This is a genomic window from Actinomycetota bacterium (genome assembly GCA_019347675.1).
Classification (GTDB): Bacteria; Actinomycetota; Nitriliruptoria; order Nitriliruptorales; family JAHWKO01; genus JAHWKW01.
Genome location: JAHWKW010000024.1, coordinates 1 through 41,970 on the forward strand (window position 1 = coordinate 1; position 41,970 = coordinate 41,970).

Annotated in this window: 35 protein-coding genes; 20 read left to right on the top strand and 15 right to left on the bottom strand. The window is 68.0% G+C overall.

Annotated features, from left to right (window positions below):
* Positions 1–127 precede the first annotated feature (127 nt).
* The 6 genes from KY462_14190 to KY462_14215 all read left to right on the top strand — a co-directional run bounded on the left by KY462_14190 (position 128) and on the right by KY462_14215 (position 6,903).
* On the top strand, positions 128–397 hold the full coding sequence (locus KY462_14190) for a ribbon-helix-helix domain-containing protein (GenBank protein ID MBW3578859.1): 270 nt from the start codon (positions 128–130) through the stop codon (positions 395–397).
* Positions 394–828 (top strand): putative toxin-antitoxin system toxin component, PIN family, encoded by a 435-nt coding sequence (locus KY462_14195; protein MBW3578860.1) that lies wholly within the window; start codon positions 394–396, stop codon positions 826–828. Before KY462_14190 ends, KY462_14195 begins: the two co-directional genes overlap by 4 nt.
* 113 nt (positions 829–941) lie before the next feature.
* Positions 942–1,412 (top strand): hypothetical protein, encoded by a 471-nt coding sequence (locus KY462_14200; protein MBW3578861.1) that lies wholly within the window; start codon positions 942–944, stop codon positions 1,410–1,412.
* Between the two features lie 670 nt (positions 1,413–2,082).
* Positions 2,083–2,478 (top strand): helix-turn-helix domain-containing protein, encoded by a 396-nt coding sequence (locus KY462_14205; GenBank protein MBW3578862.1) that lies wholly within the window; start codon positions 2,083–2,085, stop codon positions 2,476–2,478.
* Entirely contained in the window at positions 2,475–3,050 is a 576-nt protein-coding gene (locus KY462_14210) for a PIN domain-containing protein (GenBank protein ID MBW3578863.1), read from the top strand. The genes KY462_14205 and KY462_14210 overlap by 4 nt, the downstream gene beginning before the upstream one ends.
* Before the next feature lie 970 nt (positions 3,051–4,020).
* On the top strand, positions 4,021–6,903 hold the full coding sequence (locus tag KY462_14215; GenBank protein ID MBW3578864.1) for an AAA family ATPase: 2,883 nt from the start codon (positions 4,021–4,023) through the stop codon (positions 6,901–6,903).
* A 545-nt stretch (positions 6,904–7,448) separates the two neighbouring features.
* On the opposite strand, the gene KY462_14220 is transcribed toward KY462_14215, so the two are convergent.
* Positions 7,449–8,243, bottom strand: a complete 795-nt coding sequence (locus tag KY462_14220; protein ID MBW3578865.1) for an alpha/beta hydrolase — start codon at positions 8,241–8,243, stop codon at positions 7,449–7,451.
* Positions 8,244–8,952: 709 nt separating this feature from the next.
* Here KY462_14220 and KY462_14225 point away from each other — a divergent pair.
* The 5 genes from KY462_14225 to KY462_14245 all read left to right on the top strand — a co-directional run bounded on the left by KY462_14225 (position 8,953) and on the right by KY462_14245 (position 15,631).
* On the top strand, positions 8,953–10,260 hold the full coding sequence (locus tag KY462_14225) for a helix-turn-helix domain-containing protein (GenBank protein ID MBW3578866.1): 1,308 nt from the start codon (positions 8,953–8,955) through the stop codon (positions 10,258–10,260).
* Entirely contained in the window at positions 10,257–10,691 is a 435-nt protein-coding gene (locus tag KY462_14230) for a hypothetical protein (GenBank protein ID MBW3578867.1), read from the top strand. The genes KY462_14225 and KY462_14230 overlap by 4 nt, the downstream gene beginning before the upstream one ends.
* The gene (locus KY462_14235; protein MBW3578868.1) at positions 10,688–11,341 is read left to right on the top strand and encodes a hypothetical protein; all 654 of its coding nucleotides are present in this window, start codon (positions 10,688–10,690) and stop codon (positions 11,339–11,341) included. Before KY462_14230 ends, KY462_14235 begins: the two co-directional genes overlap by 4 nt.
* Before the next feature lie 139 nt (positions 11,342–11,480).
* A complete protein-coding gene (locus tag KY462_14240) occupies positions 11,481–14,705 on the top strand; it encodes a relaxase domain-containing protein (GenBank protein ID MBW3578869.1) in 3,225 nt (1,074 codons plus the stop codon).
* 14 nt (positions 14,706–14,719) lie between these two features.
* On the top strand, positions 14,720–15,631 hold the full coding sequence (locus tag KY462_14245) for a hypothetical protein (protein MBW3578870.1): 912 nt from the start codon (positions 14,720–14,722) through the stop codon (positions 15,629–15,631).
* Between the two features lie 633 nt (positions 15,632–16,264).
* On the opposite strand, the gene KY462_14250 is transcribed toward KY462_14245, so the two are convergent.
* From KY462_14250 to KY462_14280, 7 genes are all read right to left on the bottom strand, one after another.
* Positions 16,265–16,465 carry a hypothetical protein gene (locus KY462_14250; GenBank protein MBW3578871.1) on the bottom strand — a complete coding sequence of 67 codons (201 nt, stop codon included), beginning with the start codon at positions 16,463–16,465 and terminating at the stop codon, positions 16,265–16,267.
* A gap of 11 nt (positions 16,466–16,476) precedes the next feature.
* Entirely contained in the window at positions 16,477–17,271 is a 795-nt protein-coding gene (locus tag KY462_14255; GenBank protein ID MBW3578872.1) for a M48 family metallopeptidase, read from the bottom strand.
* Positions 17,261–20,332 (bottom strand): type I restriction endonuclease subunit R, encoded by a 3,072-nt coding sequence (locus KY462_14260; protein ID MBW3578873.1) that lies wholly within the window; start codon positions 20,330–20,332, stop codon positions 17,261–17,263. Before KY462_14260 ends, KY462_14255 begins: the two co-directional genes overlap by 11 nt.
* On the bottom strand, positions 20,329–21,588 hold the full coding sequence (locus KY462_14265) for a restriction endonuclease subunit S (GenBank protein MBW3578874.1): 1,260 nt from the start codon (positions 21,586–21,588) through the stop codon (positions 20,329–20,331). The genes KY462_14260 and KY462_14265 overlap by 4 nt, the downstream gene beginning before the upstream one ends.
* Positions 21,585–24,128 carry a type I restriction-modification system subunit M gene (locus KY462_14270; protein MBW3578875.1) on the bottom strand — a complete coding sequence of 848 codons (2,544 nt, stop codon included), beginning with the start codon at positions 24,126–24,128 and terminating at the stop codon, positions 21,585–21,587. Before KY462_14270 ends, KY462_14265 begins: the two co-directional genes overlap by 4 nt.
* Positions 24,129–24,349: 221 nt before the next feature.
* A complete protein-coding gene (locus KY462_14275) occupies positions 24,350–24,982 on the bottom strand; it encodes a hypothetical protein (protein ID MBW3578876.1) in 633 nt (210 codons plus the stop codon).
* Complete coding sequence (locus tag KY462_14280) at positions 24,979–26,550, bottom strand: SAM-dependent methyltransferase (protein MBW3578877.1); 1,572 nt, start codon at positions 26,548–26,550, stop codon at positions 24,979–24,981. The genes KY462_14275 and KY462_14280 overlap by 4 nt, the downstream gene beginning before the upstream one ends.
* A gap of 631 nt (positions 26,551–27,181) precedes the next feature.
* Between KY462_14280 and KY462_14285 the strand changes: the two genes are divergently transcribed.
* The 6 genes from KY462_14285 (at position 27,182) to KY462_14310 (ending at position 31,477) form a co-directional block, all read left to right on the top strand.
* On the top strand, positions 27,182–28,000 hold the full coding sequence (locus KY462_14285; GenBank protein MBW3578878.1) for a hypothetical protein: 819 nt from the start codon (positions 27,182–27,184) through the stop codon (positions 27,998–28,000).
* Complete coding sequence (locus tag KY462_14290; protein MBW3578879.1) at positions 27,987–28,625, top strand: STAS-like domain-containing protein; 639 nt, start codon at positions 27,987–27,989, stop codon at positions 28,623–28,625. The genes KY462_14285 and KY462_14290 overlap by 14 nt, the downstream gene beginning before the upstream one ends.
* 50 nt (positions 28,626–28,675) lie before the next feature.
* Complete coding sequence (locus KY462_14295; protein MBW3578880.1) at positions 28,676–29,536, top strand: hypothetical protein; 861 nt, start codon at positions 28,676–28,678, stop codon at positions 29,534–29,536.
* Between the two features lie 13 nt (positions 29,537–29,549).
* Positions 29,550–29,780: a multiubiquitin domain-containing protein gene (locus tag KY462_14300; protein ID MBW3578881.1), complete on the top strand. Its 231-nt coding sequence runs from the start codon at positions 29,550–29,552 to the stop codon at positions 29,778–29,780.
* 3 nt (positions 29,781–29,783) lie between these two features.
* On the top strand, positions 29,784–30,155 hold the full coding sequence (locus KY462_14305; protein ID MBW3578882.1) for a hypothetical protein: 372 nt from the start codon (positions 29,784–29,786) through the stop codon (positions 30,153–30,155).
* Between the two features lie 362 nt (positions 30,156–30,517).
* Positions 30,518–31,477 (top strand): ThiF family adenylyltransferase, encoded by a 960-nt coding sequence (locus KY462_14310; protein MBW3578883.1) that lies wholly within the window; start codon positions 30,518–30,520, stop codon positions 31,475–31,477.
* 10 nt (positions 31,478–31,487) lie between these two features.
* Here KY462_14310 and KY462_14315 read toward each other — a convergent pair whose 3' ends face one another.
* Genes KY462_14315 through KY462_14345 form a run of 7 tightly spaced genes read right to left on the bottom strand, consistent with a single transcriptional unit; the run spans position 31,488 to position 39,715 of the window.
* The gene (locus KY462_14315; GenBank protein MBW3578884.1) at positions 31,488–33,167 is read right to left on the bottom strand and encodes a type IV secretory system conjugative DNA transfer family protein; all 1,680 of its coding nucleotides are present in this window, start codon (positions 33,165–33,167) and stop codon (positions 31,488–31,490) included.
* Between the two features lie 2 nt (positions 33,168–33,169).
* Positions 33,170–34,420 (bottom strand): ATP-binding protein, encoded by a 1,251-nt coding sequence (locus KY462_14320; GenBank protein ID MBW3578885.1) that lies wholly within the window; start codon positions 34,418–34,420, stop codon positions 33,170–33,172.
* Positions 34,417–35,913: a hypothetical protein gene (locus KY462_14325; protein ID MBW3578886.1), complete on the bottom strand. Its 1,497-nt coding sequence runs from the start codon at positions 35,911–35,913 to the stop codon at positions 34,417–34,419. The genes KY462_14320 and KY462_14325 overlap by 4 nt, the downstream gene beginning before the upstream one ends.
* Positions 35,913–37,418, bottom strand: coding sequence for a hypothetical protein (locus KY462_14330; GenBank protein ID MBW3578887.1), 1,506 nt, complete (start codon positions 37,416–37,418; stop codon positions 35,913–35,915). Before KY462_14330 ends, KY462_14325 begins: the two co-directional genes overlap by 1 nt.
* 2 nt (positions 37,419–37,420) lie before the next feature.
* Positions 37,421–38,134 carry a hypothetical protein gene (locus tag KY462_14335; protein MBW3578888.1) on the bottom strand — a complete coding sequence of 238 codons (714 nt, stop codon included), beginning with the start codon at positions 38,132–38,134 and terminating at the stop codon, positions 37,421–37,423.
* 40 nt (positions 38,135–38,174) lie between these two features.
* Positions 38,175–38,471, bottom strand: a complete 297-nt coding sequence (locus KY462_14340; protein MBW3578889.1) for a hypothetical protein — start codon at positions 38,469–38,471, stop codon at positions 38,175–38,177.
* Positions 38,468–39,715 (bottom strand): AAA family ATPase, encoded by a 1,248-nt coding sequence (locus KY462_14345; protein MBW3578890.1) that lies wholly within the window; start codon positions 39,713–39,715, stop codon positions 38,468–38,470. The genes KY462_14340 and KY462_14345 overlap by 4 nt, the downstream gene beginning before the upstream one ends.
* A 165-nt stretch (positions 39,716–39,880) precedes the next feature.
* On the opposite strand from KY462_14345, the gene KY462_14350 reads away from it, so the two are divergent.
* Genes KY462_14350 through KY462_14360 form a run of 3 tightly spaced genes read left to right on the top strand, consistent with a single transcriptional unit; the run spans position 39,881 to position 41,685 of the window.
* Positions 39,881–40,135 carry a helix-turn-helix domain-containing protein gene (locus KY462_14350; GenBank protein ID MBW3578891.1) on the top strand — a complete coding sequence of 85 codons (255 nt, stop codon included), beginning with the start codon at positions 39,881–39,883 and terminating at the stop codon, positions 40,133–40,135.
* Entirely contained in the window at positions 40,132–40,611 is a 480-nt protein-coding gene (locus tag KY462_14355) for a hypothetical protein (protein MBW3578892.1), read from the top strand. Before KY462_14350 ends, KY462_14355 begins: the two co-directional genes overlap by 4 nt.
* 12 nt (positions 40,612–40,623) lie before the next feature.
* Positions 40,624–41,685 carry a lytic transglycosylase domain-containing protein gene (locus KY462_14360; GenBank protein MBW3578893.1) on the top strand — a complete coding sequence of 354 codons (1,062 nt, stop codon included), beginning with the start codon at positions 40,624–40,626 and terminating at the stop codon, positions 41,683–41,685.
* The last annotated feature ends 285 nt before the right edge of the window (positions 41,686–41,970 follow it).

Sequence of the window (41,970 nt, forward strand, 5' to 3'; positions counted from 1 at the left end):
CTTCTTATCGGCATGTGGCGGGGCAGCCCTGTCGCAATGGCCGCACTGTGACCTAGGGTGACGGATGCGACACCTAGCTAGTCCATCTTCGCGCCTCGGCTTGGTTGCGCTGACGTACGCTGTTGGCATGAGCGGCACGAAGAACCCCGTCTACCTGGACGCTGATCTGTTGGCGCGTCTCGAGGGGTTGGCTGACGAGGCCGGGGTCGATCGGGACGCCTACGTCGAGGACGCGTTGCGCCGCTACCTGGCGGGCCGGGATCTGGTTGCGCTGCAGCGCGAGGTTAGCTCCCGAGCCGACCTCGCGTTCGACGATGCGCTCGAGCTGGTCTACGCCGAGCGAGATGCCGCACGAGCCGAGCGCGCATCCGGTGAGGCGGGTTCGCAGCCTCGGTGACGCGCGCGGTCGTCGACGCCAACGTGTTCATCAGCGCGTTAATCTCCCCCGGCGGAATCGCGGCACGGCTCGTGCAGCACACCGCCAACCGTGACTTCGAACTGGTGATGTCGCCCCGGCTGCTCCGGGAACTTGCGACGGTGACGGGACGGTCGAGGTTCCGCCAGTACTTCTCGGTCGAGGAAGCCGAACGGCTGATCACCGACCTATGGGATCTCGCCCTGCGGGTCGACGACGCTGACGACACCCCGACGGTGACGAGGGATCGCGACGACGACTACCTGATCGCACTTGCCCGTACGTCAGCGGCCGACGTGCTGGTCACCGGCGACCGCGACCTCCTGGACCTGCAGCTAGCCGATGTCGAAATGCTCGCTCCCCGCGAGTTCGTCGAACGGCTGGACACGGGTGAGGTCGCGACCGAGGAGTGACCGCCGCCGGGGCTGCTGGACCAAGGCTGTTGGAACGAAGGAGCTGAGCGAGTGGGATCAAGGGCTCGACGGGCGCCGATCTTGGGCCCGAGTGGTGGACGGAGCACGCGGGTGTGGAATGGTCGCACTGGGATCGCTGGTACTGCGTGGCCTGCGTCGAGGAGTTCGCGGGCGACTGGGATGCGCTGGCCGAGCGGCTGGCCGACCGGTCGGGACTGCTGCACTCGGGCCCGGACGCGGAAGCCAACTTCAGCCACCTCGACGACGTCGTGTCGCGGCTCGACGCCGCGGGGCTTGACGCGAGCGAAGTCATGGAGCCTGAGCCGTTCGGACACGAAGGTCCGGTCCCGGGCGCGACGCAACGTCCTCGACCAGGGCTGGGTGGTCGCGACTACACCGAGGCGGTGATCAACACCCCACGCAGGCGGTTGCGCCGTCGGGCCCTGCGGGGCGCCTGGCAGGCGTTCCCCCTCGACCCGGCGGGGCCGTTCGAGCTGCTTGCCGCGGCGTGGGAGGACCGCGATCACGTCTCCGATCAGGCCACACCGTCCGCGGCTAGTGATGCTGGACCAATGCTGAGCTGATGCTGCCGCCTATGCCGCGTGGTACATCTCGTGGGACATCTCGTAACACGCCTATGCTGACGCCGTTTCCACGGCTTGACGCCCGGGCAAGGAGGTTCCGACCGTGGCGAGAAGCCACCGATCGGTCCCGGTCGACACGCAAGCTGCTGGCGCAGCTCGAGGAGCTCGCCAGGCAGCGCGCAGTTCCCGTGACGTTCGCCGAGGAGGTCGACGCCCGGCTACGGCTGCTGATCCAGCACGCCAGCGAGGACCGGGTGCGGCGCTCGGCCACGCCGCCGCCGACCAGCAACGCGCCCAGCAGACCTACCGCCGGCTGCTCGGCGATCAGAGCCGGTGAGCGCTGGCCAGATCTGGCGACGCCCGGATGGGCTCCGGTGGGTCGAGATCTAGGCCCTCCCCGTGGAGGCGTCCGGATGGCGGCTGATGGTTCCACTATCGGGCGCGACGACGCCCCCGACGCACCGCCGCTCGTGGTCACCCTCGACCAGCGCTGGCGTGCTCGCGTGCACCTGCTGACCAGCGCCCCGGGCGACCAGCTCGGCGAGCCGGAGACGCAGCTGCGCTCCGGAGCAGGTCGAGCCGCTGCAGGCGGCCGCCCGCAGCCTGGTCGCAGGGGCGTAGCAGCTCACCTCGGTTACACCTTTTTCAGATATTGACCGGAGGGTGTGTCATGGGGTCCTCGCGTGCGGAGCGCTTCGCGGCTCTCGACGAGCAGCTCGAAACCGCGGTCAAGGCCGCCGGCGGCGACTCCACGCGGGTGATCGTCGGCGACGCCGACCCGGTCGAGCTCCCCGCCGAGTCACTCAAGGCGCTGCACAAGGTCGTCCACGGGTTGGCTTCAGGAACCGATCCGATGCTGACCACCACCGAGGCGGCCGACTTCCTGGGCGTGTCGCGCCCCTATCTCACCAGGCTGCTGAAGGCCGGCAAGCTGCCCTACCGCAAGAAGGGCAACCGCCATCGGGTGCCGGCCTCGGCGGTCCGTGACTTCAAGACCCGTCGTGACCGCCGGCTCGAGCAGCTCACCGCCCTCGCGGAGGTCGAGGAGGGCCTGGGCGTGCGGTGAGCCATCCCGAGGATCTCGTCGCCGTCCTCGATGCCAACGTCCTGTACCCGCAGTGGCTGCGCGACGTGGTGCTCACCCTCGCCGTGATGGGCTACTTCAACCCGATCTGGTCCGACCGGATCCATGGCCAGATGCGGCGCAAAGTCCTGTCCGACCATCCCGACATCGACCCACAGCGGTTCGACGACACAACGATCGCGGCCCTCCGCGCGACCTTCCCCGACGCCTGGGTCGACGTGCCGGATGATCTGGTCGCCGAGATGGACAACGGGCCCGAGGACCGCCACGTGCTCGCCGCCCCGATCGCGGCCGACGCGCACCTGATCGTGACCGCCAACACCAGCGACTTCCGATCGCCCCGCTTCGTCGAAGCCTGTCACGTCACCGTCGAGGACCCAGCGACGTTCCTGACCACGGTCCTCGACGACCACCCGGATCTCATGAGTTCCATGCTCTGGCACCTGGCGACCAGCCGCCGCAACGTCGCCACCATCAACGACGTCCTCGAGCAGTTCGCCTGCAACGAGGCACTCCGACCGTTCGTCGAGCACGCACCCACCACGCTGCTGTAGCGCACCGGCCTCCACGCGACCCGCGTCGCCGATGTCACATCCGACGTGCCTCGGTGAGGACTTCCTGCACGGAGCCAGCATCGGGACACACCAATGCACTGTCGAAGTGAGACGGGCGGCGGGCACCGCCCGTGTTGAGCGTGAAGAAGGTGCTCGCCGGCCGCGGGGCGGTGGACTACTACCTCAACCAGACCCGCCACGGCCTGGGGGACTACTACCTGCCGAACCCGCCCGACGAGCACACAGGCGACAGTCAGCGGCGGGCGCTGTCGGCGCCCGGGTCGTCGTGGTGGGGCGGCGGTGCCGAAGCGCTGGAGCTGTCCGGCGAGGTGGCGCGTCGCGAGTTCGTGCCGCTGTACGCCAAGGGCGTCATGCCAGGCCGGGGCTATATCGGTCGGAAGTTCCGCCTCCCGGAGGAGGCAGCGGCCGCCAAGGCGGAGGCATTGCGACAGGCTGCCGAGATCGAGGATCCGTACGAGCGGTGGATGGCCCGCCATCGGATCCGCCGGCGGGGTGTGCAGGCGTCGGTCGCCGCGTGGGACTGCACGTTCTCGCCCGTCAAGTCCGTGTCGCTGCTGTGGGCGTCCGGCGACCCGGCGATCCAGGAGCAGGTGTGGGCGGCGCATCTTTCGGCGGTGGATGCGGGTCTGCGCTACCTCGAGGAGCACGCGGCCTACGTGCGGGCCGGCGCCGGCGGTGTCCGTGTGCTGGACACCACCGGGTTGGTCGTCGCGCGGATGAACGAGTGGACCTCCCGCGACGGCGACATGCAGATCCACACCCACTGCCTGGTCCTCAACCGCGCCCAGACCGCGACCGACGGGAAGTGGCGGGCGCTGGATGGCCGGACGGTGCTGGCAGCGCGGACCGGTGCCGGCGCGATCTACAACCGCACGCTCGAGGCGGAGCTGACCCGACGGCTCGGGGTGGCGTGGCGGGATCGCCCCGACGGCCTGCGCGAGCTCGAGGGGTGGACGGTGAACTCATCGAGCTGTTCTCGACCCGACGCCGCGCGATCTCGCAACGGCTGGCAGAGATGGCCGACGCCTACCGCGACCGCTACGGCATCGACCCGCCGGCGGCCGTGCTGTCATCTATGGCGCAGCATGCCACGCTGATCACCCGGCCGGCCAAGCGCGACATCGACGCGGCCGCCGCGCTCGACAGCTGGGAGCAGGCCGCCCGCGAACAGGGTCGAGCACTGGCTGACCTGCCACGACGCGTCCTCGGACGCCGACCAGCATCACCGGACACCGGCACCGCACCGGCCGATGACACCTCGGTGGCGGCCGTGCTGGACCGGCTGGCGGCCAGCGGCCGAGCGACGTTCACCCGCCACGACCTGCTGCGCGCGGCACTGGACGTGCTCCCACCCGAGGAAAGGCGACCGGAAGCGTTGCGCGGCGAGGCGGAACGGCTCGCCGAACGGGCCATCGCGTCAACCGAACTGCTCACGGTCACCGCGCCAGACCCGATCGGCGTGCCTGACGCGCTGCGCCGCCGGGATGGCACCAGCGTCTACGAGCAGCCGCAACGCCAGCGCTGGACGTTGCGAACGACTCTGGATCAGGAACGGTGGCTCCTCGACGTCGCGGCCGAGCCGACCCGTCGGAGCGTGCCGGAGCGTGCGCTGGAGGAGGCGATCATGGCGCATGACCTCAGCGACGACCAGGCCGGGGCGGTCCGCGAGCTCCTAGCCGATGATCGCCGGGTCGGGCTGCTGATCGGGCCCGCCGGGGCGGGCAAGACCCGCACCCTGCGAGCCGTCGTCGATGCGTGGGCCCAGACCCACGGTTCCGTGATCGGGCTGACGGTGTCGCAGGCGGCAGCCAACGTCCTCGCGGCGGAAGCCGAGGTCCGGGCGGAGAACACCACGAAGTGGCTCTACGAGATGCGACGCGGCCGCTGGCACCTGCCGTCCGGTGCGCTGGTGCTGATTGATGAGGCCTCGATGGTGGCCACGTCGGACCTCGTCGACCTCGTCGAGCAGGCCCGACGTGCCGGTGGGAAGGTGCTGCTGGTCGGCGATCCGGCACAGCTGGCGGCCATCCACATCGGTGGGGCGTTCGACCTGCTCGCCGAACGGCACGGCGCCACTCGGCTGCGGGAAGTGCGCCGCTTCGCGCAGCCGTGGGAACGCGACGCCAGCCTCCTGCTGCGCCGCCGTGACCCCGCAGCGCTGGCCGAGTACGCGATGCGGGACCGCATCCACGCCGGCACCGACCGCGACATCGAGATGCAACTGTTCGACGCCTGGCGCGCCGACGCGCTGTCCACCGGCACGGACGGTCGGCGTCGCAGCGTGCTGATGATCGTGGCGACCAACGAGCAAGCCGCCGTGGTCTCGGAGCGGGCCCGGCACGCGCTACTCGCCGCCGGCACGGTCAGCGACGGCCCCACAGCGCAGCTGCGCGACAACGCCGCATCCGTCGCCGACCACATCGTCACCCGCCGAAACGACCGCCGGCTGCGCACCTCCAACGGTGGATGGGTCGTCAACGGCGACGTCTGGACCGTCCTGACCGTCCACCCCGATGGTGCCCTCGACGCCCGCCGGCACAGCGACGGCTCGACCATCACCCTGACCGCCGACTACCTCGCCCACCACGCCCACCTGGCCTACGCGACCACCGCGCACCGGGCACAGGGCATGACCGTGGACGTCTGCCACGCCGCGATCACCGCCGACGCCAGCCACGAGCAGCTCTACGTCGCCGCCACCCGCGGCCGCACCGCCAACCACCTGTGGGTTATCACCGACTCCGACCGGGACGTCGTGCGCGACCCTGACGATCTGCCCGCTGCCGAACACGTCCTGGCGCGCGTGCTTGAACGTCGCGACCCCGACCGGCTGTCGACCCACCAGACGATCGCCGACTCGCTGCGGGAGATGGGATCGCTCGCGCGACTCGGCGCCATCTTCGAGGACGCCGCACGCACCGCCACCGACCAGTTGCTCCGCCAGCAGCTGAGCCGCCACGGACTAGCCGACGCTGCTGGGGGCCCGCAGTGGCGCACGCTGGTCGCCCGTGTGCGCCAGGCCGCGCTGGCCGGCTACGACGTTGCGGCACTGGTCGACGAGGCCATCCACCTACGTGCCATGGACGACGCTGACTCCACCGCCGCGGTCATCCACTGGCGGATCGGCGTGCTGACCGACAACACCACTCCCCTCAGGCACCGGGGACCACTCGCGTCGCTGCCGCCCACGGAGGGACCGGCCATCGAGGTCGCCCGACAGACCGGTGAGCTGATACGCCGGCGCTGGCGTGACCTGCGGACTGCGCTCGCCGTAACCACTCAGGCGCTCCCGTGGGCCGAGGCGCTCGGCCCACGCCCAATCGAACCTGACGAGGCTTCCGCTTGGCTCACCGCAGCCACGGCCATTACCGCTTACCGGGAACGCTACGAGCTGCCCGAGCACACCGACATGCTTGAGGAGCGGCCTCCCGCGAGCCGAGCTGATGCCCGCGCCGCCTGGGATCACGCGCGCCTACAAGCCGACCGCTACCTCTCGCGACGGCTCCGCGACCTCGACGACGACCAGCTCACAAAGCTCGATGCGCGGATGGCGGCCGCCATCGAAGCACGGCCGGTGTTCGACCCGTCGGAGCTTGAGGCGGCCCGAAGAGACCTGAGCGCCATCGAACGACTTTCCGCCATGCCAGCAGGGACGGCCATCTCCGACCAGCGACGGCGCCTTCGTCGCCGGGTCGAAACGCTCGAACATGCACGCCTCTCACATGCCGACTGGCGGCGACGGGCACATGAGGCGGCCGCCACCCGGCGCCGCGTCGAACTAGAACGGCGGCAACGTTCGACCAGCCGCCGGCCTCTCCATCGGACCGCCTGACTCGCCTCCTATTCGGACGCGAGCACTCCCGACGGCACGAACGGCCCTCTCCGAGGTGATGGGGCGCTCGATGCCGCCCGGGTGTTCCTTGACAAGAGTGACCGCACCCATTCGAACGCGGACCCTCGCTGAAGAGGTGACGAGACGACGGAAGCCGCTGGCCGCCGGCTTCCTTCCTCGTATCGACCCGGACCGATACCAACTATCCCGAGTACCGCGCGCACATCGCAGCGGTTTCGACCGCCAGCTCGTCGACGGCCAGACGTACATAACAGTCAAGCCCCGGTGCGGTCCGAGAAGGTCAACGCCGGGGTGAGGTCATGTCGCGACCGCAGTCCTTGGCCAGGGACGCATGGTCGAGACAGCGATTGGTAGATGCCGGTGAGCAAGCATTCTGGGGCAGCGGGCCATCGAACGGCATCTGCTCGTAGCAGTGGGATCCCCCAGCCAGCGAGCGAAGAGAATGCTCTAGGCGCCTAGCTCATCCAAGGCGCGAATGATCGCGTCAGGCAAGTCCCGGAACGGCATGCGGTACCGAGGGTTTCTTAGCTTTCGAGGTGTTGCACGAAGGCGCGGATCTCAGCGTTGCAGCGCTGAGCTGCCTGCATGTCCACCATGTGGCCGACCCCGGGGATGACCACGAGCCTGGAGTGCCCGATTCCGCCGTGTATGGGCTCCCACACCTGCCGGGGAGACCGCACGTCTAGCTCGCCGTACAGAAGCAGGGTCGGGACGTCGACCTCGGCGAGCGTGTCGCTCAGGTCGGCCTCGGCAAAGGCATGAAGCGCGGTCCTCGTCGCAGCCGGATGAAAGTCGGCAAGCATCGTCGCGAGCTCGTCGGCCAGCTCTGCACTCGATCCCTCGGGAAGTAGCGTGTCGATCAAGGCGGGGACCCACTGCGCCGGCGGCAACTCGGTGTTGCGCCGCGTCAGCTCGAGCCGGTTCTGGACCTCCTCGGCGGGAAGGGAGCCGCCCCAGCCCGCGTATGCCGACATGAGAATGAGAGAGCGGACGACCTCGGGATGCTGGCGGAACAACTCGAGCGCGAGACCACCGCCAAACGAGAGCCCAGCCACGTGTGCAGGGGCAAGATCAAGGACCTCGATGAACTCGGCAAGCCAGTCGGCCCAGTCCGGCAGCCGGGCGGTCTCGGGTGGATCGGATGATCGGCCTGCTCCCGGCGCATCCCACGCCACAACCCTGAACTCGTCCGACAGCCCAGCGAGCTGCCGCCACCACTCTCGGCTGTCAAGCGGCCAGCCGTGCAGAAGAACAAGCGGCCACCCCGAGCCCTTCTCCTGGTACGCGATCCGGTGACCACCAACGTCCACCTGATCCATGGCAGACCACCTCAACGTACCGTCGGAGTCACGCGACGCTCCCGACGAGTCCCGCACCATAGAGAACATCACAAGCGGCGTACAGAATCACTGCAGGCCGGCCACCAGACGCGACAGCGCCGACGCGACCGGAACGAGTACGAACAGCCATTTCGCGTCCGGGTTGCTGATCACCCAGCCTTGAATCACGGTTAGCGCATGCGGCTGACTTGAGCACTTGCTCCGAGGCTCTCCATCAGATCCGTTGCACCCCGATGCTCTTGGCTCCGGACCTCGAACGTCGTACCCGCGGCCGAAGACGCCCGTGGGTAGCGTCTTGTGGCGCGCCATGTGGCACCCCGAGGGCACCCCTGTGGAAACGGGCACATCCAGGGCGACGAGGTCTTGCTACGGTGAATCCGTGGCTGACCTGCGGTTTTGTGGCGGAGGGAGAGGGATTCGAACCCTCGAGACCCTCACGGGCCTACCCGCTTTCGAGGGAAGAACCTGGGGTGCCGCCCGATGTCGAAACCGGCTCTGAAGGGCCCCTAGGGGCGCGATTCCGCACCCTTCCGTGCCGCGTCGGGACCGTCTTAGATACGTCATGCCGTGTCGCTGGTGATCAGACGGTGATCAGAGACGGGACCACTCTCGCCGCCCGTCTCGCCCGCCGCAGACACCGACGACGACCCGGAGGAGGTGGTGGCCACCGCGCCCTGGGGGCGCGCTGATGGCGCCGCAGCCGGCCAGCAGGGAGTCGTCCGAGAGCATCCAGGCGCGGGACGTCGTCGCCTTCGGTCAGGAGATTGGCCGCGTCCTGTCCGACGGCCGGATCGTCGGTCGCGCCGAGCCGTTCGCGAAGGTGTTCGCGTCGAGCCGCGCGGTCAAGCGCGCCGTCGGTGTCACGGCCTGGGCGATCCTCGAGGACATCGCACTCGACGCGTCGCTCGACGCCGAGGGGCGCCTGGTCGCCGAGACCAACGTCCGCCGCATCGCGGACAACCTCGGGCTGTCCAAGAACACCGTCACCAAGCACCTCGGGAAGCTCCGCGAGCACGGCTTTGTGCTCCACGAGGAGCAGCGCGACGACGGCTCGGGGCGCTATGAGACGTCCCGGTACGTCCTGGATCCCTCCGCCTGTCTGGAGCGGTTCACCCACGCGCCGAAAGGCGGCGAGGAGGGCTCCGCCGAGCCGCGTCCCAAGAACTGGGACACGGGCCCCGATCGTGAGCCGCGTCCCAAGAAGTGGGACACGGTCGCCGTGTCCCAAGGCACGGGACACCGCGATCTGGGACAGAAGAACAAGAAGGTTGTTGTTCGGGAAGATCAACAACCACAGCCGGCGGCCGACTCGCCGCTGGTCGACCGGCTGATCTCGGTCGGCGTCGCCGCCGACCGCGCCCAGTCGCTTGTCGCCGAGCATCCCGAGCAGCAGGTCGCCGACGCGCTTGACGCGGTCGAGGTCTGCGATGTCCGCAGCCGCGCCGGCTGGGTGGTGACCGCGATCCGCCACGGATGGGATGTCTCCGAGGCCGCCGACAAGCGGCGCAAGCAGCGGGCCGTCCGGCGCCTCCGGGCTCAGGAGGGGGCCCTCCGGCGCCTGGCCCAGGAGCGCGAGGACGAACGGCGGCGACGGGCCGCGGCCTGGGAGGCGGCCGTCTCGGCCGCCCTCGACGACGCGGAACTGACGGGCGCGCTGTGCGACGTCACGACGCCTGTGGGCGCGCTCGGCCGCCGGTCGGCCCCGATGGCGGTGAGCCAGCTCGTCGCGTGGGCGGTGGCCTGCCACGTCGCGGATCCGGCCGCACCGCTGGCCCACCTGCTCCCAGAGGCCCTCGCGGCGTCGGTGGAGGACACCGGACGTCCTGCCGTCTCCGGCGCGTCCCGGGACGTCCCACAACGTCCCAACGACCGCGACCTCCCCGACCCGCCAACTCCCGCACGGCACGCCGCGCCGCTGCACGAGCGAGTCGCCCGACTGCTGCCGGCGATCGACCACGACCTCCCCATCCCGACCACCAAGGAGGAGCACCCATGAACACCGAGCACGAACGCACCCTTGCCGCGATCGAGCAGCGGGCCCTGGCCGAGGGCGTCCCCCCCTCCGACACCGACGCGTACATCGCCGACGAGCTGCGCGTCCCCTACGACCACTACGTCGCGTACCTGCTGGTGTGGGGTGCGATCGAGGCCTACAGCCTCGCCTACCCCGAGCGCAGCGGACGTCTGCGCGTCGTTGACCTCGACGCGGATAGTCCGCAGGCGCAGCTGCCGCCGAGTCTCCGCAGGCTCTTCGAGCTCGCCGGGACGATCCACGAGGCAGCCGTCAACGGCGGCGAGATCCGTGTCGTGGTCCGCGAGCAGGCCCGCGACCTGATCGGCGAGCTGCTCAGGCTCGCCGAGACGGTCCTGCAGCTGTCCGACCTGCAACACGCGCCGGGCGACGAGCGCACCGGGGGTGCGGCATGACCGCGCCCCACGAGACCGACCGGTTCCGAAACGCCGCCACCTACACCGTCGCCGTCACGTTCACCGTGGCGGGCGGCGCCCGGCCACGCACGGCTCACCGCCGCGCCGAGAAGGCCGCTGAGCGGATCACAGCCGCGGCCGCCCGGCTGGCCGATGTCGTCGACGTCCACGCGGCTGTCGGCCTGACCGGCAGCGACGGGGAGCTGCTCGCTCTGAAAGTCGTGCGGTTCACCGGCGCGAACACCGGCCACGGCTCCTACGGCGAGCCCGACAAGCTCTCCCGCTACCTCGACCCCGAGCACGAGCGCGCGCTCGCGTCGCTCGAGGAGGCCAACGCTCGCCACCGCCGACACCGGCAGGCCGACCGTGACCGCCGCCTCGCCGTCGGCTGCCGCAACGCCTGGCGGCAGCCGTGGGATCCCGGACTCTTTTGCGAGTGCGTGTACTGCGAGCCGGACCGGCACCTGGACACGCTGACCGCCCTCGCGTCGGGTCTGCAGTTCCGGAGCCCGCGATGCGTCTGCGGACAGGTCGTTCCCGCGCCCGGAGCCCGTTGCTCAAGACACCGGACCGTCGAGATCGTCGTCCTCGAGGACGACGCTGAGGCGCTTCCACGCATCAGCGATCAACTCCGCGAAGCACAGCCGTGACCTCGCAGACCCGCAACCCCAGCTGCAACACCACGGCCTGTCCGACCGTGCCGCTGCAAGAGGAACACAGACTGGCACCGGGGGATGCGGCCTCCCGCCGGACGTCGCGCCGGCAGCGCTCCTGGGCCGGTGACGGCCGATGCTGAACATCGGCCGGATGGCTCCCGGAGGCGAGGACTACTACCTCGCCACGGTCGCCGACGGCGTCGAGGAGTACTACCTCGGCCGGGGCGAACTCCCCGGCCGATGGCTCGGCGCCGGCGCAAGCGCGCTCGGCCTGGCCGGCGAGGTCGCAGCCGAACAGCTCCACGCGGTCCTCGGCGGCCGCGACCCGGACGGCGACGAACCAGTCCTCGCACAGCGCCAGCGCAAGGTGCCGGGGTTCGACCTGACCTTCCGCGCACCCAAGTCCGTCTCGCTCCTCTACGGCCTCGGAGAGCACGACGTCTCCGAGGAGGTCCGCCGCGCCCACGACGCCGCGGTCGAAGCGGCGCTGGGCTACCTCGAACGCGAGGCGATCTGGACCCGGCGGGGGCGCGGCGGTGCCGTGCGGGTGCCGACGACCGGAGCGGTCGCGGCGGCCTTCATGCACCGCACCTCGAGAGCCGGGGACCCCCTGCTCCACACCCACGTCCTGGTCGCCAACCTCGGCCAGACCGCAGACGACGGCGTGTGGCGGACGCTCGACTCACGGCGCCTGTACGCCCACGCCAAGACGGCCGGCTTCCTCTACCAGGCTCACCTCCGCGACGAGCTGACCCGTCGGCTCGGCGTCGCCTGGGAGCCAGTCACCAACGGAACGGCCGACATCCGCGGTGTCCGGCGCGACGTCATCGAGGCCTTCTCGCAACGGCGCGCCGAGATCCTCGCGCATATGCAGCAGCGGGGCGAGAGCTCCGCCCGTGCGGCGCAGGTGGCGACGCTCGAGACCCGCCCAACGAAGCCGGAGTTCGACGACCCGGTGACGCTGCGGGAGCGCTGGCGGCGACGAGCCATCGACCTCGGCTTCGACCCGCATCGCCTGGCCGACGTGCTGCACCGGCCCGACCTCCGCCCCGTCGGCGACGACCTGCTCGCGGCGGCCGCGGAGGAACTGCTCGGCCCCGACGGGCTCACCGAACGTGCCTCGACGTTCAGCCGGCGCGACGCCGTGCAGGCCTGGTGCGAACGGCTCACCGCCGGCATGCCCGCGGCCCAGGTCGAGCGCCTCGCCGATGCCCTGCTCGACGAAGACGCGGGCGGCGTGGTCGCCCTCGACCGAGCCGGCGGCCGCGTGCAGACGCTCTCCTCGCGAGACGTCATCCGCCGTCCCGACGGCACCGTCGTGGCGGCCGTCCCCGACGACAGGCGCTACTCGACACCCGAGTTGCTCGCTCTCGAAGCGCGCACCGTGCGAGCGGCCATCGAGCGCGCGGACGCGGCCGCCGCGACGGTCGGCCACGACATCGTCGACCGGATGCTCACCGACCGCCCGTCGATCAGCGACGAACAGGCCGAGATGGTCCGTCGGCTGACCGGCTCGGGCGCCGGCGTCGAGGTCGTCGTCGGCAAGGCGGGCGCCGGCAAGACCTACGCGCTGGACGCCGCCCGCGCCGCCTGGCAGGCCGCTGGCTACCGCGTCACCGGCACCGCGCTCGCCGCCCGCGCGGCGCTGGAGCTCGAAGCCGGCGCCGGGATCGACAGCTACACGATCGACCGGCTCCTGGCCGACGTCGCGCACCCGGAGTACGGCGGCCTGGCTCCCGAGTCGGTCGTCGTGGTGGACGAGGCGGGGATGGTCGGCACCCGCAAGCTGGCCCGCCTTCTCGACGCCGCGGCAGCCGCGGAAGCGAAGGTCGTGCTGGTCGGCGACCCACACCAGCTGCCGGAGATCGACGCCGGCGGTCTGCTCCGTGGCCTGGCGAACCGCCTGCCGGTCATCGAGCTGACCGAGAACCGCCGCCAGGTCGAGCCGTGGGAGCGCGACGCCCTCGACGAGCTGCGCCACGGCGACCCCGCCGTCGGGTTCGGGGCGTACCTCGACCGAGGACGGGTCCACGTCGGCGAGACCGCCGACGACGTCCGCGAGCAGCTCGTCGGCGACTGGTGGCATGCCCGGACCGAGGCCGGCATCGACGGCGTGATGGTCGCTGCCCGCCGGAGCGACGTCGACGACCTCAACGCCCGGGCCCGCGAGCGGATGGCCGCTGCCGGCGAGCTGACCCGTCCCGAGCTGGTCGCGGGTGACCGCAGCTTCCAGGGGGGAGACCGCGTCGTCTGCCTTCGCAACGACCGCCGCCTCGGCGTCGTCAACGGCACCCGCGGCGACGTCGTCGCTGTCGACCCGGAGTCGCGGTCGCTGACCATGCGCCGCGACGACACGAGCGGTCTTGTGCGGCTGCCGGCCGACTACCTCGACGCCTGCCACGTCGACCACGCATATGCCATCACCGGTCACAAGGCGCAGGGCCTGACGAGCGAGGCGACGTGGGTCCTCGGCTCCGAGGCGATGTACCGCGAGTGGGGTTACGTGGCCCTGTCCCGCGGCAAGCAGTCGAACCGTCTGTACGTCGTCGCGGGCGACGAGCTCCATGCATCCGCCCATGAGGCCACACTCGACAAGTCCAGGGATCCGGTCCGGCAGCTCGTCGCTGACCTGCGCCGGTCGCGCGCCCAGCACCTCGCCATCGATCAGACATCGGATGATCTCGCCGAACTGAGCGACGAGCAGCTCCGCGTCGATTGCCAGCGACTGCGGACCAGTGTCCTCGAAGCCGTCCGCTACCGCACTGACAAAGAGCGCGCACGGCTCGAGACCCGACGCGGCCAGCTCGAGCGGCAGACGCGAGCGCTCACCGAGCAGCTCCAGACGCTGATCCCCAAGCGACCCCGGTCAGGTCGAAGCCGAGCCGCGCACGACCAGGAGGTCGAGCGGACCCAGGCGGCTCTCGACCTGGCTCAGCGTCAGATGGATGACGTCACGAGCCAACTGGACGGGCTGCCAGAGCAGACGGCCTCGGCCCTTCACGACGTTGCAGGTGCGTTCGACCGCGTCGACCGCGAGTTGGACCGGCGTGTCGGCGAGCGCGTCCAAGCGGTCGCGTTCGACCCACCGACCCACGTCCTCGCGGCGGTCGGACCACGTCCGGGCTCGCCACGCGAGCGGTACCGCTGGACCGAGGCCGTCTCCGCCATCGAGAGCTACCGCGCGACGTGGGGCGTCGACGACGACCGCACCGCCCTCGGCGAGCGCCCTCGCGACCTCTCCCGGCGCCGTGAGCACGACGCCGTCGCGGCCCTCCTCACCGAGACGCGCCAAGAGCCGCTGCGCGACCTCGACGACCCCGCATCCGTCCGTGACCTGCCCGCGATCGAGCGGGCCTGACCGTGGAGGAACCCGTGGCCCAGCAGCCGACCGATGAGCAGGTGGCGACGATCGTTCGACACCTCGCGCGGAAGCAGCTCGAGATCGAGCGCGGCCTCCGTCCGCCGGAGCACCTTGCTCCGCACCTCACACCTGCCGCTTACCGTCACATGCGCCGCCGCCCATGCGAGCGCTTCCCCCGTGGAGGTCCCGTCCTGCCCAAGGATCTTGGCAGCGTCCGACTCACTCGGTATTCCGATGGCCACGTCTACGCCTCGCTCAGTACACGGCAGCAGGACGACCGCTGGGGCGCGCTCACCATGCAGCTGAAGCCGGGACCGGACGGCCGGTTCGTCGTCTCCGAGTTGGAGCGTGTCCGTCCACGTCCGCTGCAGCGCGAGACAGCACCTGAGCATCAACAGGACATCGAGGAGCAGATCCGCCGAGCCGATGATGAGCGCCGTCTGACGGAGGCCGCGTTGCGCGCCGAGGAGAAGCGGCTCTCGTCCATCAACAACGGCGAGGCCAGGACTGAGGTGAAAGACCTCGTGTCCGCCTACCGATCACGTCTGTCCGACCTCGACGCTGAGCTGCAGGACTTGGGAGGGAGGCAACAAGCACGAAAGGCCGTCAGTGAGCACGAGGCCCGCGACAGTGCAGCCAAGCCGGCCGCCTACATCACCAAGCTCCTCGGCGAACAGCCGACCGACGAAGGCCGCCTCGGGCTCTGGCGAGCAGCCCGCGACGCCATAGAGGAGTACCGCGCCCACTGGAGGGTCGATGGTGAAGCCGCCCTCGGTCAACCACCCCAGGACGAGAACCAGAGCCGCCAACGCGAGGAGGTCGTCCAGTTCGTGCGGACGATCACCCCGCAGCTTCGCCGCGGGACGGATCGTGTCGTGGGGCACGACCGCTGGATGGAGCGCGCAGACGGACTTGGTCGTTGACTGGCTACCCCCTGGCCCCTAGATGTGATCGAGTGAGCAGAGACCGTCTGAGCGTTGGCCACAGTGAGGGCATCGATGTCCGACTGGATCTGGGAAGAGCGCGTTGTCGACGCGATCGACGAACGGTTGGAGGCGCTCTCGGACGGATCGGAGGTTGACGCTCTTACCGCCGACTTGCTCACGGACACTCGAGAGGTCGCAATTGCGCACTGGGGTCCTCAGGGGGCCGCCGATGCGTCGACACCGGCGAGATGCAAGTGCGGTCAACCGCGTCCCTGCGGCACCACGAAAAGCCTCCACCAGGTCTATGTCGAAGGGAAGATCCCGGCGCATCAGTATCGACCTCTGCCGTGCCCGGCGCCCGGCTGTCCCGGCAGGTGAACTTCGCATGTCGGGACGGCAGGTTGGGGCGACACCCATCTGCGTGTCTCTCGTGGTGGGTTCGACCACGACGAGGTATGCACTCACGCGCTGTGGCTGATGGACCCTGCCACACACATGCTCGGCTTCGACGATGTTTCGTCCGACACGTCGCGCCTTCGAGCCCAGATGTGTGCGGCCCTTGGCGCCGGGCGTGGACGGCGGCCAAGACGGAAGTCGCGAAACCATTCCGAAGTTGAGCGTCAGCTCAGTTCAACCACAGGCCGCCACATCGAGACCAAACGCAGGGACCAGAGCCTTCCAAAGCTCCTCCACGAACTGGTCCCACTCGGTCGCGGGATCGTGCTCCGCCCGCGTTAGCTCGACCGCATGCAGGTACTCCTCGCGATAGATCTCGGGAAGATCCTCGACGCCAACGCCTTGTGCTGACAAGGTGCACTCCTTCACCGCCACCAGTCTCTCGGCTACTCGCCGGGCGGAGCCAGTTCACCATCTGGAGAGCTGTGGACAACTCGATCAGGCACGTCGTGCGGAGGCCACTCACCATCATCGGAGAGAGGTAAGCGGCTGAGTTCAGATCGGCGTCGTCGCCAGTCAGGCATGGCTTCGCTCAAGAGCCGTTCGAAGCGATCGGTGTGACCTGGCTCCACCAAGTGCAGCATCTCGTGAAGGATCACGTACTCGAGGCACGGACGGGGCTTCTGCGCAAGCTGCAGGTTTAGCCAGATTCTCCTGGCCTCCGGGTTGCAGGTCCCCCACCTCGTCCGCATGCGACGGACGCGCCATTCGACCCGCGCAACGTCCAGCTGCTCTTCCCACTTGGTGACCAGAGCTGGCAGAGCGTCCTTCAACTCTCGACGCCGCCACTCGTCCAGAATGTTGGCGCGCTCGTCGCGGTCTGCTCCATCCGGGACCGTCAAGACCAAGGTCCCCCGATCGGCGATCTCGACCCCCGACGCCTTCCCATCGGTGACAACCCGCAGCCGGTATCGCCTCCCCCATACATAGTGACTCTCGCCTGTTACCATCTCTCGAACGGATTGGCGGGGCTGGGCGAGTAGCTCGTCGCGCTGCTCTCGGATCCACGTCAACCGATCCACGACTGCCAGCCGCACCGCGTCGTCGTCCATGTGCTCGGGTGCAGAAACGCGAATTAGACCGTCCGGTGGGTAGACGGCGACGTGCAGGTTCTTGATCGGCTTGTGGATCACGTGCACGGTGAGGTCGCTCACCGTGATGGTCGACAGCTCAGTACTCATCCTGCGCCTTGATGATCTCGAACAGCTCTTCAGTGTTGTACTCGGCGTGCTCTTCGCGGCCCATGATGTCGGCGATGGCGCGGTGGACTTCCCGTTCCTTGATGCGGTGTCCGCGCCAGCCGTGATGCTTGGTGGTGCGGACGGCGTCGTCGATGGCGACGGCAAGCTGCTCGTTGCTGTCGAGGTTGTCGTAGAGGGCGCGTCGGGCAGGGCTGTCGATCGATGCCGGGTAGGACTCGCCGCCGGGCCGGACGACCTGGCCGGCGATCGTCTCCAGCTCCTTGAGGAACTCCCGGTAGCTCAGCGCACGGCGTCGGCGCTGATCGATGACGTTGTCGAGCAAGACCGACATCCGATCGTAGTACTTGGGGTTGACGGGCCGCTCATCGATGATTACCCGTCGGACGTTGTTGACGATCGTCTCCGCAGACAGGTCATCGTCGTGGCGGATGCCCTGCGGCAGGGAAGCGATCGCGCCGGCTGTGCCTCGTTCGACGATCAGCTGCACGAGGCCCTGCTCGTCGAAGTCGGAGAGGACTTCTGAGTCTTCGGCTTCGATGTAGCTGTCGAGCAGGTGCCGCATGTCCGGCTCGTAGACCTTCAGGTCTACGTAGTCGCCGCTGGCGAGCTTGACCTCACGGCGCACGTTCTCATAGTGCTTGACCTCCTCGGCGATCTCAGCCGTTTCTTGCTGGCTGTAGCCGGCCTCGTCCATCTCGTTGGCGAGATCGGCGTAGGCGCGGATGAACGAGCCGACGTGCTTGTAGAGCTTGAGACGCTTGGGCTCGTTGTCCTTCAGCTGCTGCTGGTCGCCGCTGTCGGTCGCACAGAAGTAGTGCAGGTAGTCGCTAGTGGACGGCCGCTGGCCGACGGGCTCGCACAGTGCCTTCACAGTTTCGCGCGTATCGTTCAGCCTTTCGCGAGCCTGGTCGAGCCGGTTCTTGACCAAGCCGGCGACGTCTTCGCGGTCGTAGTCCTCGAAGGCCGCCGAGGTGTAGTCGTGGACGGCTGACTCGAGTGACTTGAACAGGTCCTGGTAGTCGATGATGCAGCCATACTCCTTGTCCTCGCCGTCGAGGCGGTTGACGCGGCAGATGGCCTGGAACAGCCCGTGGTCAGCCATGGGCTTGTCGATGTAGAGGTAGGTGGCGGGCGGTGCGTCGAAGCCGGTGAGCAACTTGTCGACGACGATCAGCAGTTTCATCTGGCCGGGCTGTTCGATGAACTTCTGCTTGACGTCGTCCTCGAAGTCCTCGACGCGGCCGGCGGCTTCCTCCTCGCTAATGTCGAAATAGTCGGCGACCATCTTGCGGTAGGTCGCGTACTTCTCCAGCGCTTCGGTCTCGCCTTCGCCAGTCTCTTCGCCCTTGATCGTGTCGGCGGTCGGCCGGTAGCTGGTCACAATCGCGCACTTCTTCTTCAGCGATGTGCGGCTGAACGCCTCGTAGAACTTGCAGGCCTCGTAGATGGATGAGCAGACGAGCAGGGCGTTGCCGCGATCGTTCATCAGCCGGTCGCGGGTAGCCATGTCGAACATGATGTCGGCCACGATCTTGTCGAGACGCGACTGGGCGGTCAGCACCTTCTGCAGCGTTCCCCACCGCCGCTTCAAATCGGCTTTGGCGAGGTCGGACAGGCCATTGGTCTTCGCGTCGAACCACTTGTCGATCTTGCCGGGTGAGGTTATGCGCTGATCGATGTCGCGTGCTTCGTAGCGGAGGTCGAGGATGACGCCGTCCTCGACTGCTTCGTCGAACTTATAGGTGTGGATGTAGGAGCCGAACACCTCGATGCTGCGGGCCTTGTCGTCCTTCAGTAGTGGGGTGCCCGTGAAGCCTATGAACGTCGCGTCGGGCAGCAGTTGGCGCATGGCGGCGTGCAGCTTGCCGGACTGGGTGCGATGGCACTCGTCGACGAACACGAACAGGTTGCCGTGGGCCTTGAACCCAGAGGCGACTGCACGTTCGACGGCCTTGGCGTAGTCGTCCTCGTCGCCGGTGCCGGCACCGAACTTATGCACGAGGGTGCACAGAAGCCAGTCGGCGCCTTCGCGCAGCTGTTCGATCAGGTCGGCGCCGCTGCTGGTGCGGTAGATCTGTTCGTCGACGCCGTAGAACACCTTCTCGATCTGCTCGTCGAGCTCTTCGCGGTCGGTGACGATCAGCACGCGGGCGTCTTCGATGTTCTCCCGGATCCACTTGGCGAGCCACACCATGCTCAGGCTCTTCCCGGAGCCCTGGGTGTGCCACAAGATCCCGCCTTCGCGGTCCTTGACGCGCTGCTGGCCGGCCTTGACGCCGAAGTACTGGTTGTGCCGTGCGATCTTCTTGGTGCCGGCGTCGAACACGATGAAGTCGTGGATCAACTCAAGCAGCCTCTGCTTGCTGCACAGCTGGCACAGGGCGGCGTCCAGTGGGCTAGCGAGTTCGGACGGCTCCTTCCACTCGAGCCAGTACTTCTGCGGTGTCTGGATTACCGAGTAGCGCAGACCTTCGGTGTCGTTGCCGGCCATGACAAGCTGCACGGTGGAGAAGAACGGCTGGATGAACTCGGGCTTTTGGTTGTCGAGCATCTGCCGGATGCCCTCGGTGACCGAGACCGTCGAACGCTTCAGCTCGAGGACGGCGACGGCGATGCCGTTGATAGAGAGGACGATGTCGGGGCGCTTGTCGTGCTTGCCAGCGACGGTGACCTCTTCGGCGATGGCGAAGTCGTTGTTCTCGGGGTTGTGCCAGTCGACGTAGTTGATGTGCTGTGACTGCTGGCCGGCTTCGAGCTGGACGTCGTGCCCGTAGCGCAGCAGGAAGTAGACCTTGCGGTTGGCGTCATACAGGCGGCCGCCGCCGACGGCCGTGGCGCGACGGAGCTCGTGGAGAGCGCGGTTGATCAGTCCGTCTTCGTAGCCCTGCCGGCGGAGCCAGTCGGTGAGCCGCGGTTCGATGATGTTGCTGTTGTCGGCGGCGTCCTTGAGGTTGCCGCGGTACGTGTAGTCGAGGTCGTCGCCGAACAGTTCGACGACTCGCTTCTGTACGCGGCGTTCGAATTGGCCGACGTCGCTCATGCCGCTGCCTCCTCGGCCGGTAGGCGAGTGCGGCCGGTGAGGAGCTCCTGCATCATCCCGCGCTTGACGTCACGCGTCTTGGCGAGTCGTCGCTCTAGGGCGTTGATCTCGCTATCCATGTCGGTGAGGACCTCGGCAACTGAGTCCTGTTCTTCTCGTGTGGGGAGGTTGACTTCCAGGCTGCCTAGAGCACGTGCGTTGATGTGGACGACAGCATCGCCTTGACCGAGCCGTGCCTTCTCAGCGGCAACAGCGGGAGTGTTCAGTAGATGGCTGAGGAACACCGGGTTGTGGTCGCCGCTGGAGGGGCGTAGTACCACCAGGTCCCCGCCAGCGACTGCAGGACCTGAGCCGACATAGGCGAGGCAGGTGCCGATCTCGTCTGCAGTTTCGCCGGAGGACGTGAAGAGCAGGTCGCCACGCTGGATCGGTAGCGCGGTGTCCGCAACGTCTTGCGGCACGTAGTTGTTCAGTGAAGCGGTGTAGCTCCTGTACTTGGTGTAGAGCTCGCCGTAGCGTACGCACGGAACTCCTGCGGATGCCACGTCGTCCTTGCGGATGCCACGTCCCTTCATCCACTGACCAAGCTGATCAAGCCGATATCTGGTCCACTCCGAACGAGGCCGGGTGAGGTTAGACTGTCCAGCGAACAGTCGGCGTAACGCAGCCGCCTTCACCATCAGATGCTTGTCGATGAGCCGTTCGAGGGATTCGTTCAGTTCGTCGACATCCCGTAGCGCCCCTGCGATTCGCCGCTGCTCGGAAAGCTGCGGCAGCGGGACTGGAAGCGACGCGTACTCGCGGCTGTTGATGCCCGGCTGTCCGCTTCTCAGTGACATCCCTTCTACCCAGTCCCAGTAGGGCTTCGACCTCAAGTACTGGGACAAGAACTCGGGGTCGAGTTTGCGGTCGTCCACCCGCACCTGGATGAGGAAGCCGGCGTACACCAGACGCCCGTCCTGGGGACGATGCAGGTATGACTTGCCGACGCTGGCACCCGTTCGCGCCAGCAGAATGTCCCCGTACTCCAGGTAGTAGTCGGAAGCCGAAGGATCGCTAACCGAAACCTTCGGGGCGGGAACGAACCTGCCTGCGTCATCGATGTCAGTGATTCGGATGTAGGTGGGAAGGTCATGCCGGTAGGGCACCGCGGGTGCGTTGATGCCATAGGAGGGTGTCGATACGAGACACTCACCTAGCTCGACGATCGGCCAAGGGCAGCGCTCCAACGTGCTCGAGACTGCGGCGCCGGTCATGACGGTGTCTCCACATCCAGCATAGCCAAATGCTTGCTCACACGGGCGGAGATCGACTCCGTCTCGTCGACAAGACTTGGGAGTGTTTCGCTGTAGCGGTCGACCAGCTGTGCGATACGTCGGCTGATCCGTGAGGCCACAAACCCGATCTCGTCACCGATGGTGGAGCGGAGTGTTCCTATCCACTTGCTCTCTACCATCATCGCGCGGATTTCTTCGTCGCTCACGTCGTCGTAGGTAGAGGCGACCTCGTTGAGCAGCATTGCTTCGGCTTCGCGGAGGGTGGCCTTCTCAGACGTCAGTGCGTCGTTCAGAGCGAGCCACCGGTGGAGGACGTCCAGTTCGGCGAAGTAGCCCTCCCCGTCGTGTACTCCGACGTCCCACGGGCGCGTACCGAACTTGCTCTTCGCGATGCCCTTCGCCTGCTGGTACTCCGAGCTGTCCTCTGGGAACGCCTCGAGGATCAGGTCCTTGAGTTCGGCGACTCGGTCCTGCGCGTTGCCCTTCGTCACGCCGCTCGAACCCTCAAGGCCGTCGAGAGCCTCCCCTTCGACGGCGTGTTCCTCTTCGAACGCCGCGAGCTCCGCCTCGCTCGCCGCTACCGCTGCTGCCAGCTCATCGAGGCGCTCTTGGCGGTCGGGGAAGTAGCGACGGATGAGCAGATCAGGCGGCAGGAGGTCAGCCACGTACTTGATCTTCTTCCGGCCCTGCTTGAGGGAGAAGTCCTCGGTCTCGTTGTCGCGCGCCTCCCTAAGCACCCCGCCCACCTGCCAGCCCTCGGCAGCGATGAGGTAGACGTCGTCCTGCATCTCGGTGTCCCAGAAGTCCATGAACCGCTGGTAGATGTCGTAGCGACTGATCAGCGGGACGTCGGCGAAGCGGTCGAGTAGGTCATCGGCCAGTTGAATCCGCAGTTCCTTCGGCGACGTCTCCTCATCGATGGACATCAGCATCTGTCGGTGCGCTTCGTCCCACTCTTCGAACGTCTGATGGACGTTCGTGGCGAACGCCTGGAACTGAGCGTGCGACTCAACCGTCTGGCGAACCTTGTCGGCATCTACGGCCGGCTGCAGATAGCCGTCGCGACCAGCGGGCTCGAACAGCACGGAACGCAGGTCAGGCATGACCTGCCAGTATCGGTCGAGGTCGTCGACGTCCCGCCGGGGGATGCCGCCTTGCAGGTGGGCGGTGAGGTCTTGGATGTCCTCGGGTTCGCTGGAGTCGATGTAGCGGGAGATGTTCAGGTTGTAGTCGTTCACCTCGCTGGCGATCTCCTCCAACGGGACCAGCCGCGAGTAGCCGTCGATCTCTCGCTGAGTACGGAAGACGTCGACGATCTTATGGATGTCCTGTTCACGGAGCCGGTTCTTGTTGCCGTCCTTGATGTAGCCGCGGCTGGCGTCGATGAGGAAGACGCCTTCGCGCGTGCCCGCCTCCTTCTTGTCGACGACAAGGATGCAGGCGGGGATGCCGGTGCCGTAGAAGAGGTTGGCCGGCAGACCGATAACGCCCTTTATCAGGCCGCGCTGAAGCAGGTTGCGGCGGATGACCGCCTCGGCGTTCCCACGGAACAGGACGCCATGCGGGAGGACGACCGCGCCGGTGCCTGTGCTCTTCAACGACTTGACGATGTGCAGCAGGAAGGCGTAGTCGCCGTTACGGGTGGGAGGGACGCCGTACTCGAACCGGTCGTAGTCGTCGTTCTTGGGGTCGATGCCGTTCGACCAGGACTTTGTTGAGAACGGAGGATTCGCGACGACGAAGCTGAAGGTCTTCAGTCGGCCGTTCTCGGTGAACTCCGGGGAGGCGATGGTGTTGCCGTGGCCGATCTCGGCGGTGGGCTGGCCGTGGAGGATCATGTTCATGCGTGCCAGCGCCCAGGTGGCGTGGTCCATCTCCTGGCCGTAGATAGTGATGCTGCCGCCGGCTTCGTCCCCGGCCTTCACCAGCAGAGAGCCGGACCCGGCTGTGGGGTCGTACACGGTGTCGTCCCGGGTGGTGTGCGGTCCGATGCCGATGACCTGGGCGATGATCCGGGAGACCTCGGCGGGGGTGTAGAACTGTCCTTTGCTCTTGCCGGCCTCGGTGGCGAAGTGCCGCATGAGGTACTCGTAGGCGTCGCCGAGGAGGTCGTCGCCGGCAGCGAGGTTGTCGCTGAAGTCGAGCCGTCGGTGGAAGATGTTGACCAGCGCAGACAGTCGGTCGACCTTGTCCTTGCCGCTGCCGAGCTTGGCGGAGTCGTTGAAGTCGGCTAGGTCGATGACGCCTTGCAGGTCGTTGGCTTCGGCGAGACAACCGATCGCCTTGTTGATCCTGTCGCCGATCTCCTTGTCGCCGACCAGACTGTGGATGTAGTCGAAGGAGCCCTTCTCCGGGACGACGATGAGGCTGTGGGGGTCGGCGGCGTGCTTGTCGGAGACGTACTTCACGAACAGCAGCGTCAGGACGTAGTCCTTGTACTGGGAGGCGTCCATGCCGCCGCGGAGCTCGTCGCAGCTGTCCCAGATCGACCGGTACAGCTCGGACTTCTTGATCGCCATCTATCAAACCCCCGATACGTCAACTGAGGGATCGCGCTCCGACTGGTCCGAGCTACGCGATGCAGCCCTCACACCCGATCCGGCGTACGGTCTCGAGTGCGTTCGCCGCTCGGACGAGAACCAGACGCCAGGGCTGGTCTCAACCGTAGGCGGTAGCTCCAGGACACGGCTCTGAGAGCCAGGCGTGCCTGCAGGTGGGCCGCGCAGCGACGTGAAGATCATCACCGGGCCTGCCTCCGTCCAGCTGCCGTCGTCCGTGTCGGCAGACGCCTCGGCTCGGAGCGCAAGCCGGGAACGTCGATCACGGCGAGGTCGATCTCGAGCTTTCGCAGTTCGCTGACCGCATCCGCGAGCCGCTCCAGGTCGAGGTGGATGCGGTCAAGCTCCGAGACGGCGTCATGCGCCCGATCCTGGTGGCTCAGGGCCGGCACCGGAACCTGCAGCTGTGCGAGATCCCGCGAGGCGATGCGCCGTATCCCCGAACCGCTGGCTCGCACCTCGACCTGATCCCGGAAGTACGACGAGCGAACCCAGAGTCCAAGCCAGTCGGATGTGACTGGACCTCCGGCTAGCGCACGCAGGACCACGCAGTCGCTACCGACTATCGCGCCACGAAGTTCCTCATCGACCACCCGTGCAGCTGCAGGCCTGAAAGAGACCGCGACAACGATGTCCCCCGGCTTGAGGTCGTACGCCCACCGCGCCTCGGACTCGGGCAGGTACTCGGCCGGCGCATCGTCGTCCGCCAGGGCCTTGGCGTTCAGGAACCTCGTCCCGGTATCCCCCAGATGGTCGTAGTTGATCCGAACGCCGCGTGTGATCTCCGCAACGGACTGGAGGGGGAGGCGTCTCATGTTGAACCTCCCACAACCTCCTGGAGCATGTCGAGCGCGCGACGAACCTTCGGCAAGTCCTCATCGATGCCGGCCCTCAGTTCGGCGGCACGAGCCCGAAGGTCATCAACGTCGAAGCTCTGGATCGGGTCTCTACACCGGCTCGGGGTGATGACCGAGTCCTCCAGATCTACTCGCGACAACCGGAAGGCTCGACCCGAGTGCTCCTTGGGGATCGGGTCCCCGGATCGAGCGAGGTGCACCAAGTCAACGATCATGTCGATCTCACGCTCCCCAAGCTCCGTTTCGTGGCGCCCGGCCGTGCCCAGGTCCGACGCATCAACGAGAAGGATCTCCTCTTGGCTCGCTTGTCTCCGTTCGGGAGAACGCAGAAGCCAGATGGTCAACGGGATCGACGTGTTCCGTCGTAGGCGCTCCGGAAGTTGGATGACACCTTCGATGCAACCATCGTCGAACATCCCGGCCCGGATCTCGCCTTCGCGGCCTCCTGACCAGGTCGACCGCGGCGGCTGGAGAACGACCGCTCGGCCTCCAGGGCGGAGCGCATGCAGCGCAGTCTGCAGCCACGCGAAGTCCGCAGAGCTCGGAGGGGGCGCGCCATATGTCCAACGGTCGTCAAGATAGAGCTCGGCGTCACCCCACTTCCCCACTCCGTATGGCGGATCGAGGAGGACCGTGTCGGCGGACGGCAGGTCTTCGAGCGGTATCCTTAGACTGTTGTCCACGCGTAGATCCCCATCGACGTCGTAGATGAAAAACCAGGCTCGAGCGTGCCGGATGACGTCCTGGTTGATGTCCACTCCGACAAGAGTCGTCGGCGGCTCACCCCTCTCCGCGGCGACCGCCGCCATGAGAAGCAACCCGCCGTTGCCTGCGGCAAGGTCCGCGACGGTCTCGCCCAGCGGCTCGGCCAGCCGGACCATCAGAAGGGCGAGGTCGTCAGGTGTCGAGTAATCCTGCGCGAAGCGATCTGCACGGTTCATGCGGTCGGTGAACTCATGGAAGAGCTCAACGTCAGCGGCCTCCTCAGACAACGCTGCGCGCAGCGCGACCAAGAGCTGTCGGACGGCGTGCCCTGGTGCCTCCGTGACCGAGAACCCGTCCACAAGGAGGCCCTGGAGTGGCGGGTTGCTCTCCTCCAATCGACGTCCGATGGCAACGAGTCGATTCAGCAGCTGCTCGTCGGCAACATCTTGAACTGACTCCCATCGGTCCTCGTCGGCGATGTTGAGTCGACCCTTCGCCGCGCGCTCACACGCTACGAGGTACACGAGCGCTGACAGCATGAAGTGCCGGAGTTCCTCAGGCGTCCAGCTCCTGCGGACCACGTCGGCGATCCGCCACAGCACGGCACTCGGTGGGACAGGGCCACTGATCTTGCCGTTCTCGACGAGCCACCGCTCGACCTCGGCGAGTGAGAAGAGTGCGCCTCCCGCGCTCTGAAGTCTCGGGGGCGGGAAGTCTTCGTGGCGCTTCCGCCAGTTCGACACGGCGGAAGAGCCGACACCAGCAATCTCCGCGACGTCACTCAGGCTGACGTAGACAGCATCTACGGCATCGCGCGCCATCAGGCCACCCTCCCTTCCGCTGCGGGGGCACCCGGGTCGCCATCCAGATGGAACGGCACGACGCGGTGCGCCGCCATCCTCAACCTCCGCAAGAGACTCTCGGGGGGAGCCCCAACCGCGATCGTCACACAGCGACGCTGGAGGGAGTCAACGACGTCGACGAGCAAGCCGTCCCCGGAGGCAACCACAACCTGATCGAAGCGGGACTCCACGCGTTCGCGAAGTGCCACATCGACGAGGGGCAGGTCCGCACCGGAACTCCCACGCCGGACTATGAGCCGTGCAGACCGCCAGCTCAGGCCCACCGACACACCGATCGCGGGGTTGCACGCGACCACGATGACGTCGTCTTCGCGTAGGACCCCAAGTTCTCGGTACGCACCCATGCAGCGGGCGACATTGCGACGGGTGGGCGAGTCGGAGCCGAGGAGGTTCTCCACGTCGACCAGGTGAAGACTTCTGGGAGCAGTTGAAGTATCCATGTCGTGAACAGTACCATGGCAGAGCCGTGATGTCACCTCACGCTGCTGAATCAGCCTCACACCATGTGAGGTACTCTATCCAGCGATGTCCCCGCCCCAGGTGTCCGGCGACGTCACAGGGTCAGGGCACGCTGACGAGATGGAGGTTTATGGTGGTCGAGCTCCGCGGTCGCGAACCGTTACTCGGCGGTGCCACGCTGTTCGGGGCCACCCTCGATCTTTCGGACCTGACGTGGCTGACGCCCTTCGACACGGTGAGCCTCGCTGCCTACGCGATGCGGTTCTCGGTGCGCGAACGCTCCCTCGACGTCATCGGTCCGTCGGATGACCGCGTCCGGGCCTACGTGGACAACACGCTCCTGGGTGAGGTGTTGGAGCTTCCTTCAGGCAAGCGTTCTCCTGACGAAGATCCCCTTGTCCCCCTGACGCACCTACGGCGCCCGGACGAGTGGGACGACAGGCTGGAGGAGTTGTGGCCAGCCGTCCGACGTCGTGTTGGCAACTACGAGGTCTCCCGCGCCCTCTTCGACGTCCTCGGTGAGTTGATCGACAACGCGGTGACCCACGGCCGGAGCGATGTAGGAACCTTCGTGTGCGTCCAGCACTACACCGGTAGAACTTCACAACTACCACCGGGGATCTGGGCGGGGGTCGCCGATGCCGGTGTGGGGATCCCGCGGCACCTTCGCGGGAACAGCGAGTACGCGGCGATCGAGGACGACCAAGAGCTGATCCGCCTCGCGAGGCGTCCCTGGGTGACAGGGACACGTGACCGTCGCGGTTGGGGCCTCGTCGAGGTCTTCGAGGCCGCCGCCGTGACAGGCGGCGGCGAACTCCTGATCCGGTCTGGTCGCGCCGAGGGGCGCTTCCTGGTCCGACCCGGACGGCCACCCTGGGCCCGCTATCGAGCCTTGCCTCGAGCGGCGGTGGGAACATCGGTGCACGTGCGGATGGATGAACCTGCTTGACAAAGCGACTACCTTCGCTACGCTTTCACATACAGCGATGAAAACGCTGGGAAGGAGGCGGCAGGTGCGATACCAGTTGGCAGAGGAGCACGGCCAGTTCCTCGCCACCAGATCACGGGGCGCCCAAGTGCAGGAAGCGCTGATGGCGGCCCTTCGGGATACCCCCGAGGGCGACCACCTGGTGATCGACTTCGTTGGCGTCGAGGACGTCACCGTGTCGTTCGTTGATGAGTCACTCGGCGGCCTGCTCGGGAAGCGCAGCAACGATGAGACCTTGAGCGCGCGAGGCATCGCGCTCACCGAACTCAACCCTGACTGCAGAGACACACTGGACGCTGTTCTGAAGCGTCGTGAGTCCGCGATGGTCGTGGTTCGCCCTGACACGGACGAGCTGGAGATCGTCGGAGACCGACGGTGGGGCTGGATGCCCGATACTCTGGCTGCAGCTCGTAGGCTGAAGGAGTTTCGAGCGAACGATCTCGCCGACGAGCTGGCCCTAACTCCACAAGCATCGAACAACCGACTACGTCAACTCGTTGCATCCGGGGCCGTGGCACGACAGCGCGTGGTTCCAGAAGGCGGCGGCAAGGAGTTTCAGTACCGCATCCAGATCCTCGACGTCTGACGTCTGTGGGCGGCCTACGGGCCGCCCACAGCTATAGAGAGGTTTCATCGGTGACGGTGAACCCGTGGGGAGCGAAGGTGGGAGTGAGCCTTTCCCCCTCGCCGACCCTCGATGAGTGGGCGCAGTGCGCGAATCGCCTGATCCTGCCTTCATCGATCGGAACCGTCCACGACGAGATGGACCTCTACTTGTCGGGGCTGCGGTTCCTGCACCCGCTCGATGTGTGTGCGGCCCGACTCACGATCGAACTTGCGTCGCTCGCAAGCGGCCGGGTGACTGTTCACGTACCTAGCGACACGGACGTGCACACCTATGGCACGCGGCTCGACCTCTACCAGGATCTGCCCGAGAACGTAGTTCTCACTCGGCCGCCGGTCCGGATGACGAGACGGAACCACCGCCAGCGCCTGATCGAGCTCACATCCATCCACACCGCTCCCCGCCTGCAGGAGTTCTCGGATCACGTGGCTCAGGTGGCCGAAGGCATCACTCAAACTCACCGGAGGCTCTTCCGCCACGGGCTGGTGGAGGCCGCCGACAACGTCATCGAACACGCAGCCAGTCCCGTCGGAGCGCTTGTCTCCGCTCAGCGTTACCGCGGTCGTCTCGAAATCGCCGTCGTCGACGCGGGGCGGGGTGTCCGCGCGTCGCTCCGGAGTCGTCGCAAGTATCAGGGGCTAACGGAGTTGGAGGCCATAACCGCCGTCCTCGAGAAGGGCGCCACGCGACGCGTTGCATCCGGGGGCGGAGGCATCAGTCACCTCATCGAACTCGTCGAGCGCCATCGCGACGCCTCCATCGAACTGGCCTCCGGCGCTGTGGTCGGACGGATCTCTGGATCGAGAACACCGACATATCGAAGCCCCACGGCTCCGATCCCGGGGACGTGGTTCACGCTCACCCTGAGGTGAGGAGGAGCATCCCATGAAAACGAAGACCGTCATCAACATCTTCATCAACGAAGCACACTTCAAGGTCGACAGCGACTCCGCGACGGGCCGGGAACTGAAGGAACTCGCGGGCATCCCCGCTTCGAACCTGCTCTTCCGTGACCTCCCAGGTCAGCAGGAGGATCCGCCGGTCCCGGACGACGAACCAGTCCCGCTCAAGAGCGGCGACCGGTTCTACGACATGCCGCAAGGCAACTTCGGCTGACCGATGCGTTCACTGGAGGCGGAACTCGAGGCGCTCCGAGGCGTCTTCCCCGGCGCGCACATCGAGACCGTGGCCGGTATCGGACGGGTGTGCGTCGTTCCAGACGTCGCTACTGGCAAGGCTTGGGAACCACCCACGACCGAAATCCGCTTCCTCATCGCGCAGGGTTATCCGCAGAGCAAACCGGACTGCTTCTTCTCGCGGCCAGACTTGCGCTTGAAGTCGGGGGCTACACCCCAGAACGCTCGTCCGCAACGCATCGGATCCAGCGAGTACTTGTGGTTCTCATGGCATCTGAGAACGTGGAACCCGGCCGCCGATGACCTTACCCGATTCGCACGCTTCTGCAACGGACGCCTCCAGATGGACCGATGACTGCACTGAGCTATCCCCCCGGCACGTGGCGAGAGATCCAAGAGGATCTCCTGTCCACCCCGGAGCTTGAGCGCGCCGCCGTCGGATTCGCCGGCCACGTAACGTCCTCTCGTGGCACCCGATTGCTGCTTCGCGACTGGTCGCCCGTCCCGCTTGACGAGTACCTCGTTCAACTGGGAACTCACCTCGAGGTAAGTCCTCGGTTCTGGACTCGGGCAGCGAAACGGGCGCGGAACTCTGGTGAGTGCATCGTCATCATGCACAGCCACCCGAGAGCGCAAGGCACGCCCCAGTTCTCAGCATCCGACCTGGGCGGGGAACGGCTGCTGGTTCCCCGTCTCCAAGCCAGGGCCACGGTGCACGTGGCAACGGTCGTCATCGGACCGGACGGAGCCCAGGCATCACACTACGCACCGAACTCAAAGCAACGACGCCCGCTGGCGCTCAGGCCCGTGGGGACATTCGAACCAGACGGGGATTCCAGGGGAGGAACCGACGGTCAGGATGCCCGGCAAGTCTTGGCTCTCGGAGCAGCCGGCAACGCAGTCCTAAGGGACCTCGTCGTCGGGGTCGTGGGCCTGGGCGGTCTGGGCTCTCACGTGTCCACCCAGCTCTCACATCTCGGCGTGCGACGCATAGTCGGAGTCGACTTCGACCGTGTGGAGCCGTCCAACCTGTCGCGCCTCGTCGGGAGCCGTCGACGAGATGCGCTCCTGAGACGCCGCAAGACAGCGGTTGGACACAGGGTCGCACGCCGTCTCGGTGCGGGGTTCAAGCCCATCAACGGCCGCGTTGAGGATCCGGCCGTCGCGCGGGAGCTGTTGGAGTGCGACGTCGTGGTGGGGTGTACCGACAACCAGTCAAGCCGCGCGGTCCTGAACCGACTCGCCCTGCAGTTCTACGTTCCTGTTCTGGACCTGGGTGTTCAGATACGTCCGGGCGGGTCGTCGGGTGGCCGGGCAACTTGGCTCTTGCCCGACAGCCCCTGCGAGTGGTGTCGCGGCATCCTCGATCCTGACGTTGTGAGGGCGGAGCAGCTACCCGCCCATCTCCGCGAGGTAGAGCTCGAGCGGGGATACATCGCCGACATGCCCGTCGATCAGCCAGCGGTCGTCAGCGTAAACGGCGTCGTCGCAAGTCTGGGAGTTACCGAGCTAGTAGCCCGTTGCACAACAGCGCTCGGTGACAACCGCGGTGAGATGCTCGTCTACCGCCTTGGCGACGGGACCGTCCGACGTGTGGGCGCGGCTTCTCGTCGCGACTGCGCTACCTGTAACCCATCAGGCAACCTAGGTGCCGGGGATCTTGTCGAGCTTCTCTAGCCCGCCAGAGCTATCGCCTGTCGAACCAGGGAAGTAGCCGAATGCGCGCCGATGGAAGGTTCCCGTACACCAACAGGCCTTCGAACGGACGCATCGTCCGGATTCCGGATGTGGTGGCCAGGAGCTGCGACTGCGTGGCCCGCGTCGCACTGACCCGGCCTTCCGCATCGATCGTTGTCGATCGTCGATCTACCTCCGCCTCGCCGACGAGCTGCGCCGCCTCACTGGTCGTTCCGGTATCTGCAACGCCGCTGAGGACTAGCTTCGCGCGGTGATTGTTCACGACCGTCGGCGCTGACGAGCCGTAGCGGTTGGCGATCTGGGCGCGGTCCTGCCACACGGTCACGAGTTGGATCCCAAGGCCAGCTGCGGTCGAGGCGATCTGCGCGAGATCGCGGAGTGGGGCGATGTTCGCGGCTTCGTCGAGGACCAATAGGAGCGGCGGGTCGAGGCGGCCGCCGTCGGCGGCGTGCTCGTAGGCGGTCATGAGCACTGTCTGGACCAGGGCGGTGAACAGCGGACGGAGGCGGGCCTGTTCGTGGAGCGGCGCCGAGACGTAGAGCGTGTGGCTACCGCCGTCGAACAGCCGTGCTGGATCGATCTCGCTCGTGGCGGCTGAGCCCGCCACCGACGGATCCGCGAAGGCGCGGAGCACGGTCTCCGCCGTGGTGTAGACGGACGACCTCGCGCGCTCCTCGCGCTTCGTCGTCGCCGCGAACGCAGCGATGGCCTCGGGCACGCCCGCGACCTCGAGCTCCAGGTCGACGTCTTGCTGCTCCTGGAGGTCGACCCAGCGGACGACGTCGGCCATCGTGCGGCCGGACGCCGCGGCCGCGAAGAGCAGGGGTGCGAGGAGCTTGGCGGCGTTCGCGTACCAGAAGTCGGCGTCGTGGAAGCTGCCTTCGCGCGCCGCCTCGGTGAGCCACGTCGCGGTCCGGAGGGTGCCCTGCCATGTGGTGCACGCGGCGAGAGGTGACCACGTCGACGCTGTGACGTCGCGGATGCTGGCGGTCGGGTCGTAGACCCAGACGTCGCCGCGGCGGGTGCGCGCCGCGAGGGTGTCGTCGAGGAGGTCGGTCTTCACGGACGTGGCGACGACCGGGCCCTCCCACTCGAGGATCGCGGGGATCGCGAGGCCCGACGTCTTCCCGCTCTGGGTCGGGCCCATCACGAGCAGTGAGTGCCCCGGCTCCGCGGCGAGGAGCTTGCCGTGGGCCGTGCCGAGGGTGAGCCGGCCCGGCGCGGGTTTCTTGACGATGAGCGGCTTGAGGTCTGCCTTCGTCGCCCACCGAGCGGACGCCGTCTGCTCCTCGGTTCGGCTCGACGCTCGCCGGCGAAGCACCCAGCCGGTCACCACGAGCGGCGCCGCGAGCAGAACAGCGAACGTGCTCCAGAACGGAACGGCACCGGGGACGAGGCTCGCGACCGGGCTAGGGAAGGCCGCAGCGGGGTGGCCCGGGTCGTTCGCCAGCCCGACGACGGCCGGGAAGGTGTCGCCGAGGTTCAGCGGCAGCCACGTCCCTGACCAGACTCGCGCGCTGACCTGGGCCGTCGTCCAGACCACTACCGACGACACCAGCAGCGCACCCAGCAGAAGACCGCCCAGTGACTCGAGCGGAGACAGCCCGGCGCTCCAGCCGGCCGGCGCACGCGCGCCCGCTCTCGGACGCGCGTTACCGACGCCGGACACGATCAGCCCATCCGCGCGTCGGTGTCGACGAGCGTCCGCTCGATGCCGCCGCCGAGGACGTGCTCCACGAGGAACGAGCGGGCACCGACGCGCCACAGCCCGACGCCACGACCGAGCTCCGGCAGCACCTCGGCCTCGACGTCGGTGAGGCCGAGTAGCTCCGAGGCCCGCTCGGTCTCGGCGGGCGACTGTCCGTAGATGACTCGGGTCTCGGAGTCGGCGAGCAGGCCCTGAGCGAGGGCGACCTGCTCGGAGCCCTCGGCGCCGGCGGCCTGCAGGTCGGACAGGCGGTGGATCACCGCGACGTTCGCCACGCCGTACTGGCGGGACAGCTTCCACGACGCCTGGAGCCACCGGGCGATCTCAAGGTGGCGGAGGATCGCCCACGCCTCGTCGATCACGAGGATCAGTCGGTCGTCGCGCCGAGACTGCAACGAGGCCTGAAGCCAGGCGGTCGCGCACAGCATCAGCAGGCCCAGCGCGTCCGACCCGTACAGCGCCGACAGGTCGAGCACGACCATCGGTCCGTCGAGATCCAGCCCGGACGTCGTCGGGCCGTCGAACATCCCGGCCAGGTCGCCCTGACAGAGGCGGCGCAGCTCCAGAGCTACCTGACGCCCCGCGGCCGCCAGGGCCTGCGCGTCGGAGGCGACGCGACGGGCCGCATCCTCCGCCGGCCACAGCAGTGCGTCGACGACGTGCGGCAGGACGAGCTGAGCCCCATGTCGCGCGGCGGCGCTCGTGACGGCGAGCTCGCAAGCGGTCTGCTCCTCCGGTTGCAGCGGTCGACCGAGCGACGAGGCGGCGAGGGAGGTCAGCAGGGAGATGCGACGGCGGTCGACCTGTGGGGGGTCGGCCGACGCGGACGGTCCGGGTGCCAGCGGGTTGAGGCGGACGGGCAGTCCCGGACCGATGCGAATCGGCTCGACGCCGCAGGCTTGGGCGAGCGGACCGTACTCCCCCTTGGGGTCAACGATCCACGAGCGGCGGCCGAAGACCTGCTGCCGCCACAGGTAGGTCTTGACGAACGAGGACTTCCCACGACCGACCTGGCCGGCGACGAGCATGTTCGGGTTCGTCAGCACGCCCTTGCGGTACAGGACCCACGGGTCGTAGCAGAACGCTCCGCCGAGGACCTCGCGGCCGACGTAGACGCCGTCGCCGCCGAGCCCGCCCTCGGACACGAACGGGTAGGCCGCCTGCAGGTGTGCCGTCGACACGCGGTGCGCGCCGGCGCCGAGACCGCTCTTCATCCAAGCCCCCGAGCCATGGGCAGCGTCCACGTGAATGCCTGGTCCTGCTGGCCGTAGAGGCGGCGGATCTCGAGGAACGCCTGCTGGGCGGCCTGCTCGATCTCGCCGCACGCGGCCTCGAGCTCGTCATCAGTCTCGGACGTGACGGTCACGTACCCAGCCACGCGGTAGTCGGCGTGGCCGTCGGCGAGTTCCTGCTCGCGGCGGGTCACGGCCTCCTGGGCGCGGCGCCTGCGTGCGGTGAAGGCGAAGCCGGCCTTCTGGCGCAGTTCCTCGTCGGCCATGCTCTTGACGACCTGCTGCTCCACTTCGCGGTGAGCGCGCAGCGGCGAGATCGGCTCCATCGTCAGCGACACCGTGCGCATCCCGGCCGTGCCGAGGAGGAGCGGCGCGAGAAAGTCGGCGCCGACAGACGTGCGCGGCCAGTTCGCGACCCAGTAGGTCGCGTGACAGACGTCGGTGGTCCGGTACGACCCCCAGGCCGTCTCGGCGGCGAGCGGCCAGGCGTTGGCAGGGTCGGTCCCGCCTTCGTCACCCGCCGCAGCCGCGCGGCGGGCGAGCCCGACGCGCGCGTGCGGGTCGAACGCGGTCCGCATCGCACCGGCGACGAGGCGGGGCGTCAAGAGTCCGTCGACCACGACCTCAGCCGAGGTGAGGCGACGTCGCAGCGCGCCGATCTCGCGCAGGAGGATCGCTGCGGCTCCGCGGTCGCCGCCGCCGGCCTGCTTGATCGCCCGACGTGCGCGGGCGGCCGAGATGCTGACGACAAGGAAGGTCTCGTGCTGGGGCGCCGCAGGGCCAGCGCGGTCGACGAGCTCAAGGTATGACCGCAGCGACGCCGAGCCGCTGTCGACCTTGACGGCACCGGCGAGGTAGCGGCCCATGGCGTCCCCGTCATCGGGCACCGTCCGTTCCACCCACTGCAGCCGGTGGATGGGAGAGGAAGCCCGGGCAAGCCCGGCCAGGACCGCGCCCCACGCGGCGAGTCGCCGTTGCTTCTCGGGGGTGTCGGCCAGCTGGAAGCTGCGTCCGCGGACCTGGAGCACGGCGGCATACGTGCCGACGCGGCGGTCACAGATCACTCCGACCTCTGGTCCGCTGTCCCCGTCGAGGGGCACGGCCAGGATCTGCACCCCGCCGAGCGTGGCGGGCGGGGCGTTCGGCTTTCCGTCGCTCGTTTCCCCGAGCACGGGCAAGGCCGACAGGTGCCGGGTGCGCCGAGTGACCACCCGGCCGACCCAGCGGGCGGCGATCGGAATCCATTGTTCGATCGTGCGTCCACCGACGTGCCAGAACGCAGCCGCCGCCGCCACGGCCAGCACCGTGGCGGCGGCGACGAACCCCGCGGGTGTGGTCGCCATCCGTATCGTGAAGACGGCGATCAGCAGCGCTAGCGCCACGATGGCGAGCTGTCCTGCGCGCAGACCGACGATCATCGTGTCGTCCTCGGCGGCCGAGCCGAACTCGTAGCGACGGGTCCCGGCGGCGCTCATCAGTTATCCCCTCCATCGATGACAACCGGTCGTTCCGGAGGCGGGGGCGAGGATCTCCTTGCATCGGCCACCGGCAACGCCACCGGGGAGGATGGGCGGGTCGAGGACCCATGGCCGCTGGATGAGTGCGAGGGTCTCGCCGGGGCTCTCGTGGCCTCGTCGGCCGTCGCGGTTGCGCGACCTGCGCCCTTGCGTGCCGCGTCCGCCCCGGTGGTGGCGAGTCCCACTCCGGCGGCCGCGGCCGCTCCGCCTGCAGCGCCGGCGGTGGCTCCAAGACCGCTTTCTGACGTCCGGCTTACTGTGCCACCAGCTCGAATGCCGCCCAGCACGCCGCCGTCGCCTCCCACCGTCGCGAGCGCAGGGCTTCCGGCGGCCCCTCCCGAGCCATTCCCACCGGCGCGTTGGCGGAGCATCTGGGCGATCTGACTGCGGCCAACGTTCGGCGGTGCAAGCGCGGCAGTGGGCCGGCGGAAGGTGCCCTCGAACTGGCTGGTCAGGCCTGCCTCGAACACCGGGATGAGCCGCAGCAGCACGTACGGCGCAAGAGCGGCCAGGGACAGCAGCGCGCCACCGGCGACGACCGCGCCATAGCCGTCCTCCGCGACGTTCGCGTCGAGGGCCGAGGCCGCCAGGGCCATGACAGCGAGGATCACGAACTTCGAGAGGATGATCGCCACCAGTCCCTGAACGAGCCGCCGCAGCCAGTGGGCTGTTGCGGGCCAAACCATCGCCATGAAGCCCAGGGGGAGGAACAGGACGGCGACGTAGATCGCGGCCTGACGGAGCAGGAGCTCCAGCCAGATCACGAACGTGGCGAACGCGATGACGGCCGCACCGATGAGCGCCGCGAGGCCGACGGCGACTCCCCCGCTCGGACCGGCCAGAGTGCCCACGGCCGTGCCCAGTCCGGTGGCGAACTCGGACAGGTCGCTGCCCATCGAGCGACCCGCCCAGGTTGACATCTCGTCGGTGATTGCGACGAGCATGTCGACGATCACGATCGCTGCCCCGGTGCCGAGGGCAGCGAGCGGCACGAAGACGAACGTCGATCGCAGCAGTTGGCCTGGGTCCTGGCGGACGATCCCGTGGATGATCGCCAGGAGAAGGAAGGGCAGGAGCCCGACGAGCGCGATCGCCGCCATGTCCCGGTACGCGCCTTGGAACCACCCGGCGGTGACATCGGGGCGGGTGGACCTGTCGACCAGGCCCGCGAGCTGACCGAGGAACCAGCCGGCCCCGTCGACGACGAATTCGACGATCGCGGAGAGTGCGGCCTTCGCCCCGCCGGCAACCACCGCCTCTACACCGTTGCCGATGGTGCCCGTGACGCCGTCGCAGAGGTGCTCGAGCCCCCAGACGAGCCCGTCGCAACCTCCGTCGTGGGCCGGCGACTGCGTTTGCTGGTGGCCCGGTGCGGCGTCACCGTCCTGGGCCGTTGCGATGTCCGATGACACGACGACGAGTAGGAGGAGCACCGACAGGATGGTCAGGGACGCTCGGCGCATGCTCATCCCTCGGTCGCCGGACGGTGCCAGAAGGGCTCGAACCGGTTGATCTGCGCGCCGACGAGCGCCGCGTTCTCGGCGTTGCCGGGGAGCGGCGGTGTTGGGCCCTCCTCGGTATCGATCGAGAGCACGCGCCAGTCGCCGTCCTCCCAGCGCAGAGATAGTTCGGTGGTTCCCCACGCGGGAGCGACGGCCTGGCGGCCGGCGGCCACGAACACGCTGGTGCCCCAGATCGCCACAGTGGCCTCGTCGTCCGAGTAGTCGAGGATGCGGTAGCCGGCGGGGACGCTGCGCATCACGAAGCCGGCATCGGATCGTGTCGTGGCATCGAGGCTCAGTCGCTCCTCGAGCAGGGCGGCGATGCGCGTGAACCGCTCGGTGAGGTCTGCGCGAGCGTCCTCTTCGGCGACCCGCTGCAGCACGCTGGCGAGCCTCTCGCTGTCGAGCACCGCCGGACTGTCGAGGACGACGGCATAGTTTGCGGCCGCGGCCACGGCTCCTTCGCGGCTGCGCTCGTAGCCGACTGGGACGCCGCCGACGGTGGTCGACGGACCGGGATCCGACGACGCCGGAGGCTCTCTCATCCCGGCGTCCTGGGTCGGCGCCGCCGATACCGGACCGGAGGGGGCGGTAGCCCGACCGATCGCGGCGCCAACCCCGAACAGAACGACCGCGGCCACGATGACCGCGCCCACGCGGACGGCGCGGCCGCCCATGGGCCGTCCTCGACTGCCGGGTCGGGTCGTCACCTGGCCGTCAGCCGACGCCCGTGCCGGCGTTGAAGAAGAAGTTGATGATCGCGGGGGCTGCACCGATGAGCAGCGCGGCGAGGCCCGACACCATGACGCCCCGCTTCCCTGCCACCGTGTACTGGTAGTTTTGTGAGTTCGCTCCCAGGGCCCATGCGGCGGACGAGAGCAGCAGGCCGATCAGGGACAAAACGAGCGCCCACCCCATGATCCCGTTGGTAAGGCTCTGGAGTACCGCGCCACCGGGTAGCTGTGAGATGTCGGGATTGGCGTCGACCGCCTGTGCGAGCAGTGTGCTGATCACCGGGCCTCCTCCTTGATGGTTGTGCTGGTAAACCCTTCTGCGACCGCCGCGGCGAGCTCCACGTAGGCGGCGCGCGTCCGGGCGGAGATCAGGTCGAGTCCCGTGCGCGCGCCTGTTGCGAGGTGTCGGTCCCAGGGGACGCGCACGACGGTGCGGCAGCGTTCGGCGAAGTGGGCTTCGACCTCGTCGAGGTCAACCAGGCCCTTGCCGGAACGGCAGCCGTTGACCACGGCGACCGCGTTGGCGACGAGTTCCGCGTGGTTGTGCTTCTCAAGCCAGTCCAGAAGGAAGCTCGTCGCGCGGGCCGCATCGATCGACGGCGAGGTGACGACCACGAGCTGATCCGCGTGGTCAACGATGCCGCGTGTCGCGTCGTCGAGGATGCCGGTCCCGCAGTCCACGAGGATCAGCTGGTAGTGGTGCTCGAGCAGGTCCAGCAGCCGCCGGTAGTCGCGCTCCCCCAATGCGTTGGAGACGCGCGGATCGTCAGGAGCCGCGACGACCTCCAGGCGCGAGGCGGCCTGGGACGTGAACGCGCGCATGTCCGCGTAGCGGGTGACGCCGTCGATCTCGTGCAGGAGATCGTCGGCCGTGGCCGGCGTCTCGAGGTGGATTCGATAGCCGAGGCTGCCCGCATCTGGGTTGCCGTCGAGAGCGACCACCCGGTCGCCCCGATGGCTCGCGAAGGTGTGGCCGAGGTTGACGGTCGTGGTGGTCTTGCCAACGCCGCCCTTGGTTGAAGCGGTCGCGATGACCCGGCTCCCGCGTACGGAGCCCTTGAGCGTCGCGATGCGCTGGCGCTCCTCCAGCTCTGCCTTGCTGGGCGGGGGCGTTACCAGCCCGCCGGAGATCCGATGGACTGCGCGCCGCCAGCCGCGAGTGGGCGGCCTCGAGGTGGCGCGGAGCAAGCGATCCTCGCTGATGTCCGCGGCGGTGAGCCTCGACGTACGGCCGGCCGCCGAAAACGTCGCGCCAGTGCCGAGGGCTACGCCGCGATCGGCGTCCTTGGGCTTGCTCTGCGCCGGTGACGGCCGTTCGGGGATGTCGAGGGCCGCAGCAGGTGCGGGTGTGGTGGTCGAGGGGCTTCCGCCGGGGACCGTGCCCGCCGCGGGGGCGGCAGAGGCCGGTGGCGCGACCTCCGGTTTCGGCTGTGCGGCCTTCCTACGCGGCGTTGGTGCCGGTTCCGTTCGGTCGAGCGCGTCGAGCGGGATCACCTCGTCGACCCTCGTCTCCGAACTCCCCATCAGTCCCTCCCTCCAAGCGATGACTGCCGGAAATCAACCGGTCTGAGAGCTTCGAGTCAAGCATCTGTAACCTTCCACAGTCGTTCTCACTCTGCCAGGGTCTTTGAAGTACCTACATAGCTAGCCTTATGATGCTGTGGATAGCGTCGGGAGCCACCGGTGAGCATCAACGACGAACTCGATGACGTGCTGTCGGTCGAGGAAGCAGCGGCCTTCCTAAAGGTCCCGCCGGCGACGGTTCGCCGGGAGGCGCGGGCAGGACGCCTGCCGGGCCGCCACGTCGGCAAGGAGTGGCGGTTCGCGCGCAGCGCCCTGATCGACTGGCTTAGGGGCGAGCTCGAAGGCAGCGGGGAGCCGCCGGAGCGCTACGGCCGGCCGAGCCGCCGCCGCTCCGTGGACGAGGAACGGGACAGCGCGTGATCGCCCAGCAGACGCGGGCGGCAGTGGCCGGGGCGGTCGCGCTGCTCGTCCTCGCTGGCGTGTGGTTCGGGCTGGCCGACGCCGCGTTGGAGACGTCGCCGCTCGTCGCTGACGGTCCTGGTCAGCCCGCCGAGGCCGAAGCCCTCACGGTGCTGTCCTCGCCGAACGACCTCGATGAGGCGCACGCCGTCGCGGAAACCTTCGCGGTCGCGCTCTACAGCGACGACCTGGATGGGGTCCGCGAAGGATCCACGGACGGTCTCGCTGACCGTCTACTGGGAGGCAGGGAAGGCGCTGGTGACGACGTCAGCCGGGTCCGGGTCGACGGGGTCACGACCCAGGACGCCCAGCCCGATCGCGTGCTCGCCAAGGTGGCGGTCCGGCGCGCCACCTCGGCCGGCGAGCGCCTGGAGGTGGTCACGATCGTGGTCGCCCGTGCCGACGGCGGGTGGCTCGTCGAGGACGCCGCGTTCTGACCCGGGGGAGCGATGATCAAGCGGCTGGTCGTGCTGGCGGCCTTCGGCCTGGTCGGGCTCCTGCTCCTCCCGGTCGCGGTCATCGCGACGGCCAACGCGCAGGCCACAATCGCCGGAGCGCCGTCGGCCGAGGCGGTCGACGACATCCCGGCTCGGCTGCTCGCGCTCTACCAGCAGGCCGTCGTTGACCGCTGCCCCACGCTGCCATGGAGCGTGGTCGCGGGCATCGGGAAGGTCGAGTCCAACCATGCCCGGCTCGGCGGCGTCGAGCTACACGACGGCACGGTCTCGCCGCCGATCATCGGCGTGGGGCTCGGCGGCTCCGGCGGCACTCAGGAGATTCGCGACAGCGACGGCGGCCTGTACGACAACGACGAGATCTACGACCGCGCCGTGGGGCCGATGCAGTTCATCCCGCAGACGTGGGCCTCCGTCGGCATGGACGGCGACCGCAACGGCGTGGCCGACCCGCACGACGTCGACGACGCCGTCCCGTCAGCGGCGGCTTACTTGTGCGGCGCCGGTGGTGGCGACCCGGCGCGGTTGCGCCAGGCGATCTGGACCTACAACCACAGCTGGGAGTACGTCGACGAGGTGCTCGCCTGGGCCGCCCGCTACGCGACGCTCACGCCAGCCGGCCCAGCCGATCCGGTGCTGATCGCGGCCGTTCTCGGCAGCCCGCGCCTGGAGATCTACGAGGCGGGGCGCCAGGACATCCAGGCCGGGCGCATCGACAACCGCGTGCTGGCGGTCCTGCTCCGCGCGACCGAGCAGTGGACGCTGTCGGTGTCGAGCCTCCAGACCGGCCACTCGAAGTGCGTCGGCGGCGGCTCGTACGAGGGCTGCAGCATCTCGAACCACTGGTACGGCCGAGCCTTCGACGTCTACCGGGTCAACGGCGAGCTAGTGACCGCCACCAATACGGAGGCCTACGCATTCACCGTGTGGCTGTCGGCTCTCGAAGCCGAGATACGTCCGGACGAGATCGGCAGCCCCTGGCCGGCCCTCGCAGGTCTCCCAGGGTACTTCCACGACGCCGCCCACTTGGACCACGTCCACGCCGGGCACGACTGAAACCGTCGCTAACTCGGCGCGCGGCAACCGTGGCTTTGCGCGGCCTCAACTCGGAGTCCGGCGCGTCCTCGACGCGCATAATCGTCGCGTCCCAACCCGGCAAGGTCCGCAGTGGTGCGGCCTGATAACTAGGCGTAGGAGCGAACTCCTTGTGCGTAGAGGGCGCGCGAGAATCCCGGTTGCAGGCGGTCGCCGGTGCGACGTCAGGGGTCGGGAGTGCACGCAACCGGCCTGCCGAACACCTATCCGTCACGTAGCGTGCACTCCCGAGGCGGTCCTCCGCCG

Excerpts from the sequence above, each read along its gene's own strand:
- KY462_14285 (MBW3578878.1), top strand. The coding sequence starts at position 27,182 with ATGGTGGTCGAGCTCCGCGGTCGCGAACCGTTACTCGGCGGTGCCACG.
- KY462_14345 (MBW3578890.1), bottom strand. The coding sequence starts at position 39,715 with ATGGGGAGTTCGGAGACGAGGGTCGACGAGGTGATCCCGCTCGACGCG.
- KY462_14320 (MBW3578885.1), bottom strand. The coding sequence starts at position 34,420 with ATGAAGAGCGGTCTCGGCGCCGGCGCGCACCGCGTGTCGACGGCACAC.
- KY462_14290 (MBW3578879.1), top strand. The coding sequence starts at position 27,987 with ATGAACCTGCTTGACAAAGCGACTACCTTCGCTACGCTTTCACATACA.
- KY462_14280 (MBW3578877.1), bottom strand. The coding sequence starts at position 26,550 with ATGGCGCGCGATGCCGTAGATGCTGTCTACGTCAGCCTGAGTGACGTC.
- KY462_14325 (MBW3578886.1), bottom strand. The coding sequence starts at position 35,913 with ATGAGCGCCGCCGGGACCCGTCGCTACGAGTTCGGCTCGGCCGCCGAG.
- KY462_14330 (MBW3578887.1), bottom strand. The coding sequence starts at position 37,418 with ATGCGCCGAGCGTCCCTGACCATCCTGTCGGTGCTCCTCCTACTCGTC.
- KY462_14220 (MBW3578865.1), bottom strand. The coding sequence starts at position 8,243 with ATGGATCAGGTGGACGTTGGTGGTCACCGGATCGCGTACCAGGAGAAG.
- KY462_14300 (MBW3578881.1), top strand. The coding sequence starts at position 29,550 with ATGAAAACGAAGACCGTCATCAACATCTTCATCAACGAAGCACACTTC.
- KY462_14235 (MBW3578868.1), top strand. The coding sequence starts at position 10,688 with ATGACCGCGCCCCACGAGACCGACCGGTTCCGAAACGCCGCCACCTAC.
- KY462_14265 (MBW3578874.1), bottom strand. The coding sequence starts at position 21,588 with ATGACCGGCGCCGCAGTCTCGAGCACGTTGGAGCGCTGCCCTTGGCCG.
- KY462_14260 (MBW3578873.1), bottom strand. The coding sequence starts at position 20,332 with ATGAGCGACGTCGGCCAATTCGAACGCCGCGTACAGAAGCGAGTCGTC.
- KY462_14255 (MBW3578872.1), bottom strand. The coding sequence starts at position 17,271 with ATGAGTACTGAGCTGTCGACCATCACGGTGAGCGACCTCACCGTGCAC.
- KY462_14230 (MBW3578867.1), top strand. The coding sequence starts at position 10,257 with ATGAACACCGAGCACGAACGCACCCTTGCCGCGATCGAGCAGCGGGCC.
- KY462_14225 (MBW3578866.1), top strand. The coding sequence starts at position 8,953 with ATGGCGCCGCAGCCGGCCAGCAGGGAGTCGTCCGAGAGCATCCAGGCG.
- KY462_14360 (MBW3578893.1), top strand. The coding sequence starts at position 40,624 with ATGATCAAGCGGCTGGTCGTGCTGGCGGCCTTCGGCCTGGTCGGGCTC.
- KY462_14205 (MBW3578862.1), top strand. The coding sequence starts at position 2,083 with ATGGGGTCCTCGCGTGCGGAGCGCTTCGCGGCTCTCGACGAGCAGCTC.
- KY462_14190 (MBW3578859.1), top strand. The coding sequence starts at position 128 with ATGAGCGGCACGAAGAACCCCGTCTACCTGGACGCTGATCTGTTGGCG.
- KY462_14270 (MBW3578875.1), bottom strand. The coding sequence starts at position 24,128 with ATGGCGATCAAGAAGTCCGAGCTGTACCGGTCGATCTGGGACAGCTGC.
- KY462_14275 (MBW3578876.1), bottom strand. The coding sequence starts at position 24,982 with ATGAGACGCCTCCCCCTCCAGTCCGTTGCGGAGATCACACGCGGCGTT.
- KY462_14240 (MBW3578869.1), top strand. The coding sequence starts at position 11,481 with ATGCTGAACATCGGCCGGATGGCTCCCGGAGGCGAGGACTACTACCTC.
- KY462_14305 (MBW3578882.1), top strand. The coding sequence starts at position 29,784 with ATGCGTTCACTGGAGGCGGAACTCGAGGCGCTCCGAGGCGTCTTCCCC.
- KY462_14335 (MBW3578888.1), bottom strand. The coding sequence starts at position 38,134 with ATGGGCGGCCGCGCCGTCCGCGTGGGCGCGGTCATCGTGGCCGCGGTC.